Annotated in this window: 48 protein-coding genes and 1 tRNA gene (1 of these 49 only partly in view); 23 read left to right on the top strand and 26 right to left on the bottom strand. The window is 57.8% G+C overall.

The window, feature by feature from the left end:
* Positions 1-255 precede the first annotated feature (255 nt).
* A tRNA-Gly gene (locus HWX89_RS22315) sits at positions 256-330 on the top strand.
* A gap of 124 nt (positions 331-454) precedes the next feature.
* Here the strand turns inward: HWX89_RS22315 and HWX89_RS22320 are convergent.
* A complete protein-coding gene (locus HWX89_RS22320; RefSeq protein WP_138791314.1) occupies positions 455-1288 on the bottom strand; it encodes an aldo/keto reductase in 834 nt (277 codons plus the stop codon).
* Positions 1289-1364: 76 nt separating this feature from the next.
* On the bottom strand, positions 1365-2546 hold the full coding sequence (locus tag HWX89_RS22325) for an MFS transporter (RefSeq protein WP_138791315.1): 1182 nt from the start codon (positions 2544-2546) through the stop codon (positions 1365-1367).
* Positions 2547-2702: 156 nt separating this feature from the next.
* On the opposite strand from HWX89_RS22325, the gene HWX89_RS22330 reads away from it, so the two are divergent.
* On the top strand, positions 2703-3602 hold the full coding sequence (locus HWX89_RS22330; protein ID WP_138791316.1) for a LysR family transcriptional regulator: 900 nt from the start codon (positions 2703-2705) through the stop codon (positions 3600-3602).
* A gap of 5 nt (positions 3603-3607) precedes the next feature.
* Here HWX89_RS22330 and HWX89_RS22335 read toward each other — a convergent pair whose 3' ends face one another.
* The gene (locus tag HWX89_RS22335; protein ID WP_138791317.1) at positions 3608-4507 is read right to left on the bottom strand and encodes a LysR family transcriptional regulator; all 900 of its coding nucleotides are present in this window, start codon (positions 4505-4507) and stop codon (positions 3608-3610) included.
* Between the two features lie 141 nt (positions 4508-4648).
* Here HWX89_RS22335 and HWX89_RS22340 point away from each other — a divergent pair, with 141 nt between their 5' ends.
* The 4 genes from HWX89_RS22340 to HWX89_RS22355 all read left to right on the top strand — a co-directional run bounded on the left by HWX89_RS22340 (position 4649) and on the right by HWX89_RS22355 (position 10505).
* The gene (locus HWX89_RS22340; RefSeq protein WP_138791318.1) at positions 4649-5446 is read left to right on the top strand and encodes an alpha/beta hydrolase fold domain-containing protein; all 798 of its coding nucleotides are present in this window, start codon (positions 4649-4651) and stop codon (positions 5444-5446) included.
* Between the two features lie 53 nt (positions 5447-5499).
* Positions 5500-6690 (top strand): efflux RND transporter periplasmic adaptor subunit, encoded by a 1191-nt coding sequence (locus HWX89_RS22345; protein ID WP_138791319.1) that lies wholly within the window; start codon positions 5500-5502, stop codon positions 6688-6690.
* A 125-nt stretch (positions 6691-6815) separates the two neighbouring features.
* Positions 6816-10010, top strand: coding sequence for an efflux RND transporter permease subunit (locus HWX89_RS22350; RefSeq protein WP_138791320.1), 3195 nt, complete (start codon positions 6816-6818; stop codon positions 10008-10010).
* A 291-nt stretch (positions 10011-10301) separates the two neighbouring features.
* Positions 10302-10505: a hypothetical protein gene (locus HWX89_RS22355; RefSeq protein ID WP_178340870.1), complete on the top strand. Its 204-nt coding sequence runs from the start codon at positions 10302-10304 to the stop codon at positions 10503-10505.
* Positions 10506-10540: 35 nt separating this feature from the next.
* Here HWX89_RS22355 and HWX89_RS22360 read toward each other — a convergent pair whose 3' ends face one another.
* Both HWX89_RS22360 and cls read right to left on the bottom strand, forming a co-directional pair.
* Complete coding sequence (locus HWX89_RS22360; protein ID WP_138791322.1) at positions 10541-11386, bottom strand: endonuclease/exonuclease/phosphatase family protein; 846 nt, start codon at positions 11384-11386, stop codon at positions 10541-10543.
* Between the two features lie 13 nt (positions 11387-11399).
* Positions 11400-12860 (bottom strand): cardiolipin synthase, encoded by a 1461-nt coding sequence (cls, locus tag HWX89_RS22365; RefSeq protein ID WP_138791323.1) that lies wholly within the window; start codon positions 12858-12860, stop codon positions 11400-11402.
* A 219-nt stretch (positions 12861-13079) separates the two neighbouring features.
* Between cls and pdxY the strand changes: the two genes are divergently transcribed.
* A complete protein-coding gene (gene pdxY, locus HWX89_RS22370) occupies positions 13080-13955 on the top strand; it encodes a pyridoxal kinase PdxY (RefSeq protein ID WP_138791411.1) in 876 nt (291 codons plus the stop codon).
* A gap of 72 nt (positions 13956-14027) precedes the next feature.
* Positions 14028-14669: a carbonic anhydrase gene (locus HWX89_RS22375; protein WP_138791324.1), complete on the top strand. Its 642-nt coding sequence runs from the start codon at positions 14028-14030 to the stop codon at positions 14667-14669.
* 24 nt (positions 14670-14693) lie between these two features.
* Here HWX89_RS22375 and HWX89_RS22380 read toward each other — a convergent pair whose 3' ends face one another.
* Both HWX89_RS22380 and HWX89_RS22385 read right to left on the bottom strand, forming a co-directional pair.
* The gene (locus HWX89_RS22380) at positions 14694-15509 is read right to left on the bottom strand and encodes a lytic murein transglycosylase (protein WP_138791325.1); all 816 of its coding nucleotides are present in this window, start codon (positions 15507-15509) and stop codon (positions 14694-14696) included.
* A gap of 197 nt (positions 15510-15706) precedes the next feature.
* Complete coding sequence (locus HWX89_RS22385; protein WP_138791326.1) at positions 15707-16741, bottom strand: aspartate-semialdehyde dehydrogenase; 1035 nt, start codon at positions 16739-16741, stop codon at positions 15707-15709.
* 507 nt (positions 16742-17248) lie between these two features.
* Here HWX89_RS22385 and HWX89_RS22390 point away from each other — a divergent pair.
* From HWX89_RS22390 to HWX89_RS22400, 3 genes are all read left to right on the top strand, one after another.
* Positions 17249-19132: an MFS transporter gene (locus tag HWX89_RS22390; RefSeq protein ID WP_178340871.1), complete on the top strand. Its 1884-nt coding sequence runs from the start codon at positions 17249-17251 to the stop codon at positions 19130-19132.
* A gap of 188 nt (positions 19133-19320) precedes the next feature.
* Positions 19321-20892, top strand: coding sequence for a Re/Si-specific NAD(P)(+) transhydrogenase subunit alpha (locus tag HWX89_RS22395; RefSeq protein WP_138791327.1), 1572 nt, complete (start codon positions 19321-19323; stop codon positions 20890-20892).
* A gap of 20 nt (positions 20893-20912) precedes the next feature.
* Positions 20913-22346, top strand: a complete 1434-nt coding sequence (locus tag HWX89_RS22400; protein WP_138791328.1) for an NAD(P)(+) transhydrogenase (Re/Si-specific) subunit beta — start codon at positions 20913-20915, stop codon at positions 22344-22346.
* Between the two features lie 65 nt (positions 22347-22411).
* On the opposite strand, the gene rutF is transcribed toward HWX89_RS22400, so the two are convergent.
* The 7 genes from rutF to HWX89_RS22435 all read right to left on the bottom strand — a co-directional run bounded on the left by rutF (position 22412) and on the right by HWX89_RS22435 (position 27484).
* Positions 22412-22936: an NADH-dependent FMN reductase RutF gene (gene rutF / locus HWX89_RS22405; RefSeq protein ID WP_138791329.1), complete on the bottom strand. Its 525-nt coding sequence runs from the start codon at positions 22934-22936 to the stop codon at positions 22412-22414.
* A gap of 26 nt (positions 22937-22962) precedes the next feature.
* Positions 22963-23553, bottom strand: a complete 591-nt coding sequence (locus HWX89_RS22410; RefSeq protein ID WP_138791330.1) for a malonic semialdehyde reductase — start codon at positions 23551-23553, stop codon at positions 22963-22965.
* Between the two features lie 16 nt (positions 23554-23569).
* Positions 23570-24358: a pyrimidine utilization protein D gene (rutD, locus tag HWX89_RS22415; protein WP_178340872.1), complete on the bottom strand. Its 789-nt coding sequence runs from the start codon at positions 24356-24358 to the stop codon at positions 23570-23572.
* A gap of 14 nt (positions 24359-24372) precedes the next feature.
* Positions 24373-24759 (bottom strand): pyrimidine utilization protein C, encoded by a 387-nt coding sequence (gene rutC, locus HWX89_RS22420; RefSeq protein WP_138791331.1) that lies wholly within the window; start codon positions 24757-24759, stop codon positions 24373-24375.
* 27 nt (positions 24760-24786) lie between these two features.
* Positions 24787-25527 carry a pyrimidine utilization protein B gene (gene rutB, locus HWX89_RS22425; protein ID WP_138791332.1) on the bottom strand — a complete coding sequence of 247 codons (741 nt, stop codon included), beginning with the start codon at positions 25525-25527 and terminating at the stop codon, positions 24787-24789.
* Positions 25524-26615, bottom strand: coding sequence for a pyrimidine utilization protein A (gene rutA, locus HWX89_RS22430; protein ID WP_138791333.1), 1092 nt, complete (start codon positions 26613-26615; stop codon positions 25524-25526). Before rutA ends, rutB begins: the two co-directional genes overlap by 4 nt.
* A gap of 257 nt (positions 26616-26872) precedes the next feature.
* The gene (locus HWX89_RS22435; protein ID WP_138791334.1) at positions 26873-27484 is read right to left on the bottom strand and encodes a biliverdin-producing heme oxygenase; all 612 of its coding nucleotides are present in this window, start codon (positions 27482-27484) and stop codon (positions 26873-26875) included.
* Between the two features lie 227 nt (positions 27485-27711).
* Between HWX89_RS22435 and HWX89_RS22440 the strand changes: the two genes are divergently transcribed.
* From HWX89_RS22440 to HWX89_RS22480, 9 genes are all read left to right on the top strand, one after another.
* Entirely contained in the window at positions 27712-28596 is an 885-nt protein-coding gene (locus HWX89_RS22440; RefSeq protein WP_138791335.1) for a dihydrodipicolinate synthase family protein, read from the top strand.
* Between the two features lie 12 nt (positions 28597-28608).
* Entirely contained in the window at positions 28609-29265 is a 657-nt protein-coding gene (locus HWX89_RS22445; RefSeq protein WP_138791336.1) for a GntR family transcriptional regulator, read from the top strand.
* A gap of 54 nt (positions 29266-29319) precedes the next feature.
* Positions 29320-30648: an ABC transporter substrate-binding protein gene (locus tag HWX89_RS22450; protein WP_138791337.1), complete on the top strand. Its 1329-nt coding sequence runs from the start codon at positions 29320-29322 to the stop codon at positions 30646-30648.
* Complete coding sequence (locus HWX89_RS22455; RefSeq protein WP_138791338.1) at positions 30648-31586, top strand: carbohydrate ABC transporter permease; 939 nt, start codon at positions 30648-30650, stop codon at positions 31584-31586. Before HWX89_RS22450 ends, HWX89_RS22455 begins: the two co-directional genes overlap by 1 nt.
* Positions 31586-32407: a carbohydrate ABC transporter permease gene (locus HWX89_RS22460; RefSeq protein WP_138791339.1), complete on the top strand. Its 822-nt coding sequence runs from the start codon at positions 31586-31588 to the stop codon at positions 32405-32407. Before HWX89_RS22455 ends, HWX89_RS22460 begins: the two co-directional genes overlap by 1 nt.
* A gap of 106 nt (positions 32408-32513) precedes the next feature.
* Entirely contained in the window at positions 32514-33575 is a 1062-nt protein-coding gene (locus HWX89_RS22465) for an ABC transporter ATP-binding protein (RefSeq protein WP_138791340.1), read from the top strand.
* A 77-nt stretch (positions 33576-33652) separates the two neighbouring features.
* The gene (locus HWX89_RS22470) at positions 33653-34615 is read left to right on the top strand and encodes a sugar kinase (protein ID WP_138791341.1); all 963 of its coding nucleotides are present in this window, start codon (positions 33653-33655) and stop codon (positions 34613-34615) included.
* A 156-nt stretch (positions 34616-34771) separates the two neighbouring features.
* A complete protein-coding gene (locus HWX89_RS22475) occupies positions 34772-35830 on the top strand; it encodes a DmpA family aminopeptidase (protein WP_138791342.1) in 1059 nt (352 codons plus the stop codon).
* A gap of 20 nt (positions 35831-35850) precedes the next feature.
* On the top strand, positions 35851-36717 hold the full coding sequence (locus HWX89_RS22480) for a D-amino-acid transaminase (protein WP_138791343.1): 867 nt from the start codon (positions 35851-35853) through the stop codon (positions 36715-36717).
* Between the two features lie 89 nt (positions 36718-36806).
* Here the strand turns inward: HWX89_RS22480 and HWX89_RS22485 are convergent, their stop codons facing one another.
* The 7 genes from HWX89_RS22485 to HWX89_RS22515 all read right to left on the bottom strand — a co-directional run bounded on the left by HWX89_RS22485 (position 36807) and on the right by HWX89_RS22515 (position 44417).
* Entirely contained in the window at positions 36807-37700 is an 894-nt protein-coding gene (locus HWX89_RS22485; RefSeq protein ID WP_178340873.1) for a LysR substrate-binding domain-containing protein, read from the bottom strand.
* Between the two features lie 89 nt (positions 37701-37789).
* Positions 37790-39301 (bottom strand): serine hydrolase domain-containing protein, encoded by a 1512-nt coding sequence (locus HWX89_RS22490; RefSeq protein WP_138791345.1) that lies wholly within the window; start codon positions 39299-39301, stop codon positions 37790-37792.
* A 37-nt stretch (positions 39302-39338) separates the two neighbouring features.
* Positions 39339-40079, bottom strand: coding sequence for an ABC transporter ATP-binding protein (locus HWX89_RS22495; RefSeq protein WP_138791346.1), 741 nt, complete (start codon positions 40077-40079; stop codon positions 39339-39341).
* Positions 40076-40906, bottom strand: a complete 831-nt coding sequence (locus tag HWX89_RS22500) for an ABC transporter ATP-binding protein (protein WP_138791347.1) — start codon at positions 40904-40906, stop codon at positions 40076-40078. Before HWX89_RS22500 ends, HWX89_RS22495 begins: the two co-directional genes overlap by 4 nt.
* Positions 40907-40909: 3 nt before the next feature.
* Positions 40910-41812: a nickel transporter permease gene (gene nikC, locus HWX89_RS22505; RefSeq protein WP_138791348.1), complete on the bottom strand. Its 903-nt coding sequence runs from the start codon at positions 41810-41812 to the stop codon at positions 40910-40912.
* Positions 41809-42822, bottom strand: a complete 1014-nt coding sequence (locus HWX89_RS22510) for an ABC transporter permease (RefSeq protein ID WP_178340898.1) — start codon at positions 42820-42822, stop codon at positions 41809-41811. Before HWX89_RS22510 ends, nikC begins: the two co-directional genes overlap by 4 nt.
* A 2-nt stretch (positions 42823-42824) precedes the next feature.
* Positions 42825-44417, bottom strand: coding sequence for an ABC transporter substrate-binding protein (locus HWX89_RS22515; RefSeq protein WP_138791350.1), 1593 nt, complete (start codon positions 44415-44417; stop codon positions 42825-42827).
* A 238-nt stretch (positions 44418-44655) separates the two neighbouring features.
* On the opposite strand from HWX89_RS22515, the gene HWX89_RS22520 reads away from it, so the two are divergent.
* A complete protein-coding gene (locus tag HWX89_RS22520) occupies positions 44656-45696 on the top strand; it encodes a dipeptidase (RefSeq protein WP_138791351.1) in 1041 nt (346 codons plus the stop codon).
* A gap of 62 nt (positions 45697-45758) precedes the next feature.
* Here HWX89_RS22520 and HWX89_RS22525 read toward each other — a convergent pair whose 3' ends face one another.
* The gene (locus HWX89_RS22525; protein ID WP_138791352.1) at positions 45759-46052 is read right to left on the bottom strand and encodes a hypothetical protein; all 294 of its coding nucleotides are present in this window, start codon (positions 46050-46052) and stop codon (positions 45759-45761) included.
* 280 nt (positions 46053-46332) lie between these two features.
* Here HWX89_RS22525 and mprF point away from each other — a divergent pair, with 280 nt between their 5' ends.
* Both mprF and HWX89_RS22535 read left to right on the top strand, forming a co-directional pair.
* The gene (gene mprF, locus HWX89_RS22530) at positions 46333-48933 is read left to right on the top strand and encodes a bifunctional lysylphosphatidylglycerol flippase/synthetase MprF (protein WP_138791353.1); all 2601 of its coding nucleotides are present in this window, start codon (positions 46333-46335) and stop codon (positions 48931-48933) included.
* Complete coding sequence (locus HWX89_RS22535; protein WP_138791354.1) at positions 48930-50300, top strand: virulence factor family protein; 1371 nt, start codon at positions 48930-48932, stop codon at positions 50298-50300. The genes mprF and HWX89_RS22535 overlap by 4 nt, the downstream gene beginning before the upstream one ends.
* Before the next feature lie 23 nt (positions 50301-50323).
* Here the strand turns inward: HWX89_RS22535 and HWX89_RS22540 are convergent, their stop codons facing one another.
* From HWX89_RS22540 to HWX89_RS22555, 4 genes are all read right to left on the bottom strand, one after another.
* On the bottom strand, positions 50324-53971 hold the full coding sequence (locus tag HWX89_RS22540) for a cadherin-like domain-containing protein (protein ID WP_138791355.1): 3648 nt from the start codon (positions 53969-53971) through the stop codon (positions 50324-50326).
* A gap of 81 nt (positions 53972-54052) precedes the next feature.
* On the bottom strand, positions 54053-55366 hold the full coding sequence (locus tag HWX89_RS22545; RefSeq protein WP_138791356.1) for an HlyD family type I secretion periplasmic adaptor subunit: 1314 nt from the start codon (positions 55364-55366) through the stop codon (positions 54053-54055).
* Positions 55363-57138: a type I secretion system permease/ATPase gene (locus HWX89_RS22550; protein ID WP_138791357.1), complete on the bottom strand. Its 1776-nt coding sequence runs from the start codon at positions 57136-57138 to the stop codon at positions 55363-55365. The genes HWX89_RS22545 and HWX89_RS22550 overlap by 4 nt, the downstream gene beginning before the upstream one ends.
* Before the next feature lie 124 nt (positions 57139-57262).
* Positions 57263-57671: the final stretch of a mannose-1-phosphate guanylyltransferase gene (locus tag HWX89_RS22555; RefSeq protein ID WP_138791358.1), read on the bottom strand. It continues 1187 nt past the right edge of the window; 409 of the gene's 1596 nt are visible here — the last part of the coding sequence; its start codon lies off the right edge, out of view — the gene reads right to left on this strand; it ends in the stop codon at positions 57263-57265.

Here is a 57671-nt window from a genome sequence, read left to right on the forward strand (position 1 = left end):
TTTTTCGTGGACAGGAAATTTGTACACCCGAACGAATCACTTGTCGAATCAGATTTTAACCAAATGTAAATGGGTGATTTTTCGATTTCCCCGCATCAAAACGATAGCGCTCCAATGCGACAATCAGATGAGAATTTCCGATAAATCTGCAAAAGAAAGTGTTGCATTCCAAAATCGATTGAGCGATATAGCACCCGTCGCCGCAACACTGGTGACCCACGGTTCAGCTTACTACCCCGGACCGTTGGCTTATGAGCGGGTGTAGCTCAGGGGTAGAGCACAACCTTGCCAAGGTTGGGGTCGAGGGTTCAAATCCCTTCGCCCGCTCCAAATTCTCCCAGATTAAATGTCAAAGAATTCAATGCCGTAGATGCATCTTCGGCTTGTATGCTTCCTTGCCGTTCATCATCGAATGGCGGAAGGGACAGACGCCCCTCCCTCCACATTTGCCAGACTAGGCTGCCTTGTCCCAGACAGGCGCAAGGCCGTCGGGCGAAACGATGCGGCCTTCAGACGTGGCTAGACCATGGATGGCAGCCATATCTTCAGTCGAGAGAGCGAAGTCGAAGATTGCGGCATTTTCAGCCACGCGGGCCTCAGTGATCGTCTTGGACAGCGCGATCACACCGTCCTGTTGCACAAGCCAGCGCAACACCACCTGCGCAACCGACTTGCCGTGCCGGGAGGCGATATCCTTCAGAACCGGTTCATTGAAAACCTTTCCATCCGCCATGGCAAAGTAACCGGTAATCGACAGACCGGCCTGACGTGCCGCTGCAATCACTGCGTCCTGATTGAGATACGGATGGTACTCGATCTGATTGGTGACAAGCGGCGCGCTCGACAGAGCAACCGCTTCGGCCATCAATGCTGTGGTGAAATTGGAAACACCGATATGACGGACTTTCCCTGCCTCTTTCACTGCATTCAGAGCGCCGATCTGTTCGGCAAGCGAAACGGCCTCATTCGGCCAATGCAGAAGAAGCAGATCAACATAGTCTGTTTTGAGCTTCGTCAGGCTCTCATCCACCGACGCAATAAAGGCATCGTGCTTGTAGTTTTCGACCCAGACCTTGGTCGTCAGGAAAATATCGCCGCGAACTATGCCGGAGCCGGAAATCGCCTCGCCGACCTCGGCCTCATTGCCATAAATCTGAGCGGTATCCACGTGACGAAAACCGGCCTTCAGTGCGTGCGGAACGATCCTGAGAACATCGGCGCCCGGAATGCGGAAGGTTCCAAAGCCGAGTGCCGGAATAGCTGCGCCATTTGCGGTGACTGTATGCATGAGCTTGCTCCTGGAGATAGTCGCGGCAGTTTGCGCCGCGACGATTGTGTTGAGATTGATGATGTTGGGTACGGGTTCAGGCAGCTTTCAGGACCGGAGCCGCGCGACGGTCGAGAGCACTGCTCCAGATTGTCAGCAGCAGGGCGAAAGCGACGAGGATCGCGCCGATCCACGGGGTAGCACCAAGGCCAAGAGGAGATTCGACCACAAGACCGCCGAGCCAGGCACCAATGGCGATACCGAGATTGAAGGCGGCAATGTTGAGTGCCGAAGCCACATCAACCGCACCGGGACGATGTTCCTTGGCAAGCTGCACGACATAGAGCTGCAGGCCGGGAACATTGGCAAAGGACAGGAAGCCAAGCGCGGCAAGTGTAACAAGTGTCAGGATCGGCGATACGGCAGTGAAGGAAAACACCAGCAGGACGATCGCCTGCGCCAGAAACAGACCAATCAAAGCTTTGACCGGATTATGGTTGGCAATCTTGCCACCACCGATGTTGCCCGCTGCGATGGCGATACCATAAAGCACGAGGATCAGGCTGACACTGGACTCAGAGAAACCGGTAATCTGCTGCAGGATCGGCGCCAGGAAGGTGAAAGCAACGAACGTCCCGCCGTAACCGAAAGCCGTCATGGCGAAAACAATCAGCAGACGACCGGAACCGAGAACCCGAACCTGATCGAGAAGGCTCGCAGGCGGCGCTTTTTTCAACGTGTTCGGCAACAGGGCTGCGATACCGGCAAAGGCGATGACGCCGAGGGCCGAAACAGCCCAGAAAGTGGCACGCCAGCCGAAGACCTGGCCGATATAGGTGCCGAGCGGCACGCCGGTAACGATCGCGACGGTCAGGCCCATGAACATCATGGCGATCGCAGAGGCACGCCGATTTTCCGGGACGAGGTCAGCCGCGATGGTAGAACCGACGGAGAAGAAGACACCGTGAGCGAAAGCGGCGAGAACACGGGCAACGAGCAGAAACTCGTAGCTGGATGACAGAGCCGCCAACGTGTTCCCGACGATGAACAACGCCATCAGTCCAAGCAACAGCGGCTTTCTTTCGATCCGGCCCGTCAGCGCGGTCAAAACCGGAGCGCCGAACGTGACACCAAGCGCATAAACACTGACGATAAGGCCGGCCAGCGGCAAGGTTATGTTGAGATCCGTCGCAACCGTCGGCAACAACCCGACGATCACGAATTCTGTAGTACCGATCGCATAGGCCGCGATCGTCAAAGCAAAAATAGCCAAAGGCATGACGAATTCCCTTCCCTCGACCGATATCGAGAGCGCTGAAGACAGCCGCGCTGTCTGTTGGAACGATTGATGGGCGCAATATGAGGGAAGAGCACTTGCGTGATAATCAGCAAGAATGGATAAATACCTTGGAATTCAATTCATAGGTGAACAGTCATGGACAATCGCGCTGGGGAAATGGAAGTCTTTGTGACAGCCGCAGAGCTGGGAAGCTTCTCCTCAGCCGGACGTAGACTTGGGCTTTCCCCTTCTGCCGTCAGCAAACTCGTCACACGCATCGAAGACCGGCTTGGCACACGCCTGCTTCAGCGCTCGACGCGACTTGTGACCCTGACACCGGAGGGCGAAATCTATCTCGGCAGAGCAAGGCGCATTCTGTCCGACATAAGAGAGACGGAGCAGATCGTCGCAAACGGTGGCAAGGTGGTGCCTCGCGGCCTTTTGCGGGTCAATGCCACGCTGGGCTTTGGCGAACGCTATCTGTTGCCGCTCGCACCGGAGTTTCTCTCGCTTTATCCGGAGGTGGAACTGGATATTTCGCTGACGGATGGTGTCATCAGCCTGATCGAAGAGCGGACCGATATTGCGATACGGTCAGGTGCGATGGAGGACTCTGCACTCAAGGCCAGAAAACTCCTGGAGGTCCGACGGATGATCGTCGCCTCCCCCGTCTATCTCGAAAAATACGGCGCACCGGCAAAGCCACAGGATCTGGCTCGCCATAACTGCTTCAGCTTCAACTTCAATCGAAACCTCAACGAATGGCCGTTCAGGAACCCCGACACGGATGAGGTTTATCGACTGCCTGTTTCCGGTAACGCATCGGTCAACAGTGGCATGGCTATGCGCCGCCTCTGCCTCTCGGGCTTTGGCCTTGGAAGGGTTGGAGAATTCCACGTGCGACCGGATATCGATGCTGGACTGCTGGTACCTGTTCTCGAAGACTATAATCCGCAGGACCTTGAAGTTATCCATGCGGTCTACGCTGGCCACGAGCACCTGGCTGCGCGCGTACGTGCTTTCATCGATTTTGTTGCGGATAAGGTCGCGGGGTAGTCAGATCAGATGTTGTTGTGAACCAGCTTTGCCAACCAGTCGACAAAAACGCGAACCTTGTTTGTGACATGTCGGGTTTGCGGGTAGACGACGTAGATCGGCATTGCCTCACAACGCCACTCCGGGAAGACCCGCACCAGTTCACCCTTTTCCAAAGCCTCCTTGACCATGAAAAGAGGAAGCTGGATCACGCCCATGCCCGCCAGCGCAGCGTTGAGATAACTACGACTGTCGTTGACCGACACCACGTAACGCGGCGTCAATTCGACGCTACGGACACCGTTATCCAGCGACATCGGCATGATCTGGCCGGTCGTGGCATTCAGGTAACCGACCGAATAATGATCGTTTTCAAGATCCTCCGGCGTCTGCGGCATGCCGAAATTTTCGATGTAGAACGGGGCAGCAAAGGTCTCGAATTTGAGTTCGCCTACTTTTCTGGCAATCAGGGACTGGTCGCGTAGCGTTCCCACCCGCAGCGCGCAGTCGACGTTTTCGGCAAGATAGTCGACGAGGCGGTCACCGACACCGAGATCGATGCGAATATGTGGGTAGCGCTGATAAAAATCGCACAGATTCGGAATAACCAGAAGATCTGCGAAGACGCCTGCCATTTCTACCCGCAAGCGCCCGGACGGTTGCACCTGGGCACTAGACATACTTCCATCAAGTTCTTCAATTTCCGACAGAATTTGCGCAGCACGCTCGTAATAAAGCGCGCCATCCGTCGTCAACATGACGCGTCGTGTCGTACGGTTGAGAAGCGTGGTCTGCAGGTGCGCCTCCAGCGCCTGCACCATGTTGGTAACGGTGGTTTTGGGCATGCTCAATGCCGTCGCGGCACGGCTGAAATTGCCGGTTTCCACAACACGCGTGAAAACGCGCATGGCCGAAAGTTGATCCATAATTCTCTCAGACGCTCGATTATTCGTTTTTTTGGAACAGTGAATTCAAGTTGGCATACTTGATCGATCTGAGCCGAACAATAATATGCATTTCAGGTTTTGCAACAGGATCTGGTTTCTGCCGGTCCAGGAATTGGTGTCATGGCGATGCGATGGGAGACATTAGGGTGCGGCCAGGCGGCCAGACAGCCCCTTCTCGCACGACGTTATGAAAGCGCCAACCTGTGCCGCACGCCACCGGTGGTGCTTTATCTCAGAGGCGGTTCGTTTCTCGAAACGGATGCGGATCGGCCGGAACTTCCAGTCGCACGCGCACTTGCGGAAAGCGGTGCCATTGTGGTGGAGGCGGACTACAGCAAGCCTTCGGGCAACGAGTTCCCGCTGGTGATTGATTGCGCCTTTGAAGCGCTCGATCAGGTCAGCAGGGACCGCAAGCATTATGGCAGCGCGAAATCGCTGCTGTTCGTCGCCGGCGAAGAAGCCGGTGGCAACGTCGCAGCCGGACTTGCACTGAAAGCGCGGGACCGGATGCCCGGCAAGCTTGCCGGACAGATTCTTTTGTCGCCAATGATCGACCCGATGATGACGACAGAATCTTTTCGCGACGCGGACAAGATCGGCATGCGCCAGCGTTGGGCGGATGGATGGAGCCACTACCTTGCCAAGGCGTGCGGCTTTTTCCACCCCTACGCCGCACCATGCCAGTGCACACGTCTCAACCGTGTCGCACCTGCACTGATATTCACCGCGGAGGATGATCCCCTTCGCGACGAAACAATCGGTTATGCGGAAAGGCTTGTGTCATCGGGCGTCGGCGTCCGGCAGCATGTCTTCCCCGCCGGAACCGGCTGGACAGGGCTCTATCGTGGAGAGGGAGGCAGATGGGTTTCGTCCGTCTGTTCGGAATTCACGAGCTTCGTCCAGGATTTGAAACACTGAAGCGTATCTATTCAAAATTCGATCGGCTCTGAGTTCGAGCCAAGGAGAAACCCATGACGCTGAACACGAAGCGCCGGGCCCTGACGGGCGCCGGTATAGGACTTGCTGTCTCTGTTGCTGCGGCAGCCCTCATATTCGACCTGCCTACAAGCCGCGATGCAACGGCTGCGTCTTCGCCCGAAGCACCACCTGCAGTGCCGGTGACGGTTGCGACCGTCGAAAGCCGCAATGTCATGCGCTGGGAGGAATTCTCCGGCCGCCTCGAAGCTGTCGACCGGGTGCAGATCCGCTCTCGCGTTGCCGGTCAGATCAAGGCCGTTCACTTCCGTGAAGGCGCGCTGGTGAAAGAGGGCGATGCGCTTTTCACCATCGACCAGGCCCCTTTTGAAGCCGCCGTCGCAGGCGCAGAGGCACAGGTTGCCTCGGCAGAAGCCAAGGTCAGCCTCGCAAGAACAGAGCTGGATCGCGGTCGTCGTCTTTCTGACAACCGCACCATCTCGCAGAGTGACCTCGATCAACGGCAAAGCTCGTTCGCTGACGCAGAAGCCCAGCTTCGTGCTGCCCGCGCGGCCCTGACCACGGCCCAACTCGACCTTGGCTACACCGAAATTCGTGCACCGGTCTCCGGTCGCGTCGGCAAGATCGAAATCACCGCAGGCAATCTCGTGGCTGCCGGCTCCACCTCAGCAGCGCTGACGACACTGGTGTCGGTCAACCCGATCTACGCCAGCTTCAACGCCAGCGAAGGAACCGTCGCACGAGCACTATCCGAACTGCCGAAGACAGATGGCGCCCTGCCCGCTCTCGAGCAGATCCCGGTAGAGATCGGCACGCTTTCGGATGAAGGCACCCCGATCAAGGGCACCCTGCATCTGATCGACAACCAGGTCGATTCCGCAAGCGGCACCATTGGTGTACGGGCCGTCTTCGAAAACCCTGACGGCAGGCTCATTCCCGGCCAGTTCGTTCGGGTGAGAATGGGCGAACCGAAACCAGAAAACCGCATCGTTATCAGCGATCGGGCGATCGGCACCGACCAGGACAAGAAGTTCGTGTTCATCGTCGATGGCGAGAACAAGGTCAGCTACCGCCAGATCAAGCCCGGCGCTTCGGCCGACGGTCAGCGGATCGTCGAAAGCGGCCTCAGTGCCGGCGACACGATCGTCGTCAATGGTCTGCAGCGCATTCGCCCCGGCGCGACGGTCGCACCGCAGTCGGAAGAAAAGGTCGCGGCGACCCAGTAAGTCATAAAGGCGGCTCGCATTCGCGAGCCGCCGCCTCCCAACAGAAAATGCCCTGAAACTGGTAGCACCGCGCTACCGGAATAGGGCTTTGCATTCCAGATTTTCACCCCGGAGAGGGCTTTGAAATGAACATCTCCAGATTTTTTGTCGACCGACCGGTGTTTGCCGCCGTTCTGTCGGTGCTGATTGTGGTGGCGGGCCTGCTCGGCATGCGCGCCCTGCCGATTTCCGAGTATCCGGAAGTCGTTCCTCCATCCGTCGTCGTACGCGCGACCTATCCGGGCGCTAACCCGAAAGTCATTGCTGAAACGGTGGCGACACCGCTTGAAGAGCAGATCAACGGCGTCGAGGACATGCTCTACATGTCGAGCCAGGCAACCTCGGATGGCGTCTTGACGCTGACCGTTACCTTCAAGCTCGGTACCGACCCGGACAAGGCGCAGCAACTGGTGCAGAACCGCGTTTCGCAGGCAGAACCACGCCTGCCTTCGGAAGTCCGCGCGCTCGGCATCACCACGGTGAAAAGTTCGCCAGACTTCATCATGGTCGTCAACCTCGTCTCCACGACCGACGCCTACGACATCACCTATCTGCGCAACTATGCGACGTTGAACGTCAAGGACCGTCTTGCCCGCATCGAAGGCGTCGGCCAGGTGCAGGTCTTCGGCGCCGGTGACTATTCCATGCGCGTCTGGCTCGATCCGCAAAAGGTTGCCGAACATGATCTCGCCGCCAGCGACGTCTCTGATGCGATCCGTCAGCAGAACGTTCAGGCCGCAGCCGGTATCATTGGCGCTTCGCCAAGCCCTAACGGCGTCGATCTGCAATTGAACGTCAATGCGCAGGGCCGCCTGACCACGCCTGAAGAATTCGGCAACATCATCGTCAAGAGCGGTGCCAACGGTGAAATCACCCGTCTTCGCGACGTCGCGCGCATCGAACTTGGTGCGGCTGATTATACCCTGCGTTCTCTGCTCGATGGCAAGCCTGCCGTGGCCGTGGCCGTCCTTCAGGCACCCGGTTCCAACGCCATTGAAATCGCCGACAATGTCCGTGCAACCATGGACAATCTGCAACTGGCGATGCCGGACGGCGTGAAGTTCGAGATCGTCTACGACACGACAAAATTCGTACGTTCTTCCATCGAGAAGGTTGTCGACACACTCCTCGAGGCCGTTGGCCTCGTGGTACTCGTTGTCATCATCTTCCTGCAGACATGGCGCGCATCGATCATTCCATTGATCGCCGTTCCGGTATCGATCATCGGCACTTTCGGTGTGATGTACGCGTTCGGTTTCTCGATCAACGCGCTGACATTGTTCGGCCTTGTGCTGGCGATCGGCATCGTGGTGGATGATGCCATCGTGGTGGTGGAGAACGTCGAGCGAAACATCGAGAATGGTCTATCTCCGCGCGACGCGACCTATAAGGCGATGCGCGAAGTTTCCGGGCCTATTATCGCCATTGCGCTGGTGCTGGTCGCCGTGTTCGTACCATTGGCCTTCATTTCCGGTCTGTCGGGCCAGTTCTACCGGCAGTTCGCCTTGACCATCGCCATCTCGACGGTGATTTCGGCCATCAACTCGCTGACGCTTTCTCCCGCCCTCGCGGCACTCTTGCTCAAGGAGCACGGCGCACCCAAGGACTGGCTGACGCGCGGCATGGACAAGATCTTCGGCTGGTTCTTCCGTGGCTTCAACCGCGCCTTCGGCGCCGCCTCCAACGGTTACGGCCGGACTGTCGGCGGACTGGTATCGCGCAAGAGCCTTGTCATGCTGGTTTACCTCGCCCTGGTTGGCGCCACCTACAGCATGTTCTCGACGGTTCCGAGCGGCTTCGTCCCCGGTCAGGACAAACAGTATCTGATCGGTTTCGCCCAGCTCCCTGATGGCGCGACACTCGACCGGACGGAAGATGTCATCAAGCGCATGAGCGATATCGCCATGGAAACGCCCGGCGTCAGCAACGCCATCGCCTTCCCCGGCCTGTCGATCAACGGCTTCACCATCGGCTCCAACTCGGGCATCGTCTTCGCGGTTCTCGACGACTTCGAAAAGCGCAAGACACCGGAGCTTTCCGGTAACGCCATCGCCCAGCAACTGAACCAGAAATTCGCTGGTATTCAGGACGCCTTCATCGCCATGTTCCCGCCGCCACCGGTCAACGGTCTCGGCACGACCGGCGGCTTCAAGCTGCAGATCGAGGACCGTGCCGGTTACGGCTACCAGGCGCTTGACGAAGCCACCAAGGCGGTCATTGCCAAGGCCTATCAGACACCGGAACTGGCTGGCATCTTCTCCAGTTACCAGATCAATGTCCCGCAGCTCTATGCCGACCTCGACCGCGCAAAGGCGGAACAGCTTGGCGTCTCGGTGACGGATGTTTTCCAGACGCTGCAGATCTATCTGGGGTCACTCTATGTCAATGACTTCAACGCCTTCGGCCGTACCTACAGCGTGCGGGTGCAGGCAGACGCCCAGTTCCGCGCCCATGCGGAAGACATCGGACGTCTGAAGGTTCGCTCGGCAACGGGTCAGATGATTCCTCTGTCCACGCTGTTAAAAGTTGACGCGACGACAGGTCCGGAACGCACGAACCGCTACAACGGTTTCCTTGCGGCCGACATCAATGGTGGCCCTGCCCCCGGCTTCTCGTCCGGTCAGGCACAGGCCGCAATGGAAAAAATCCTCAACGAAACGCTGCCTCCCGGCATCGACTTCGAGTGGACGGACCTGACCTACCAGCAGATCCTCGCCGGCAATTCGAGCATCATCGTTTTCCCGCTTGCCCTGCTCCTGGTCTATCTTGTGCTGGCAGCGCAATATGAAAGCCTGACATTGCCGATCGCCATCATCATGATCGTGCCAATGGGTGTTCTGGCGGCGCTGACGGGCGTCTGGCTGACAGGTGGAGACAACAACATCTTCACCCAGATAGGCCTCGTTGTCCTTGTCGGACTTTCGGCGAAAAACGCGATCCTGATCGTGGAGTTCGCCCGAGAACTGGAGTTCGAAGGCAGGAAGCCGATTGCCGCCGCCATCGAGGCAAGCCGTCTGCGCCTTCGCCCGATCCTGATGACCTCGCTGGCCTTCATCATGGGTGTCGTTCCCTTGGTGGTCTCGACCGGCGCGGGCGCGGAAATGCGTGCCGCCATGGGTGTCGCCGTGTTCTCCGGCATGATCGGGGTAACGTTCTTCGGCATCTTCATGACGCCGGTGTTCTACGTGCTGATCCGCAAGCTTGCGGGTAACCGACCGCTGGTTCAGCACAAGCAGGAAGAGGCAGCCAATTCGGACTATAAGCTCGAAAAGGCAGGCTGACACCGACCAAGAGCCACCGCCTGGCGCAGCCATGTTGCTGTGTCTGCGAAATGCCACGCATCTCAGCATGCGTGGCATTTTTTGTATTAAAACAACCCGCTTCTCTAAAATAGAATCTATTTCAACTGCTTAGACGAAAACAACGAACAAAGACCGGGGCGGAAAATCAAGATAACCCGAATAGATCCAGACGACACCATGTAATTATCGACGTACATCTTTGTTTATACTTGAAATTTATGTTAGCCTCACGCCCATGATTCGAACTGAATGATTTGGTTCAGGAGCTGCATGATGGAGCACGACTACGAAAGCTGGGCGACGTCCGTCGCCTATTCGATCGTAATGCATGAAGGTCTGGATCTCGCCCTTTCCGCACAAAATCTGGACAAGGGAAAAACCAGAAGCAACCGGCACCGGTTGATGGAAGCTATCCGCCAGTCATTGCTTGAAGCACGCTTGCACGGCCACACTGCGGCAGTGCCGGGCGTGTGACTTGCAATAGATCGCTGATGTCTGGAAAGCAGCGTTCAGCCTGCCAGCAAATCGGTCCTGATCGCGGCTTTTAGCGGCAGGTGGTCTGAGGCAATTCTTGCCAGGGCACTGTCATGCGCCTCTACCTGCTCCACCAGTCCCGCCCGGTTGGCAATGATCCTGTCGAGCGCCAGAACCGGCAGATTGGACGGAAAACTCGGGACCGCCGGCGGCATTCCGCCGAACGCGTCCCGCAACGTGTTCAACGACGAACCGTTGCCGAGGCGCCATTCGTTGAGGTCGCCCATCAAAACAGTCGGGTATTCATCACGCTCTTCAAGCAACCCCAGAAGAGCTTGTGCCTGCCGGGCACGTGAATGCCGCAACAGGCCGAAATGCGCCGCGATAACCCGCAGGGTACCGCCGTGCTTCAGGTCGAGTTCCACCACCAAAGCTCCTCGTGGCTCCAATCCCGGCAGTTTCAGCGTATGGACGTCGCGCACTGCACCTTCGCGAAACAGCACGACATTGCCGTGCCAACCGTGGGCTTTCACACCCGCCTGAACCGGCACGGGAACAAGACCGCTCTCGCGCTCCAGCCGTGCGAGATCGAGAAGGCCGGTACGCTCGCCAAACCGGCTGTCTGCTTCCTGAAGTGCAATGATATCGGCGCCAATTTCCTGAATGACGCGGCTCGTCCTCTCAGGGTCGAACTTTCGATCCCGCCCGACGCATTTGTGAACATTGTAGGATGCGATGACCGGAAAGGCATGATTTTTGGTCACAAGAGATGGCGTCAGCCGTTTCTTGCGTTCACGCAGCGATTTGATCACGAAGGCCGGCAAGCCTGTGTTCTTCGCCACCTTCATCTCTGCATCTTCAGGCACATCTTTTCGTTTCATGCTGTCTTTCCGGTCAGAGGTAAGGCGAGGCAAGCCACAGGACGCGCTCGCCCAAACGGACAACGAATGGCCGTGCCATTAGTTCGGCCAATCGCACCGGAACCGCATTATCCCGCACCTTTCTGATGTATTGAGCCGTTTGTCCCGCAAAGTCCCTGTCCATCACTTCAAGATCGATTTCAAAGTTCAGCCGCAACGAGCGTGGATCGAGATTGGACGAACCGACGTAAGCCCAGCACTCGTCGATCACCACGAGCTTGGAATGGTTGAACGCCCCTGTCGCGCGCCAGATGCGGCAATAATTCTTCAGCATCTGGTCGAACTGCGCTGTCATGGCACGGTCCACCAGCACGAGATTATTGCTTTTCGGGACGACGATATCCACCAGAACGCCACGCCTCGCTGCAGTCGTGATCGCCGAAATAAGCTCTCGATCCGGGAGAAAATAGGGCGACATGATGAGAATGGACGATCGCGCGATGGAAAAGGCACCCATCAGCATCTTGTGGTTCGTCTCAATGCTCTTGTCCGGACCTGACGAAGAGACACGTGCAACAAGCTGCGAGCCCGGCGTGCTCAGGGGAATTGCCGGGTCCCACATGGGAACGTCCAGCAACTCGCCAGTGGTGAAGCGCCAGTCCTCTGCCGCTATCGAAAAGAAATCGGCAACCACTGGACCGGTAATCTTGAAGTGCCTGTCCTGCGCCTGATGTTCTCCGGCGAACTCGGAGGTAAATCCCTCGCGAATGTTCATTCCACCGCTGAACGCGATACTGCCGTCCACCACGAGGATCTTTCGGTGCGTACGCAGATTGGCGTAAGGCAAACGAAGCCCCATGATGACGTTGCCGTTGAAGACATTCGCCGCGATGCCCTTGTCCCGTAGCGTTGGCAGAATACTGGGCACCGAATAGCGAGCGCCGACGGCGTCGACGAGAACGCGTACCTCGACCCCACGCGACTTTGCCCTTTCCAGAGCCTCGACAAAGCGAGCACCAATCCTGTCATTGTCGAAAATGTAGGTCTCCAGAATGACCGAGCGTCTCGCCTGTTCGATGGCGTCGAGCATGTGCGCATAGGCTTCGTCGCCAGTGACGAGCGTTTCTATACTGTTTCCCGTGGTCAGAGCATGACGCGTCACCCTGTCGCCCAACGTCTTCATTGCCTCGAAACGGCGCCCGAAACGTTCGGCAATCATCTGGCCGGTGGCATCGAACTGCGCCACCCGATCCATGATCTCGTCCTGCATGAAGGAACGCTGCTGTGTGAGGTTCGAGCGGCGGATACGGTTGATGCCCGCAATTGCGTAGATCACGGCTCCTACAATCGGCGAGAGCACAATAACGCCCACCCAGCCGAGCGCCGAGCGAACCTCTTCCTTGGTCATGGTGGCATGCACCGCCGCCACGGTCCCCATCAGAACCGAAAGAACAGCGAGAATATGCGGCCAGTAGGCGACAATCAAATCGAGCATGATCGAACTATAGTGCAGTTCGCCGATCCCGCAATGCCAGCGTGCATGACAGGCGAAACTGGCGCCGGACTTTCATTGCCATGCTTTTACGGGATAAACCCTTGCGGGATTAGCGGTGGAAACTGGAGATGCGATATGTCATGAGAGCGCATCTTGATCTTCGGGCAACGCGGCCGAAAGCAGTCGCGCATGCCAGCAGCGTTTGAAAGCAAGGCCGTGATGCAGGAAAATACCCAGGGCGCTGTCATCGTTATTTCCAGCCATGTGATGCGTGGATCGGTCGGCAACCGTGCCGCCGTCTTCGCTCTGGAAACGCTGGGCTTTCCGGTCTGGGCTGTCCCGACCATTGTCATGCCGTGGCATCCCGGCCACGGCCCCTCTACCCGGATGAGATTTCAGGACGATGATTTCGACAAGGCCGTGACCGATCTCGAAAACGCGAAGTGGGTTGGCGAGGTCAAGGCCGTCCTGACCGGCTACTTCGGAAGTGCATCACAGGTACGTTCCGTTGCCCGCATGATCCGCAACCTGAAGGAAAAGAACCCCGCACTGATCTATGCCTGCGATCCGGTGATGGGCGACAAGGGCGGCCTCTACATTCCCGAGGAGACGGCCGCGGCCATCCGCGACGAACTCATTCCGTTGGCAACACTGGCAACCCCCAATCGGTACGAACTCGCCTGGATGAGCGGCGCAGAACTCGAGACCAACAATGCGATCATGGATGCGGCACTGGCACTCGGTCCTTCGAAGATGCTCGTGACCTCAGCCGTGCCGATGATGGCTGGCGGCACCGGCAATCTCTACCTCAGCGGCAAACACGCACTCCTGGCCGAACACCGTGCCATCGAGGATGCGCCGAACGGCCTGGGCGATCTGATATCGGCCCTTTTCCTTGCCCGGCTATTGGAAGGCATGGATGACGAAAAGGCGCTGCAACTGGCCACAGCGAGCGTGTTTGAAGTCCTCGCCAGAACCAAAAAACGCGACATGAACGAATTGACGCTTGAAACCGATTCCGCCAGCCTTTCCACGCCAATGGCCATGGTACAAACGCGTCATCTCTTGCATCCTTCACGCAGCAGGCGCAAATAGCGCCCGGAGGATGGTCTTCAACGCACCGGGCTCGTCTCGCGATCCGGTCCAGCATAACGGTACTGCGATATCATGAAAGATTTTCCAGAAAACCTTCTGAACGGTTACAAGAACTTCATGGCCGGTCGCTACGCCGACGAGCGCGAACGATATCGCGTTCTGGCGGAAACTGGCCAGAAGCCGCAAACCCTGTTCATTGCCTGTTGCGACTCCCGTTCTGCACCGGAAACGATTTTCGATTGCGGACCGGGCGAGCTTTTTGTCGTCAGAAACGTCGCCAACATGGTGCCGCCCTTCGAGCCGGATGGTCAGTATCACGCAACGTCTGCGGCAATCGAATATGCCGTGCAGGTGCTGAAGGTGAAGGACATCGTAGTCATGGGCCATGGCCGCTGCGGTGGCATTCAGGCAGCCCTCGACCCCAATCTGGAACCGTTGTCGCCCGGCGACTTCATCGGCAAATGGATGAATCTGGTCAAATCGGCCGCCGAACAGATCCAGAGCAACGACGTCATGACGCCTTCCGAGCGGCAGACGGCACTGGAGCGCGTTTCCATCCGCAATTCCATCGCCAACCTTCGTGCGTTCCCGTTTGTGAAAGCGCAGGAAACAGCCGGCAAGGTCAAGCTGCACGGCGCCTGGTTCGACATTTCGACCGGCGAATTGTGGGTGATGGATAACAAAACGGGCGACTTTCGCCGCCCGGAACTTTGATTGAAAAGAGATTGACGGCCGGGATTACTGGCCGTCGATCGCCTTGCCGATGAAGGCAATTGCCTGCTGGTAAACACTGGCAGCATTCCAGCCCTGAATGGCGGCGAAGTTCGTCTGGCCCTGCTGATAACCAGCACCGCGCTGCCAGCCGTGACCGACCAGGAAGTTTGCCGTCGACGCCAATGCATCGGCGCGCGAGCCAACCAGATCGACGCGGCCGTCGCGGTCGAAATCCACACCGTAACGTACGACGTTGAGCGGCAGGAACTGCGTCTGGCCGATCTCGCCGTGAGCTGCGCCCTTGGCGTTGACATTCAGGGAGCCATTACCCACCAGCTTGAGGGCAGCATAGAGCTGCTCGGTGAAGTAGTCAGAACGACGGCAGTCGTAGGAGAGCGTCGCAACGGCAGACAGCGTGTGCTGGTTGCCCATGAAGCCTCCAAAACCGGTTTCCATGCCCCATATTGCCAGGAGAGGACCAGCAGGAACGCCGTAGGCTTTTTCGATCGATGCGAACAATGCAGCATTGTTCTTCTTCATCGTCTTGCCGCGCGAAATGATTGCCTGGCCACCACGCTTCTGCATGAACTGGTCGAAAGACAGTTTGAAGCTGTGCTGTCCGCGGTCCGCGCGAATGGTCGCCTGATTGTAGGAAACGCCGGCAAAGGCGCGGTCGAGCACGGAAGCGCTGACGCCACGGCCCACCGCTTCCTGCTTGAACGCGCCAACCCATGCGCCGAACCCAGCCGAGGTGTTACCACACTGCGCAGCCAGAACCGGCGTCGCGACCAAAACCGAAACCATGGCCGTACCGGCCAGGATTGCCTTCATAACCCGCATCAAAATCTGCCTTCGATATCCTTTTGGGAAACAGTCCCAAGAAAAAACGTCTCTGTTATCGAGAACTGTGGCATCAAATTGCCTTTCGGCGAATGAGCCTGCAAATAAACTGGCCGTGATGACCCAAATTTGAGAAAACCCGCCCGTCCTCCACACAGAACAAGCGGGTTATACTTAACAAACCTTACAAAATGGTATCAGGCAGCCGCCTTGCGGGGCTTGATGAGACCACGGTTTACCAGCAGCTCGGCGATCTGGATGGCATTGAGCGCTGCACCCTTGCGCAGGTTGTCGGAAACAACCCACAGGTTCAGGCCATTCTCGACCGTCGCGTCTTCGCGGATACGCGAGATGTAGGTCGCATCTTCACCAGCGGATTCGACCGGAGTGATGTAGCCACCGTTTTCGCGCTTGTCGATGACGAGGCAACCCGGTGCTTCGCGCAGGATATCACGGGCCTGATCGGCAGTGATCTCGTTTTCGAACTCGATGTTGACCGATTCAGAATGGCCGATGAAGACAGGAACACGCACGGCCGTGCAGGTTACCTTGATCTTCGGATCGAGCATCTTCTTCGTTTCGGCGAGAACCTTCCACTCTTCCTTCGTGTAGCCGTCTTCCATGAAGACGTCGATGTGCGGAATGACGTTGAAGGCGATACGCTTGGTGAACTTCTTCGCTTCAACCGGATCGGCTACGAAAACCGCACGGGTCTGCTGGAAGAGTTCGTCCATCCCTTCTTTGCCAGCGCCGGAAACCGACTGGTAGGTGGAGACGACAACGCGCTTGATCTTGGCAACGTCGTGCAACGGCTTCAGCGCGACAACGAGCTGGGCTGTGGAGCAATTCGGGTTTGCGATGATGTTCTTCTTCGTGAAGCCTTCAACCGCATCCGGGTTGACTTCCGGAACGATCAACGGAACTTCGGAATCGTAACGCCATGCGGAGGAGTTGTCGATTACGACGCAACCCTGCTGGCCGATCTTCGGCGACCACTTCTTCGAAACGTCGCCGCCAGCCGACATCAGGCAGATATCGGTATCGGAGAAGTCGTAGTTTTCCATGTTGGAAACCTTCAACGTCCGATCGCCATAAGACACTTCCGTACCCTGCGAGCGGGCCGAAGCGAGCGCCACGACCTCATCGGCCGGGAAACCACGTTCTGCGAGGATGTTAAGCATTTCGCGACCGACATTGCCGGTGGCGCCTGCGATTGCAACTTTAAAACCCATGATCAAGCTCTCTTTCTATCTCTCCTCTTTTTGGTGAGGGGGAACCCGCAAAACCCGCGGCTTCCTTGATCCCCAGCCAAACCGGGGAGAGAGCGGTGGCCAGAGACGTCAGACGGTTTTAATCGTCGTTTTGGCCGTAATTCGGATGGAATGAGAAAAGCGCGGTTGATCGCCGGCGGATTGTGCCGGTCCTTCCATGACATTCATGTATGCGACATGTCTGCTCAAGGTCGTGCTCCTTCTTCGGGCACAGCTATTAGAAGGTTTCTTGTTTCTGTCAAGCGCAAAGGCACGTGCTAGGCGTTCGCGCGGGACCTCGAACGCGGCTCGCCGCGACATTTCCGCAAAGGAAACATTAGACTAAAGTCATAATCCCAAAGCATCTCTCTATCTTGGGTTAATTTTCTGTCACTCTACCTGTCTGCGTACTGCGCCTTCTAGGGGGGACTCGGAGGAGAGAGACGGGTTCCGGCGGTACGCTCATTTGACATCTGTGGAGGACAGACAATGGCAAACGTTGCAGCCGTCAGCGGCTCCGCCCGTCCCATGACGGGTGAAGAGAAGAAGGTGATCTTCGCCTCTTCTCTTGGAACAGTCTTCGAGTGGTATGATTTCTATCTGTACGGTTCGCTCGCAATCTATATCGGCGCGAACTTCTTCAGCCAGTATCCGGAAACAACCCGTAATATCTTCGCGCTGCTTGCCTTTGCCGCCGGCTTCCTCGTACGCCCGTTCGGCGCACTGGTGTTCGGTCGTCTGGGCGATATCGTCGGCCGCAAATACACCTTCCTCATTACCATTCTCATCATGGGCTTCTCGACCTTTGTGGTCGGCATCCTGCCCGGTGCCTCGCAGATCGGCATTGCAGCCCCCATCATCCTCATCATTCTGCGCATGCTGCAGGGCCTGGCGCTCGGCGGCGAATATGGCGGTGCGGCGACCTACGTGGCCGAACACGCCCCGAACGGCCGCCGCGGCTATTACACCTCGTGGATTCAGACGACGGCAACACTCGGCCTGTTCCTCTCGCTGGTGGTCATTCTCGGCGTGCAGTTCGCACTTGGCCGCGAAGCCTTTGCTGCCTGGGGCTGGCGCATCCCGTTCCTGCTGTCAGTCATTCTGCTTGGCGTCTCGGTCTGGATTCGTCTGAAAATGAACGAATCCCCTGCTTTCAAGAAGATGAAAGAAGAAGGCAAAACCTCCAAGGCGCCGCTTAGCGAAGCTTTCGGCCAGTGGAAAAATGCCAAGATCGCCATCATCGCCCTGCTCGGCGCCGTCGTCGGTCAGGCTGTCGTCTGGTACACAGGCCAGTTCTACGCACTGTTCTTCCTACAGAGCATCCTGAAGGTGGACGGGCAATCGGCCAACATCATGGTCGCAGCAGCCCTTATCCTCGGCACCAGCTTCTTCGTGATCTTCGGCTGGCTGTCCGACAAGATCGGTCGCAAGCCGATCATCATGGCCGGCCTCATCCTGGCGATGCTGACCTACTTCCCGCTGTTCAAGGCACTGACCTGGGCAGGCAATCCGGCACTGGCGGAAGCGCAGGCAACCGTTCGCGCTACTGTAACGGCCGCACCGGGAGACTGCCGGTTCCAGTTCAACCCGACCGGAACGGCAAAGTTCACCACGTCCTGCGATATCGCCACATCGTTCCTGACACGCAATTCCGTCCCTTATGACGTCGTTGCAGGACCGGCGGGCCAGCCGGCGACCGTCAAGATCGGCGATGCCACCATCACCAGCTTTGACGCAATCGCAGCCGGTGCAGATGCCGCTGCCAAAGACAGGGCTTTCCAGAAGCAGGTGAACATTGCCCTGCATGACGGTGGTTATCCGCTGGTCCGCGGTGCTGCCCAGGTGCCGGAAGCCAAGCTGGACGCCTTCATTGCCGCCAATCCGGAACTCGGCCTCAATGCCGACGCCGTTCGCGCCACCGAAAGGAAAATGGTCGCCACGGACAAGCTGGTAGCCGACAAGCTGCTGACTGCAGCCGAAACTGGTGGTGCGGCCGAAATGGCAGTCTTTACGATTGCCAATGGTGGGACCTTCTCGATGGTCGCCGACCCGGCGAGCGTCAACTGGGTGGTCATTATCGCGGTGCTGACCGTGCTCGTGATCTATGTGACCATGGTCTACGGCCCGATTGCCGCATTGCTGGTAGAATTGTTCCCGACCCGTATCCGCTACTCTGGCATGTCGCTGCCCTACCACATCGGCAACGGCTGGTTCGGTGGCCTTCTGCCAGCAACCGCATTCGCCATGAGCGCGGCCAAGGGCGATATCTACTACGGCCTCTGGTATCCGATCATCTTCGCAGGCATCACGCTGGTCATTGGCCTGCTGTTCCTGCCGGAAACCAAGGATCGCGACATCCACGCGATGGATTGATCGAGGTCGAACAGAAAATCGAAAAACCCGGCAAAACTGCCGGGTTTTTTGTTGCCACCGTACGAACCGTACCGAAAGTGACCTTTCCCGGTCGGTCATTCCGTCGCAGGTAGACGCCCACCAATTTGGAGACAACTGCGCGCGGAATAGGGTATGAGGCGCTATTGATCGGCAGAGGGAGAGCGATTTTGAAAATTGGGACACCCAAGGAAATTTATGAGGGCGAGGCCCGCGTCGGCATGACGCCCGACAGTGCCCTGGCGTTGCAAAAGCTTGGCTACGAATGCGTGATTGAGAGTGGTGCGGGCAAAGCCGCCGGTTTCACCGACGATGCTTACCGCGCTGCAGGCGTGACCGTGGCCGAGAGCGCGGATGCGCTTTATGCACAGTCAGACGTGATCGCAAAAGTGCGGCCGCCGGAAAATGGCGAAGTTGCGCGGCTGTCGGCTGACAAGACGCTGATCTCTTTCTTCTATCCCGCCCAGAACAAGGATCTGCTGGAACAGGCCAAGGCCAGTGGCGCGAATGTCATCGCCATGGACATGGTGCCGCGCATTTCCCGCGCCCAGAAGATGGACGCCCTGTCCTCCATGGCCAATATCGCTGGTTATCGTGCGGTGATCGAGGCCGGTAACAACTTCGGTCGCTTCTTCACCGGTCAGGTGACGGCAGCCGGCAAGGTTCCCCCGGCCAAGGTCCTGGTCATTGGCGCAGGTGTCGCTGGCCTCGCAGCCATCGGTACGGCAACTTCGCTTGGTGCAATCACCTATGCTTTCGACGTACGCCCTGAAGTGGCCGAGCAGATCGAGTCCATGGGTGCCGAGTTCGTCTATCTCGATTTTGCCGAACAGCAGGATGGTGCAACTACTGGCGGTTACGCCGCTCCGTCCTCGCCCGAGTTCCGAGAAAAGCAGCTTGAGAAGTTCCGTGAGCTTGCTCCGCAGATCGACATCGTCATCACCACGGCGCTGATCCCTGGACGGGATGCACCGAAACTGTGGCTGGCCGACATGGTCGCCGCCATGAAGCCGGGTTCGGTCATCATCGATCTCGCTGCCGAACGTGGTGGCAACTGCGATCTGACGGTTGCCGACCAGCGCGTCGTGTCCGAAAACGGCGTCATCGTCATCGGCTATACGGATTTCCCGAGCCGCATGGCGACGCAGGCTTCGACGCTCTACGCTACCAACATCCGTCACATGATGACCGATCTGACGCCTGCGAAGGACGGTCAGGTTGTTCATAATATGGAAGATGATGTCATTCGCGGCGCAACCGTGACCTATCAGGGCGACATCACTTTCCCGCCACCACCACCGAAGATTCAGGCCATTGCCGCGCAGAAACCGAAGGAAAAAGCCAAGGAGCTGACGCCGGCGGAAAAGCATGCCAAGGAACTGGCGGAATTCAAGGCGCAGACGAAGAGCCAGGTTGGCCTCTTGGCTGTTGGCACGGCCATCCTGCTTCTCGTCGGCGTTTACGCCCCTGCAAGTTTCATGAGCCATTTCATCGTTTTTGTGCTCGCCTGCTTTATCGGTTTCCAGGTCATCTGGAATGTCAGCCACTCGTTGCACACGCCGCTGATGGCCGTGACGAACGCCATCTCAGGCATCGTCATTCTCGGCGCACTCTTGCAGATCGGCTCCAGCAACTGGTTGGTGGTCATCCTTGCCGCTCTTTCCGTCCTGATCGCCACGATCAACATCGTCGGCGGTTTCCTCGTAACACGGCGCATGCTCGCCATGTTCCAGAAGTCCTGAGCCGTGCGGGGATCTCATAAATGACCATTGGTATTGTTTCCGCGGCCTATGTTGCCGCAGCCGTTCTGTTCATCCTCTCCCTTGGCGGTCTTTCCGGTCAGGAAAGCGCAAAGCGGGCCGTCTGGTACGGCATCGTCGGCATGGGGCTTGCCGTCATCGCCACGGTTTTCGGACCCGGCGTCGGACACTGGTTCATCGTGCTTCTGATGCTGGCAGGCGGTTCGGTGCTCGGCTACTTTGTCGCAAGCCGCGTGCAGATGACCGAAATGCCGCAGCTCGTAGCGGCACTGCACTCCTTTGTCGGTCTTGCTGCCGTTTTCATCGGCTTCAACGCCCATATCGAGGAAGCCCATGTTGCTGGCCTCGATGAGGCTGCGCGCGCAGCGCTCACCGGCTTCTCCGCCATCCTGGCGCACAAGACCCCCGTTGAACTGGCCATCATGAAGGTCGAGGTTTTCCTTGGTGTCTTCATTGGTGCCGTAACGTTCACCGGCTCCGTCATTGCTTTCGGCAAGCTGGCAGGCAAGGTCGACGGCAAGGCGAAGAAGCTGCCAGGCGGCCACTTCCTCAATGCCGGTGCGGCCATTGCTTCGCTGCTGCTGCTGGTCATGTACTGCAATGGCGCCGGCATCTGGACACTGATCCTGATGACGCTTCTTGCCTTCTTCATCGGTTACCACCTGATCATGGGTATCGGCGGCGCCGATATGCCGGTCGTGGTTTCGATGCTGAACAGCTATTCCGGCTGGGCGGCAGCGGCCATCGGCTTCACCCTCGGCAACGATCTCCTGATCGTCACGGGCGCTCTGGTCGGTTCCTCGGGTGCGATCCTGTCATACATCATGTGCAAGGCCATGAATCGCTCCTTTGTGTCGGTCATCCTCGGCGGCTTCGGCGGCACGACGGGTCCGGCAATGGAAATCGAGGGCGAGCAGGTCGCAATCGACGCCGAAGGTGTTGCCGCGGCGCTGAACGATGCCGACAGTGTCATCATCGTCCCGGGTTACGGCATGGCGGTGGCGCAGGCTCAGCAAGCCGTTTCAGAGCTGACGCGCAAGCTGCGTGCCGACGGCAAGACGGTGCGTTTTGCCATCCATCCGGTCGCAGGTCGTCTGCCCGGCCACATGAACGTGTTGCTCGCCGAGGCGAAGGTGCCATACGACATCGTGCTTGAGATGGACGAGATCAACGAAGACTTCCCGAATACGGACGTCGTCATCGTCATCGGCTCGAACGACATCGTCAACCCGGCTGCTCAGGATGATCCGAACTCGCCCATCGCCGGCATGCCGGTTCTGGAAGTGTGGAAATCCAAGCTGGTGATCGTCTCCAAGCGTGGCCAGGGAACAGGATATTCCGGTATCGAAAACCCGCTGTTCTACAAGGACAACACCCGCATGTTCTACGGGGACGCGAAAAAGTCCATCAACGACCTTCTCCCCCTCATCAAGTAAAACAAAAGGGCGTTTCCAGTTTTCGGAAACGCCCTTTTTCATGAAATGATTGTCTGAAACGTGCGTCAGAGAACGTGATAGCTGCGGTTGAAATACATCAGCGCCTGCTCGCGATCACTGATCACCATATCCACCACTTCGCAAATCAGGATGTCGTGCGTTCCACCGTCATGTGCGGTGCGGATACGGCAATCGAACGAGACGAGTGCGTCCTCGAGGACCGGTGCACCAGTCTGAAGCGCATGCCAGCGTCCAGCCGCAAAACGCTGCTCTACCGGCGTCTTTCCACCGAACAGACTGCTCAATTCCTGATGCTGTGCGCCAAGCGTATTGACGCAGACGACGCCATTCGCCTTGACGGTGTTGTAAGCGGAGGAATTGCGGTTGATGCAAACGAGCAAGGTCGGAGGATTGTCCGAAACGCTGCAAACGGCTGTTGCGGCAAAACCGGCTCGACCCGCCGCGCCATCCGTTGTCACGACATGCACCGCTGCCGCCAGTCGCGACATGGCGTTTCGATATTCAAGGCCAAGCTCTTGTGCAGTCTTCGCCTCCATGCGCATTTCCTTTTCCAGAGACACCATCTGCATCTAACCTATCCTTCCTTAACAGGCTCTCAAGCCAGGACGCAGGCGTCTTCGAAAGCAAAGCGCGGAAGGCGCCCAAACAGCTTCGACGGATCACCGTGGCCCAGATTGATGAGAAAGTTGGATTTCCATGTCGTGCCAGCGAAGAACGCTTCATCCACCTTGTTTTTATCGAAGCCGGACATGGCACCGGTATCAAGACCGAGCGCACGCGCGGCCATGATGAGATAACCAGCTTGCAAGGTTGCATTACGGAACGCCGTCTCCTCGGCCATGGCCGGGCTGGATGTGAACCAGGAGCGGGCATCGGCGTGGGGGAACAGCACCGGCAGCTTTTCGTAAAACTCGCTGTCGATTGCGGCAATCACCGTAACCGGAGCGCTCATGGTTTTTTCGAGATTGCCGGATGAAAGCGCCGGTCGCAGCTTTTCCTTGCCTTCGGCAGTACGCACGAACACGAAACGTGCTGGCGAGCAATTGGCCGAAGTTGGGCCCATCTTCGTCAGATCGTAAAGTTTCGTCAGAAGTTCATCGCTGACAGGCTCGCCATTCCAGCCATTATGGGTGCGGGCTTCGGTGAAAAGCGCGGCAAGTGCCTGATTGTCCAGTGCAGTCGTCATTGAATTGAAGGTCCCGTCAGTTTGTTTGCGATGCCGGTAGCAGAAACTGCATGAGGCGTCTGTTGAAAAAATCCGGCTCGGTCACGTTTACCGCATGCGCTCCAAAATCCATGAGGCAAAGTTCGGCCTGCGGCAGCCTTTCCGCCAGTCGAACAGACCGGGTGTAGGGAACCAGAAGATCATCCCTGGTCGCGACCACAAGGGTGGAATTGCCGATGTCAGCCAGACGATCGTCGAGATCAAAGCCTCTCAGTGCCGCGATACGCCGCAGCACATTCGTCTTTCCCTGAAAATGCGACACACCATGCACGTCATCCTTTGCCAGACGCTCGGCGTTTTCCGACATCCACACCGCCGGATACAGGAACAGCGGCTGCGCCTTCACAAAGGCTTCGACACCGGACTTTTCCAGAAGTTCAATACGAACGTCGAAGCAACGGCCGGAATGCGGGTCCGCTTTGCTCCATGCATTGATCAGAACGAGCTTGTCGATCAGTTCGGGTTTGCGAAGAGCAAGATCGAGACCGACCAGACCACCAAGTGCATGGCCCATGAAATGAAATGTCTCGAGGTTCAGGGCAGTGGCAATCTCCAGAACATCATCGGCCATAGCCGATATACCGCCCTCCGATGCCTCGCCGCCCGTTCGACCCGTGCCACGATGGTCATAGGTGACGACACGGAAGTGTTCGGCAAGCAGAGCAATCTGCGGCGCCCAGTAAGCGCCCGATCCGCCAAGCCCGGAAGACAGGATAATCGTTTCTGCCTGCGGGAAAGCCCCGCCATGAACCTCAAAATGCATCATGATTGCGGGTGCCCTTATTTGCCGATATGGGCAACGGTGGCGATTTCCACCAGAGCGTCAGGCTTCACCAGACCGCACTGGATGCAATAACGCGCCGGTTTGTCACCGGGAAAATACTCGGCATAGACCTTGTTGACGGCCTGATAATTCGCCCAGTCGGTGATGAAGATGTGGTTCATCGTCACGTCTTCCATGGTGCCACCAGCCGTTTCGATGACAGACTTGATGGTTTCCAGCACATGCCGGGTCTGCGCACCCGCATCACCCACGTGCACCACGTTGTTGTCCTTGTCGAACGGTAGCGTACCCGAGACGTAAACGACGCCGTCCGCCAGTGTTCCCGGCGAGTACGGGGCGATGGGCTTGGACGTTCCTTCAGGCACGACGATCTTTTTCGGCATTACATTCTCCTCTTTTAGCGTTCGGGATCAGTCTTGGACGGGAGCGGCCTGAGAAATCACGCCGCAGAAATCATTGACGGTCGCGACCCAGCCGAAGAATTTTTCGACGTTGTAGACCGTGGCCTGCTGGATGTAGTCCGGCCCAAGATGATGGGTCGCATCTTCCAGCATGACACCGAAATATTCGAGATGGAAAGCATCGCGAAGCGAGCTCTCGACGCAGACATTGGTAGCGATACCAACGAAAACGAGATTGCGAATACCACGTGCCCGCAGCACACTATCCATATTGGTGTTGAAGAAACCGCTGTAACGCGTCTTCGGCACCAGAATGTCGCCCGGCTGCGGTTGTAGCTCATCGACGATGGCGTAGTCCCAGGTTCCCTTGGCCAGAAGCTGACCCTGCAATTCGGGATTGGCCCGCATATGCTTCAAGGCATTGGACTTGTGCCAGTTTGGCGAACCGGGACCTCCCGCCTCGACATACTCCTTGTCCCAGCCGTTCTGGAAGTAAATGACCTGAACCCCTGCTGCACGCGCCGCATCCAGCGTCTTCTTGATGTTTGCAATGGTGCCTTTCGCGCCAGAAATGTCGAACCCGGCGAGATCAACATAACCGCCTTCAGTCGAATAGGCGTTTTGCATATCAACCACCACAACAGCGGTTTCGCTTGGATTAAGCGTGATCGGCTCCGGCCGGGCCGGAAGCGTGACGCTCTCCGACCGGCTTTTCGGCGCCCGGTATCCTGCCACGATGGCCTCGCTCATTCTGCTGCCTCCAATGCGGACTTGATATGCTGACGGCTCTTCATCAGCGGCTGCACATATTTGCCGAATTTCTCGATGCCTTCGACAAAATCATCGAAGGTCAGCATGACGCCACCGGTGCCAGGCACTTCGCTCATTTCATCCAGCATCGCCGCGACCTCCTCATAAGAACCGATGATCGTTCCCATGTTGATGTTGACAGCCGAGACAGGGTTGGACATGTGCCGGACGTTGGTGTCGGAGCCCGACTTGGTATCGGCAGCACTTTGCAAGCCGAGCCACTTGATCGCTTCCTCATCGGCACCGGCCTTGTAGTGTTCCCACTTAGCCCAGGCGTCTTCGGATTTTTCCTCGGCAAGAACCATGGTGAGGACGAAGGAACGCACGTCGCGACCCGTCTTTTCATTGGCGGCCAACAGCCGCTCATTGGTCGGCGCGAAGGCCTTGGGCGTATTGACGCCGACACCGAAACAAAAACTGTAATCAGCAAACTTCGCCGAAAAGGCCATGCCGGCATTGGAGGACCCGGCGCAGATAAGTTTTACGTCGCCTTGCGGCACGGGCTTCATCCGGCAGTCTTCCATAGTGAAATACTTGCCCTTCAGGTCCGACTGCCCCGTGGTCAGCAGTTCCTTCAAAACAGTCGTATATTCATCGAGATATTCGTAACGATCGGCGAAATATTCGTCACCCGGCCACAGGCCCATCTGGCTGTATTCCGGTCGCTGCCAGCCAGTAACGAGATTGATGCCGAAACGGCCGCCGGAGATGCTGTCGATCGTGGTCGCCATACGCGCCACGATGGCGGGGGGCATGACCAGAGTTGCGGCGGTGCCGAACAGCTTGATCTTGGAGGTGACGGCAGCAAGACCCGCCATCAACGTGAAGGACTCCAGATTGTAGTCCCAGAATTCCGTCTTGCCGCCAAAGCCGCGCAGCTTGATCATCGAAAGCGCGAAGTCGAAACCGTATTTTTCGGCCTTTAGCGTGATTTCCTTGTTCAGTTCAAAACTCGGCTTGTATTGCGGCGAGTTCTCCGAGAGCAGCCACCCATTGTTCCCGATCGGAATAAAAACACCAATTTCCATTTGGCTTGTCCTTCCCCTTTTTCACATCAGGCATGTCCTGATTTGACAATTGAGAAGCAGGTTCCGTGCCAAACAAAAAAATCTATACTATTCAATGGCATGGATGCTTGCCCTCAAATAATTTTTACCGAAAGATAAAAAATTTATCATTCGGTAAATAAACCTGCTCAAATCTTTAGCACGAATATCGGGGCCTGAACAGAAAAAGGGCGGCCGATGAGGCCGCCCTTTATTTATGCCAATAATAGGTCAATGTTTTAGACGAGACGTTGCTCGGCATAGGCGTGAACCGCACGGAACGCCGCTTCGGCAGCAGCAATCACGCGCGCCTCTTCTTCCTCGCTCAGTTCGATTTCATCGAGTGCCGCCGTAAAGGTCCGCCAATGCAGGCCGCGCCCTTCCGGGGCCCCAGCCAGATGCCGGGCGCCGAACTCTTCGTTGAGGCCAAGCTTTGCGGCATCCTTGAGAAGGAAAGCGGCGCCAAGGTTGGAGCCTTCAACCACATAGAGCCAACCCATCGCTTCCGGCAGATCGAACGCGGTTTCGCTGGTGAAACGAGGGGTTTTCGTTTCGGGCAAGGTGCGCTCCAGGTCGGCAAGATCCTGCTCGATCATCGACAGACGACGACGGCCCTTGAGGTCCGGCAGCAGGCCGTCCAGCGTGTCGTTGGAGAAGAAGACATCCAGGTCGCGGTGAAACAGATATTGGGTCTCTACGAATTTTCCGTAGTTGTCCCGGCTCTCAAAAGGCTTCGCCGCCATGATGAAAGTGTCCAGCCCGCCATGCGCGCCGCGCGTTGCAGCCTTCAGGCGCTTTGCCCGGCTCTGCTCTGCATCTCCCGCCACCGTCGGCGTCTCAGCAATACTCATCACATTCATCCCTGTTGCCCGCTATTGGAACCGTGCAATAAAAATCTTTACTCTCATAGTCAAATTTTATTTTCGCGCATTCGCAGGCTTCTCGAGTTTAGCCGACCTTATTTTTCTTCACAAATTCAAATGGCTTGCCAGCACTGGTCCGCACAGCTGCAGTTAGCGCTTTACAACTAACATGTCACTGCGTTATCAATTTGCAGTCACTTGGGAGGAGCATACAATTGACCCAGAAATTCGGCCTTTCGGCAGCGCTGACGACACCTTTTAAAACCGATGGATCGATCGACATTGACGCCATGATCGCGCACGCGCGCCGCTGCCTTTCAAGCGGCTGCAACAGCGTAACGCTGTTTGGCACCACCGGTGAAGGCAGCTCCATTGGCAGCATTGAACGCCAAACCATCCTCTCGCGTTTTATCGAAGCGGGAATTGCGCCGTCCTCTCTCGTGACAGGCGTTCTGGTCGACTCCATCGAGGATGCCGCACTACAGTCAGCAGAAGCACTGAAGGCAGGCGCCCGCAATATTCTTCTCGCCCCACCCTCTTATTTCAAGAATGTCAGCGATGACGGGCTGTTCGCCTGGTTCTCTGCCGTGTTCGAAAAGATTGGCAAAGGTGCGCGCGACATCCTCGTGTACAACATCCCGTCCGTCACCATGGTAACGCTCTCCGTTGACCTGGTCGGTCGTCTGAAAACAGCCTTCCCCGGCATCGTGACCGGCGTGAAGGACTCGTCCGGAAACTGGCCCCATACGGAACGGCTGCTCAAGGAACATGGCGATCTGGCGATCCTGATCGGTGACGAACGCGATCTCGCCAAAGGCGTACGTCTCGGCGGTCATGGTGCGATTTCTGGTGTCGCCAACTTCCTGCCGCAGGAAGTCCGGGCCATGGCCGTTGACGGCAAGGACGACAAGCGCATCGAAGATCTTGTTGTGGAACTTCTCAAATTTCCGGTAACGCCCGCCGTCAAGGTGCTGCTATCACACACGACAGGGGAAAATGTCTGGCTCGAGGTGCGCGCCCCGCTCGTGGCAGTTTCGCCTGAGGACAGAGGGCAGATTGGAGCGGCGTTCGATACGCTGTTCCGCAAGCAGGCGGCCTGAAAAGGATCTGGCATGGAAGACACCGGCGAACAGACAACCTTGAGGGAAAAGGCGTATGAGAGTTTTACGCATCACCTTCTTGCGCGCGATGTTCGCCCGGGTCAGTTCATCTCGCAACGCCGCCTTGTCGAACTGACGGGCCTGCCACTCGGAGCGATCCGCGAGGCTATCCCGAGGCTCGAGGCCGATGGCCTTATCAAGACAGTTCCCCAGCGCGGGTTGCAGGTCGCTCATATCGATATCAACCTGATCCGCGAGGCATTCCAGTTCCGAATCCTGCTGGAAAAGGAAGCGGTTGCCAACTTCACGCGAACTGCCTCTGACGACGCCATCGCGGCCATGCTGAAAGACCACCGCGATATTGCCAACGCAGCGGAAATGGGCAGCTCACCAGAACTGGACGAACGCGCGCAGGCGGTGGACTGGGGCATGCATGATGCCTTCATCGACTCGCTCGGCAACTCGATCATCTCGAATGCCTACCGGGTCAACTCGATCAAGATGCGCCTCATCAATCAGGAGCGTTTTCGCATCGCCGGTCACGTGAAGTCGGTAATGAAGGAGCACCTCGTCATTCTTGAAGCCGTCGAACGACGATCCGTCGACGAAGCCGTTGATCGGCTGACCGCCCATATCCGCAATGCAAGGGACAGGGCGCTGACCGTATAAAATTGAAAACCGGCCGGGGGTGAGGAGATTTTCGGCCACAAGAGGAGGAAAGACATGTCGCATTCATTGCTCAATCCCACACGTCGTGGGTTCCTGGCCGGCACCGCGGCGATTGGCGGTAGCGCCCTTTTCGGCGTTCGTTCGGCATCGGCTGCCGTCAACTGGAAGAAACACGCCGGCACGACGCTGGAAGTCAATCTGGTTAAAAGCCCGCGCAGCGAAACCCTGATCAAATATCTGAACGAGTTTGAGGAACTGACCGGTATCAAAGTCAACGCCGAAGCAACGCCCGAACAGCAACAGCGCCAGAAAGTTGTGATCGAGCTGTCCTCTGGCAAGCCAAGCTTCGACGTCGTGCACCTGAGCTACCACGTCCAGAAGCGGCAGTTTGAAAAGGGCAAGTGGCTGGCCGACATCAGCGGTTTCATGAAAGATCCGTCGCTGACAGATCCTTCGCTTGCTGAAAAGGACTTCGCCGAAGCCGGCATGCTGTTCGCCAAGGACAGCGACGGCGTGCTGCGCTCGCTTCCCTTCTCGGTGGATTACTGGATCGTCTACTGGAACAAGGACCTGTTTGAAGCAAAGGGCTTGAAGTATCCTGAGACCTTCGAAGAGCTGGTTGACGCTGCCGAAAAGATCACCGACCCATCCACCAACACCTACGGCTTCGTTGCACGCGGCCTGAAGAATGCCAACACGCCGGTCTGGACCTCGCTGATGTTGGGATACGGCGCCAAGCCGATCGTCGATGGCAAGATCAATACCGAATCCAAGGAAGCGGTTGAGGCGGCAAAGCTTTACCAGCGTCTGATGACGAAGGCAGCACCTCCCGGCGTCTCCGGCTTCAACTGGGCTGAAGCACAGTCTGCCTTCCTCCAGGGCAAGATCGGCATGTGGTTCGATGGCGTCGGCTTCGCACCGCCGATCGAAAACCCGGAAAAATCCCGCGTTGTCGGCAAGGTCGGTTACGGCGTCATGCCAAAGGGCCCGGCGACACAGGCGGCCGGCACGTTCGGCGATGGTCTCGGTGTTGTGGAGGCAAGCAGCAAGAAGGAAGCCGCCTATCTCTTCTGCCAGTGGGCGATCTCGCATGAAATGGGCGCGCGTCTGCTTCAGGCCGGCGCAGGCGTTCCATTCCGCCAGTCCATCCTCGAGGACCAGAAGGTCCGCGAAGGTGTGAAGATGCCTGCCGCCTGGCTCGATGCCGTCGTCGGTTCGGGCAAGGTTTCCCAGCTCGCGCTTCCGGTCATCATTCCCGTAACGGAATTCCGTGACATCTACGGCGTCGGCCTCACCAACATGATCGGCGGAGCCGATCCGGCAGCCGAACTCAAGAAAGCGACCGAACAGTTCGCACCTGTTCTTTCACGTAGCGAGGGATAATGGTGTCCGTCAGCATCGAAAATACAGCAACGCGAACCAACCAGGACAAGAGGAGCAAGCCCGCGAGGCTTGCTCCCAACTACTGGCCATTCGTCATACCGGCACTTGTCGTCATCGCCGCGGTGATCGTTTTTCCGTGGGTTTTCACCCTCTGGATGAGCGCCCATCGCTGGACGCTGGGACAGGAGCAGAGCTTTATCGGTTTTGAGAACTATATCCGGCTCGCCAGCGATGCCCGGTTCTGGGAATCGCTTTGGCATACGCTCGTCTATACCGTGCTGTCGGTCGTCGCTCCCCTGTTCCTCGGAACATTGGCAGCGCTGGTTTTCGATGCGCAATTTCCGTTGCGCGGATTTCTGCGCGGCGTCTTCGTCATGCCGATGATGGCGACCCCGGTCGCCATCGCACTGGTCTGGACAATGATGTTCCACCCACAACTCGGCGTGCTGAACTACCTGTTGTCATTCATCGGCATCGGTCCGCTGGAGTGGATCTACAATCAGTCGACCGTTATTCCCTCGCTGGTGCTCGTGGAGACCTGGCAGTGGACGCCGCTGGTCATGCTGATCGTGCTCGGCGGACTGGCCGCCGTGCCGCGCGAACCCTATGAAAGCGCCGAAATCGACGGCGCCAATGCCTGGCAGAAGTTCCGCTATCTCACCATGCCGATGATTGCGCCGTTCCTGATGATCGCCGTGATCATCCGCTCCATCGATGCCGTCAAAAGCTTCGACATCATTTATGCGATGACCCAGGGCGGCCCCGGCACGGCGTCGGAAACCATCAACATCTATCTCTACAACACGGCGTTTGCCTATTACGACATCGGATACGGCTCGGCCATGGCTGTCGTCTTCTTCATCGTCATCATCGCGCTGTCCTTCGTACTGCTCATGGTTCGCCAGCGCACCCAGTGGAACGAGATGGAGGACCGTTGATGAAACGCAAGACAATCGACCGTATCGCGCTGTTCTTCGTCGCGCTGGTGATGATCTCTCCGGTCATCCTGTTCTTCCTCTGGATGATTTCATTGTCGCTGAAATTCGAGATCGACAACGGTGCCTATCCGCCGATCCTCATTCCGGAACGCTTCGCATGGTCCAACTATGTGAAGGTCTTCGAGGAGAACAATTTCTTCCTCTACTTCTGGAATTCCGTGCTGGTCACGGGGGCGGCCACAATTCTCGCGCTCGTCATCGGCGTTCCGGCAGGCTATGGCATCGCCCGCCTGAAGGCGGAAAAATCGGCGGTGGTCATCATGATCGCCCGCATGACGCCCGGCCTTTCCTTCCTCATTCCGCTGTTCCTGCTGTTTCAATGGCTGAACCTGCTCGGTACGCTCTGGCCACAGATCATCATCCACCTGGTGGTGACGGTTCCGATCGTCGTCTGGATCATGATCGGTTATTTCGAAACCACGCCGAAGGAACTGGAAGAAGCCGCAAGCATCGATGGCGCGTCCTCATGGCAGGTCTTCCGCCTTGTGGCACTGCCGATCGCCAAACCGGGCATCGTGGTGTCCTTCATCCTCGCGGTGATCTTTTCGTGGAACAACTTCGTGTTTGGCATCGTGCTGGCCAGCCGTGAGACACGCACCCTGCCGGTTGCGGTCTACAACATGTTGTCCTTCGAACAGGTGAGCTGGGGTCCGCTTGCCGCTGCAGCGCTGATCGTGACGCTGCCGGTGCTGTTGCTGACGATGTTCGCACAAAAGCAGATCGTGGCAGGCCTCACCGCCGGCGCCGTCAAGGGCGGCTAAGAACACAGTTAGAGCACAGATGCTCTAACCCTTTGTTTTAACGCAATTCCGAACGCAAACCGCGATACGCTTTTGCTCGAATTGCTAAAGTTACGGGATCAAAACGATGGCACCGGTCAATATCCAGAATGTCCAGAAGCGCTTCGGCTCGGTCAATGTCATCCACGGCATCGACATCGATATCAGAGACGGCGAGTTCGTCGTGCTCGTCGGCCCATCCGGCTGCGGCAAATCAACCCTGCTGCGCATGATCGCCGGCCTTGAAGAGGTGAGTGATGGCGAAATCCACATCGGCGCGCGCGAGGTCAGCCACCTGCCCGCCCGCGACCGCGATATCGCAATGGTGTTCCAGAACTATGCGCTCTATCCGCACATGACCGTCAAGGACAACATGGGCTTCGCACTCAAGCTCAAGAAGGTCGATCAGAAGGAGACAGAAGCCAAGGTCAACAAGGCCGCCGCGATTCTTGGGCTGGACAAGCTGCTCGACCGTTATCCGCGCCAACTCTCCGGTGGCCAGCGCCAGCGTGTCGCCATGGGCCGCGCTCTGGTGCGCGATCCGCAGGTCTTCCTGTTTGACGAACCGCTTTCCAACCTCGATGCCAAGCTGCGCGTCCAGATGCGTGGTGAGATCAAGGCCATGCATCAGCGGATCGGCACCACCACCATTTACGTTACCCATGACCAGGTTGAAGCCATGACCATGGCCGACAAGATCGTCGTGCTGCATGATGGCGTTATCGAGCAGATCGGTGCGCCGCTGGAACTCTACGATAACCCCGCCAATCTCTTCGTTGCGGGTTTCATCGGTTCACCGGCCATGAATTTCATTCGTGGCCGCGTCGAAGAAGGTGTGTTCCGGACGGCCAAGGGTCTCACCCTGCCCTTGCCGGCAACCGCCAACCTTGCAACGCTTGGTGGTCGGGATCTGGTTTACGGTGTGCGCCCCGAACATATCCGCGCTTCGGCCGACGGCAGCATCGAGGGCAAGGTTGAACTGGTGGAAGGGACCGGCTCGGAAATCTACGCCAAACTGGATTGCAAGGGCGACGATATCGCCTGCCTGTTCCGTGAACGACTGGATGTGAAGTTCGGCGACACAATCCGTATTGCCATCGACCCTTCCACGGTCCATCTGTTCGACAGGGAAAGCGGCAAGCGCATCTGAGCGCTTGTCAGGCCTTTTCAGGAAAGGTTTTCCATGCAGACAATGCGGAAACCAGGCAATCGAGAATGGTGACGGGCATGAGCAGTGAAGACAACACCAGCAAACACGTGTTGTGCGTTGGAGCCGCCGTGCTCGACACGCTGTTTCGTGTCCGTGATATGCCACGCGGTGAAGGAAAAGTGCTTCCCTACGACATGCTGCAGATTGCCGAAGGCATGGCTTCGAGCGCAGCTTACACCGTGCACCGCATGGGTGGCCGTGCCAGCCTTTGGGGGGCCGTTGGCAATGACGAGACAGGAGAACGCATTCTTCGTGATCTCTCCGAAAGCGGCATCGACACCAGTGGAATGACAACTGCCGCCGGCGCACGCTCGGCGCTTTCCACCATCATCATCGATGATCGCGGTGATCGGCTGATCGTACCTTTCTACGATCAGAAACTGCATGAGACGAAACGCTCCTGTACCCCTCAGGACATCGCACCATTCGATGCGGTTCTCGTCGATGTGCGTTGGTCTGAACTGGCGCTCGACGTGCTGACCGTGGCACGCGCACTCGGCAAACCGGCCATTCTGGATGGAGACGTCGCGCCCGTGGAAACACTCGAAAGACTGGCACCGGCCGCGACCCACATCATTTTCTCGGAACCGGCAGCCGCAAGCCTGACCGGGACGAACGACGTACCGGCCATGCTGCCGCTTCTGCATGCCCGTTATCCGCAAACCTTTATCGCCGTCACCGCCGGTCCGGACGGCTGCTGGTGGACAGAACCCAACGATCCGACGGTTCATTTTCAGTCGACCATGGCGATCGATGCGGTCGACACGCTGGCAGCGGGAGACGTCTTTCACGGCACTTTCGCACTCACCATCGCCGAAGGGATCGAAAGCCGCGCGGCGATACAACTCTCCTCCGTGGCTGCCGCACTGAAATGCATGGTTTTTGGAGGGCGAACCGGAACCCCCAGCCGGAGCGAGGCGGAAGCGGCTTTGGAACAGTGGCTGGCAAGCACGGAACAGGCTCACCTGCGCGCCTCCTGATCGGCTCGGCGATCCCGGAAACGGCATACGCCGTGAGCATAAAACTATTCCATTTTTGCGATGCCGTTTCGTGGTGAACTAGGCTAACGTCCGGTCGTACAAAGCTTTTTCGAAAGTGTTGCACGCACCCTTCCTGCCGACATCACGAGCCTCGACATGCCTGAAAGCAACCGCCCCAGACTTCGCGATATCGGTTTCAAGCCGGGCCATTTCGCCACGGGTCCGATGAATGCCATCACGGATGTCGCAGATGTTCGCATCGGACATGTAACGATCATGGAGGGCGAGACGATCCGCACGGGTGCCACTGCGATCCTCCCACATGGCGGAAATCTGTTCCAGGACAAGGTGCCTGCCGCACTTGCCGTTTACAACGGATTCGGCAAGTTCGCAGGCGCAACACAGATCGAGGAACTGGGCGAACTCGAAACGCCCGTTGTCCTGACCAATACACTCGCAACCGGCAGAGCCATTGAGGCGATCAATCGATATACGCTTGCCCAACCAGGCAACGAGAAGGTCGTTTCGCTCAACGCCGTCGTCGGTGAAACCAACGATTCCCGCCTGAACGACATTCGTGCCGGCCGTCCGACCACTGAGGAAGTGACCAAGGCACTGGAAAACGCCGTCACCGGACCTGTCTTGGAAGGCAGCATCGGTGCAGGCACGGGCACGGTTGCCTTTGGCATGAAGGGCGGAATTGGCACAGCTTCGCGCATCGTGCCGATTGCAGGAAAAAACTACAGCCTGGGTGTGCTGGTTCAGTCCAACTATGGCGGCCACCTTCTTGTCTGCGGCAAGCCTTATCTGTCTCCCGAACACAAGGACAAGGATGGCTCCATCGTCATCGTCCTGGCAACCGATGCGCCCCTCTCGTCGCGTAATCTCAAGCGTTTGGCGGCCAGAAGTTTCGGTGGACTGGCGCGCACCGGCGCAGCGCTCAGCAATGGCTCCGGCGACTACGCGCTGGCATTTTCGACAGCCGAGGTTGTGCGCCGCACGCCAGCCCGCCGCAAGTCTGTGGCCGATTATCCGGACCTTTCCAATGACGTGATTTCGCCGCTCTTCGAAGCCGCCATCGAGGCGACGGAGGAAGCAATCCTCAACTCGATGTGTTCGGCAACCACGACGACAGGGATCAACGCCGCAACCGGAAAGCCATCCACAATCGACGCCATTTCGATCGAAACACTTTCCACCCTTCTTTCAGACTGACTTTTCCAGACGGAGTTTTCATGACATCCCCCACCGGTCGTATCGTTTACCTCAATGGTGCATTTCTGCCTGAGGCAGAAGCGCACCTGTCCATCTTCGACCGCGGCTTTCTGTTCGGCGACGGCATTTACGAGGTGACCTCGGTTCTCGAAGGCAAGCTGATCGACAGCGATCTGCACATGGCTCGACTGGAACGCAGCGCCCGTGAGATCGACGTTGCCCTGCCAGTCACGACGCTGGAAATCGTTGAGGCCGAGAAGCGGCTGGTTGCTGAAAACAACATCACCGAAGGTCTGATCTATCTGCAACTGACGCGCGGTGCAGAAGACCGAAACTTCCTCTTTTCAGCGGATCTCAAGCCGACGCTGGTCATGTTCACACAGGCCAAGAAACTGCTTGGCACCGGCGCCGAGGAAAAGGGCATCGCGGTCAAATCCGTGCCTGACCAGCGTTGGGAACGTCGTGACATCAAGACCGTGTGTCTCCTGCCGCAGGTCATGGCAAAGCGTATCGCCAAGGCGGAAGGCTGCGATGAAGCCTGGATGATCGAAGACGGTTTCGTAACCGAAGGCGCGTCCTCGACCGCTTACATCATCACCGGCGACCGCAAGATCGTTACGCGCGGCAACAGCAACAAAACCCTGCCGGGATGCACACGCCTTGCCGCACTCCGTCTGGCTCAGGAAGAAGGCTATACCCTTGAGGAACGCCCCTTCACGCTGGAAGAAGCGCTCAACGCCGATGAAGCATGCCTGAGCAGCGCCTCGAACTTCGTTGTTTCCGTAACGAAAATCGACGGCAAGGCTGTTGGCACTGGCAAGCCCGGCCCGATGGTTCAGCGCCTGCGTGATCTCTATCTCGAGAACGCCCGCCGTACGGCAATCTGACATACGCAAATCGGACCGAAACGCTCGAGGCTGTTTCGGTCCGATGTTTGATCTCGACAGTAAGCACGCGCTCTAAAATCGAGACACGTCTAATCGGCAACGGCCCAGATGCGTTCGACGATCGGACGGCGGTTTTCTCTGGAACGATAAAGCCGGATATCAACGCGAATATCCCAGCTTTCATCGGCAGCACGCACGAGAATGCCATTCTCCAATTCCTGCCGCATCAGGCTTTCCGGAACCCAGGTCACGCCCCAGCCGGCCATTGCCATGGCTTTCAGACCCACCGACATGCTGCCCTCATGCACACGCTCGAATTTCGGCAGGCGCGCGCTCAACAGGTCATGCAACAGCGGCCCGAAAAACGATGCCTTTTCATAGTCCAGATAGGCAAAAGGCTGCGTTTCAGCGGTATCGATACGGTGGAGTGGCAGCCCCTTCGCATCGGGCGCAGATACCGGGATGATGTTTTCATTGCCGAGCACCCGAAACTCGAACATCTGCGCGTCGAGCATGACGGGTACTTCATGATGCGCGTAGGTCAGCAGGAAGTCACTGTGACCATCCACCAGTGAATTGAGGTTTTCTTCCATGCTGCCGGAATCCGGTCGCAATGCGGAAAACAGCGGCCCGACCTGATCGTTCACCCGCTTCAGCCAATCGGGGAAAAACGTAAAGGAAAGTGTGTGCAGCGCAGTCAACCGCACCGTTTTGGCATCGGCACCGTCTTCCTGCAGCAAGGTACGGCGAGCATGGTAGAGCTGCTTCAGCGTCTCCTGCGCGACGGGCACAAATTTTACACCCGCTTCAGTCAGTCGTGACGGATAGGAGGCACGATCGACCAGCGTCGCGCCAACCCATGCCTCAAGCTGCTTGATGCGGCGGCTGAAAGCCGATTGCGTAACGTGACGCTCGTCGGCCGCCTTCGAAAAGTTCAACGTTCCGGCAAGCGCCAGGAAATCCTCAAGCCATTTGACTTCCAACGGCCTATTCTCCCAACAAAGATAACTGCCCGGTCTCCATGCGAAGACCGGCATTTATTAGGATCATTCGGGCCGCTTTGAAATCCCCTTTAGGAGATGCGCGAATATTCGATCATTCGCGCCCGGCTCGAAACGAGTTCAATGCGATTGTCATCAAGCCGGTTCAGGCAGATCCGCTTCGTCCACGGACCATCGACCAGCGTGAAGAGGAAACGGCCATTGCCGAGCGCCATCAACGGCATCGAACGGCGGGTCGGGCCGACACCCATCGTCAAAACCGCACCGGAAATTTCAAACTCCGCGCCTTCACTCGACGACCAGCGACCGGAGAGCGCCTGTGGCACAGGATGGTTTTCGACCGGCACAAACCGCCGTGGGGCGTGGCCTGCCTCACCAACAATGGCATCGCCTTCCTGTCTCAGCCGCATAGGGGACGATGCGGAGCGGGACGAGACCCAGCCATCACCATCATCATAGAGTGTGTCGTCGCCGTCGATGAAGGTTGAGGTGCTTCCCTTGACTTCAAGCCACCAGGGACCGTTGTCCGTGACATACATGCCGTCCGGCAAAGTGCTGGAGGCAACCGGCAAGGGTAATCCAGTCAACGCCGCCATGCTCTCCAGCGCAATCTTGAAACCGTTGGTATCCTCGCGGTTCGAGACAACCACAAAACCTGTCCCATTGTCCGGATCGAGCAGGAAATAGGTCTTGTAGCCAGGATGCGATCCACCGTGACCAACGAAACGTCGTTCACCCAGATGCGACCAGCGCAGGCCGAGACCGTATTCGCTCATGCGGCCATCTGCCAAAGAGCGCTCCGCAGAAAGCTGGTTCAGAACATTGTCAAAGCTACCCTCACCGCGCATCAAACCCTGCAGCCAGCGGGTCAGGACTTCCGCGCTTCCGGCGAGGCTGCCGGATGCGGAAATATGCAGGCCAGCGGCCGAAAGCTGCCAGCCGGTCTCGCCCTTCCAGTAACCGGGCACAAGACCATTGACGGGGTCGTTCCAGACGTCTGGCGCCTTCAGGAAGGTGTCGAAGGGTGCAGCAATCTGTTCCTGTACGAAATCATCGAAACGGAAACCATTTCGCTCCAGGGCTGCCTCAACGAGGCGATACCCGGTGTTGGAATAGGATACCTCGCTGCCGGCCGCAAAGTTAAGACGTGTGAGGCGCGACAGATATTCCAGAAGAGGACCCGCCTTGGTTTCGGTAAAGACGGACAGGCCGAGAAGCGAGAGGCATTCACGGGTATCCGGCAGACCGCCGCTCATGTCCAGCGCCTGCCCCACCGTCACATCGCTGAGCGGGGATTGCAGTTCCGGCAGATGCTTTCCGAGAGGATCGTCAAGGCCGATCAGATCGGAATGCGCCAGCACCATGGCGCAGAACACGTGCTTGGTAACGGATGCGTAACGCACCACGCTTTGCGGCGTGAAGGGCGCGAAGGTCGAAAGGCTCTCGACACCACCCGAATGGGCAAAGCGGATACCCTGCAGATCAAAGCCGATGACCGCACCGCCGGGCTCATTGCCTGCCCATTGCGATACAAAACCCTGTGCGATTGTGGACGCGCCGTTCCAGTCGAATTGCTGTGACATGTTTCCGTCTCGTATTTCCGAAAAAAGAAAGCCGGCATCAAGCCGGCTCTTCCAATCTTATGCTGAGGCTGCGCAATTCAGCCGTATGCTCATGTTTCGTCCGGCCTTCACGCAGATCTTCCGCGCTCAACTGCTCCACCATCTCGCCGTTCAGCATCACACCCACCTGCGGGCAAAGATGCGCGATAACCGCGAGATTGTGGCTGACGAGGATATAGGTGAGGTTTCTGGCCGCACGCAAATCCGACAGCAGGTTGAGGATTTCCGCCTGCACCGAAACGTCGAGCGCCGATGTTGGTTCATCGAGCAGCAGGACCTCGGGATCAGCGATCAGCGCACGGGCAATCGCGACACGCTGACGCTGGCCACCGGAAAGCTGGTGAGGAAAGCGGAAACGTACGGCCTGCGGCAAAGCCACGTCCGACAAGGCTTGCTGGATGCGCTTTTCGATATTGTCCATGCCGTGAACCAGCGGAAGCTCGCTCAGGATACGGTCAATGGTCTGGCGTGGATGCAACGAACCATAGGGGTCCTGGAACACCATCTGCACCTGCCGGAAAAATTCCGGCGTGCGCTTCAACGGTGCATCCTTGCCGCCGAAGGCGATACGACCTTCCCAGCTTTCATTCAGACCCGCCATGGCACGCAGGATCGTGGACTTGCCCGAGCCGCTCTCACCAACGATGCCAAAGCTGCCGCCCTTTTCCACGGAAAAGGAAACGCCCTTGACCACTTCGCGGTCGCCGAACTTGATACGCAGATTTTCGACATCAATCATTGGCTGGACCACGCTGCATCACGGTTGAGAACGGGAAGACGCTCGCGCGGATGCGTCAGCGAGGGAATGCAGTTCAACAGACCCTTTGTGTAGGGATGTTCGGCCTTCAGAAGTTCCGAAGCCTTCAACTCTTCCATCACGCGGCCGGAATACATCACCGCAACACGGTCGCAAAAATGCGAGACGAGCGGCAGGTCATGGCTGATGAGGATGAGGCCCATGCCGCGTTCCGACACCAGTTCCTCGATCAGACGCAGAATTTCCGCCTGTACCGTGGCGTCGAGCGCACTGGTCGGCTCGTCGGCGATCAGAAGCTCCGGATCGGGCGCCAGCATCATGGCGATCATGACGCGCTGGCCCATGCCACCGGAGACTTCATGCGCGTAGGAACCAGCGACCTGACGCGGATTGCGGATCTTCACCTGATCCAGAAGCCCGATCGCCGCTTCCATCGCCGCACGCTTGCTGCCACCCTTATGGGTCCGCCAGGCTTCAGCAACCTGCGTGCCGATCGTCTTGACCGGATTGAGCGAATATTTCGGGTCCTGCAGAATGAAGCCTGCGCGCTTGCCGCGGATCTGGCGCATCTGCTTTTCGCTGGCCGACAAAACGTCGATACCATCGAAGGAAAGCTTGTCCGCCTTGATATCGGCAATTGGTGGCAAAAGCTTCATCAGCGCACGCGCCGTCAGACTCTTGCCGGAACCGGATTCACCGACGATACCAAGCTTTTCCGTGCCGAGTTTCATGGACACACCACGCACCGCCTCGAAGCGACTGGTGCGGGTCTGAAACGCGATTTTCAGGTTTTCAATTTCGACCAGCATGGCTCATTGTCCCTTCGGGTCGAGCACATCGCGCAAGCCATCGCCGAGGAAGTTGAAGGCAAGCGAAACGAGGAAGATGGCAATACCTGGAATGGTGGCGACCCACCATTGCTCAAAGATAAAGCGCTTGGCGGTAGCAATCATCGCACCCCACTCCGGAGACGGTGGCTGCGCACCCATGCCGAGGAAGCCAAGGCTGGCGGCCGTGATGATGATCGAACTCATGTCGAGCGTGATGCGCACGATCAGGCTCGGCACGCAGAGCGGCGCGATATGGCGGGCAATGATGCGCCAGGCCGAGGCACCGGTCAGGCGGTAGGCCGCAACGAAGTCGCTGCCGCGAACCGTCATGGTCTCGGCACGCGCCAGACGCGCATAGGGCGGCCAGGCGGTCAGTGCAATCGCCAGGATAGCGCTTTCGACACCGGGCTTCAGAGCCGCAACGAAAGCCAGCGCCAGGATGAGACGGGGGAACGCCAGGAAGACGTCCGTCACGCGCATCAGCACGGTATCGACGACACCACCGAAATAACCGGCGATACAGCCGATCGCCAATCCGATCGGCGCCACGAGAACGACAACGGCGATAACCATGCCGAGCGTCACGCGACCGCCGTAAAGGATGCGCGAGAGAATATCGCGTCCAAGCTCATCCGTACCGAACCAGTGTTCGGCGCTTGGGAACGCAAGGCGATTGCCGAGGCTCTGCGTCGCCGGATCGTAGGGTGCGAGCACCGGCGCAAGCAGCGACAGCACGATGAACAGCAGAATGATCGTCAGTCCGATCACCGCCAATGGATTGGATTTGAGGCTGAGCCAGATGCGATAGCGGTTTCCCCACGCCGCTTGGCGACGGGAATGCGGCGTCTCATCGAGTGCCCAGTTTCTGAAAGTAGCAAGCATCATCGAACGCGCGGGTCCATTACTCGGTAAAGTACGTCTGCGAGCAGGTTGAGGGCGACATAGATGAGGCCGATCAACAGGGTTGCCCCGACGACAGGGTTCATGTCTGCGTTCATAAGCGACACGGTGAGGTATTGGCCAAGCCCAGGCCAGCTGAACACGGTTTCGGTGACCACAGCGCCTTCGAGAAGGCCGGCATAGGTGAGCGCAAGAACCGTGACGAGCTGCACGGCAACCGTCGGGAACGCATGTCCCCAGATGACGGTCAAAGCCGAGAGCCCCTTGGCGCGGGCGGTGATGACATATTCACCTTTCAGCGCATCGATCATGAAGGCGCGCGTCATGCGGGTGATATAGGCCATGCTGAAATAGGCAAGAATGCAGACCGGCTGCACCATGTGGGCGATGGCGTCGTAGAACGCATCCCAATCGCCAGCCAGCAACGTATCGACGCTCAGCAGCCCGGTAACCGGATCGATCATCCCGTCGAAAATGATGTCTTGCCGGCCAGGTCCCGGCGCAACGCCAAGCGTTGCGTAAAACACCAGCAGCGAGATCAGGGCCAGCATGAAGACCGGCACGGAGTGACCGGCCAGACAGACGACGCGGATGACCTGATCGGTCAGCTTGCCCTGACGAACGGCGGCCCAGACACCGAGCGGAATGCCGATCAGCGCCGCAATGATAAGCGCAGCCGTGGCGAGCTCGAAGGTGGCGGGGAACACGCGGGTAATATCCACCCAGACCGGGTTGCGGGTCAGAATGGAGTTGCCGAAATCGCCGTGCAGAACCTGCGAAACATAGTGGAAGAATTGGACGACCAGCGGCTGATCGAGGCCCATTTCGGCCCGGACCCGCACAATGACATCCTCGGGCGCGTTGTCGCCGACCGCCGCAATCACGGGATCGACGGGCATGACGCGCCCGATCATGAAGGTGATGACCATCAAACCGAACAGCGTCAGAATGACGCTGCTCAGTGTCGACGATATGCTTTTAACGCGCTTGTTCAATGTCACGCTTTCTTCGCATCGTGGTAGGAATTTCCCTCGGACAGAACGCCGAGTTCGAAACCGGAAACGCCCTTGCGGAAAGCTGCCGTCTTCGTTGTCTGGAACATGAACACGAAGGGGCTGTTTTCCATGTGGTCGCGCTGCAGGGCTTCATAAAGCTCGACGCGCTTTGCCGGATCCTTCTCGTCGCGGGCAGCTTCAGCCTTGGCGGCGAAATCGTCATTCTTGAAGCGCGAGCGCCACAGGAACGGCTTCGACTTGGCATCGTCGGCATTGTTCTTGTTGATGTTGAAAACATCAGCATTGGAATGCGGATCGAAGTAGTCGGTACCCCAGGCAGACAGAGCCATCTGGTGCTCGCGCGCACGCATCTTGGTCAGAACCTGACGGTTTTCAGCCGACTGCAGACGCACCTTGATGCCGATATCGGCGAGGTTTGCCTGGATGGCCTGCGCCAGATCCGGGTAAGGCTGCGCGGAATAGTGATCCATGCTGATCTCGAAACCATCGGCAAGACCGGCTTCCGCCATCAGAGCCTTGGCCTTCTCGACATCGCGCTGGTACGGAACGTCGTTGACGGCGCCCGGGAAGCCCTTCGGCTCGAAGCTCTGGTGAACTTCATGGGTCAGCGGCACGATGTTTTCCTGCATGCCCTTGTAGTCCAGCGCCCACTTGATGGCCTGCCAGACCTGCGGCTTCGCAAGGTTTTCGTTGCCCTGGTTCAGCGAAATCAGAACCAGCGATGCGATGCTCTTGCGCTCAAGCACGATGTTTTCATCGTTCTGAACGGTGCGAAGCTGCTCGGACGTCAGGTCGCGCGCAATATCGATATCACCCTTCTGCAGCATCAGAAGCTGCGAGGACGGGTCCGTCACGTGACGCAGGATGATGCGCTTGAGGTTGCCCTTGTACGGGCCATTTGGATTGAGCGTCAAAGCCACGCTCTCGCTCGGCTTCCAGGACTGCAGCATGAAATCGCCAGAACCGGCGCTGTTCTTCTGCAGCCAGCCATTGCCGAGGTCTTCGCCGTTGGCGTTCTCGAGTACAGCCTTCTTTTCGACGATCGCACCGATATTGGCCGACAGGCAGTACAGCAGGAAGGAGATTGCCGTCGGCTGGGCAGTCGTCAGCTTCACAGTCTTGGCGTCAGTGGCAACGATGGTGGTTTCGGCGTTGTCAGGTGTGAAACCAAACTGGCTGATGATGAAGGCCGGGCTCTTGTTCATCTTGATGGCGCGCTGCAGCGAGAACGCGACGTCCTCAGCCGTAACCTTTGCACCGCTGGAGAAGGTTGCCTCTTCACCGATCGTGAAGGTGAAGACCTTGCTGTCAGCATCGGCTTCCCACGCGCTTGCGATCACCGGATCGACCTTGGTGGAATCTTCACGGTTGGCGCGCACCAGCTTCTGGTACATGTTGCTGATGATTTCGCCACCAACGGCTTCGAAACCTTCATGCGGATCGAGGCTCGTCATGTTGTCCAGCTGCTGCGCGACAACGAGAATGTCCTTTGGCGTGTCAGCGAAGGACAGGCGGGCATAGGACAGGAATGGTACTGCAGCGCCAGCGATCAGCAGGTTGCGTCTAGAAATCATCAGAAAATCCCCTTTCGGACCTATTATCGAGAAAAAGATCGGAGCTTTGCCCCAATCCAGTCGTTATTTTTCTTTTTTTCGCGATTACCACGACGGATTGAGGCCACACCAATTCCAAATTTGGCAGGCCCTATGCAGGGATTGCATCTGCTCGCACCTTGAAATTTCGCCCGCGAAGGCAGACAACGCTGGCATCTCCACTTCCTTTGCTTCCGAAATTTTCCAGGGTGATGCGAACATGACAAGCGAAACGGCCATTCCCGTATTCGACGGACATAACGATGTGCTGCTGAGATTGTGGCGCTCAGGCAATCCGTCGCCGGAGACGCTTCTGGTGGACGGTGACACCGTTGGCCATATCGATCTTCCGCGTGCGAAAAAGGGCGGTCTGGCGGGTGGCCTCTGCGCAATCTATGTTCCCTCGCCCAGCATGGAAAAAGATGCAAATGGCGATTTTCTCGCACCTGAGCAGTGCGATGCGCTTGCCGCGACACTCTCCATGGCGAGCCTGTTGTTCCGTGCCGAGAAGAAGTCCAACGGCGCGCTGAAGGTCTGCCGGACTGCCGCAGATATTCGCGACGCCATGGCAACCGGTGCATTCGCATCGGTCTTCCATATCGAGGGCGCCGAAGCGATCGCCGGTGATCTGGATGCGCTCTACGTTCTGCACCAGGCTGGCCTGCGTACCCTTGGCCCGGTCTGGAGCCGCCCGAACATCTTCGCCTACGGCGTTCCGTTCCGCTTCCCTTCCACCCCGGATATTGGCCCTGGCCTGACGGAGACCGGCAAGCGGCTGATCAAGACCTGCAATGAACTGAAGATCATGGTCGACCTGTCGCACATGAACGAGCAGGGCTTCTGGGACATCGCAAAGATCACCGACGCACCACTCGTGGCGTCCCATTCGAACGCCTATGCTCTGTGCAATCACAGCCGTAATCTGACCGACCGCCAACTCGATGCGATCCGCGATACGGGCGGACTTGCCGGCATCAACTTCGGTGTTCTTTTCCTGCGTCAGGACGGTGTGAAAAACCCGGATACCGATCTTGGCGAACTGGTGCGCCATGTCGATTATATCGCCAACCGCATCGGTATCGATCACGTTGCACTTGGTTCGGATTTCGACGGCACGACAATCCCGGCATCAATGAAGGACGCTGGCGATCTGCAACTGCTGGTCAAGGCGTTACGCAACAGTGGTTATGACGATGACGCCCTTGCCAAGATTTGCCACGGCAACTGGGTTCGCGTGCTGGAAAAAACCTGGGGCGCTTAAGACGCCCGAGGTTAATCTCAATTGCTCCGGCGCAGATGCGCCGGAGACAAGGGCGGCAAGGCTCAAGCCTTTGCCGCTTTCTTTTTGCCCGTTGCGCGAAACGCGAGAAGGCCGCCAACCAGGGCGAACATCGCCCACTTGAGCGGCAATGCATCCGCCGTCTCGCTGCGGATCGGCAGGACGGTGACAGTGCCGGGGCTCGATTCATATCCGGTCTGCCCGCTGGCCTTTGCATCGGCAATCTGCTGTGGCGAAACAACCCATTCCGCTCCCCGCATCTTGTCGTACGTCATGAAACCACCGCCGGCGACAACGGCAACAACGAGTGAAATCACGATTCTTGTGGGCATGTTCATAAGCATCTCCTTCAACTGAAAGGAGCGTGTAGTCGCATCAAACAACACCACCAAGCAACCAGCACGTTTAATTTTGCACAGTTTGGGACAATGGCAAAAAACGCGCATCTCCTGGTTGCTTTTTATCGCTCAATCTGGCGAAATCCCTTAAAAACCAAGCCCAAAGTACACATCGACAGTTTACGCGTTTCTGCTAATCACATTTCCCGAATGACACCGAAATGGCGACACAATCCTGTGGTTCGCCAGTCATCACATCGGCGCCGGCAAGCAGGGCAACATGGCAGACAAGAGCGAAGTAGCGCAGACCGAAACAGCTGAAGCAGAAGCTGAAGGCTTTTTTGCCAGACATCGCCCCTACATCACGGCAGCGGCAATTACGCTGATCTTCGTGATGATGACCGTCGCGATCTATCAGCTCACATCTGAGGTCCGCTATGACGACGTGATCGCGGCGTTGATGGGGACATCGATCACCTCGATCCTGCTGGCAATCCTCTTTACGGCGCTCAGTTTCCTGGCACTGATCTGGTATGATGCCAATGCCATTGAATATATTGGCAGAAAAGTTCCGTTCCATTCCATGGCAGCAACGGCCTTCGCCGCTTATGCCATTGGCAATACGGCAGGTTTCGGCCCCCTGAGTGGGGGAGCTATCCGCTTCCGCGCCTATTCGCGACTGGGCCTTTCCCCGGGTGAAATCGCCCGTGTCATTGCCTTCGTCACCCTCTCTTTCGGGCTTGGTCTGCTATCCGTCAGTGCCATTTCAACATTCATCGTCGCACCGCGAATTGCCGCAATCATCAATGTCGATGCTGCTGTGTTGCGCGCTGCGGCACTTGCCATCATCGCCATTCTGGTGCTTGGCGCCTATTTCGGCCGCAACGGCAAAGCCATTCGTTTGGGAAGCTGGCGCTTGCGCCTTCCAGACAGCCGCACCTCCTCACGCCAGTTTCTTGTCTCGGCCCTGGATATTGCAGCGTCGGCATCCGTTCTCTACGTGCTTTTGCCGGAAACCCACCTCGGTTGGCCGACATTTTTTGCAATCTACGCGACCGCAGTCGGTCTCGGCGTGCTCAGCCACGTTCCGGCGGGCCTTGGCGTTTTCGAGACCGTGATGGTTGCCGGTCTCGGCAATGCCATCAGCATTGATCAACTGCTGGGCAGTCTCGTCCTCTACCGTGTCATCTACCACGTCCTGCCGCTGGTCGTCGCCATTCTGGTGATGATCGCTTCCGAAATGAAGCAGTTCGCAGCCAGGCCGCTCGTCTCGGATATCGGCCAGCTTGCCGTCAGGCTCGCTCCGCCCTTGCTTTCCGCCTATGCAATGCTCCTCGGCGCCATGCTGATCTTCTCGAGTGTTACGCCCACGCCGGACAGCAACCTCGATTTCCTTGCGAATTTTGTCCCCCTGCCGATCATCGAAGCCGCCCACTTCCTGACAAGCATCATGGGCCTCATCCTGGTCGTTTCATCGCGCGGCCTGGGTCAGCGCCTTGATGGAGCATGGTGGATTGCACTCGTAGCGGCTTCTGCCGCCCTCGTATTTTCACTTCTCAAGGCCATCGCCGTCTTCGAAGCGGCTTTCCTCGGCATCTTCATCGCGGCACTTGTCGCCAACATGCGCAGCTTCAACCGGCACGCATCGCTCATCAAACAGGCGCTGGGGCCAAGCTGGCTCGGCGCCATGACTGTGATCGTCGCCGGCGCAGCCACGATCCTGCTCTTTGTCTATCGCGACACCGACTACAGCCACGCATTGTGGTGGCAGTTCGAGTTCTCAGAGGAAGCGCCGCGCGGATTGCGTGCCGTATTGGGTCTGGTTCTGGCCTCTTCGACCATCGCGATCTTCAGTCTCATGCGCCCGGTCCGCTACAAGCCGGATGCCATCCAGGCGGATGACATCGTGAAAGCGACCAGTATCGTCATGCAGCAGGACGAAGCCGATGCCAATCTGGTGCGCATGGGCGACAAGCACGTGATGTTTTCGGAGACCGGAAACGCCTTCATCATGTACGGCATTCAGGGCCGCTCGTGGATTGCCTTTACTGACCCGGTCGGCGATGAAGAGGACTTTCCCGATCTCGTCTGGGAATTTGTCGAAGCTGCCCGCTCAGCCGGTGCACGCGCCGCCTTTTATCAGATTTCCCCATCGCTTCTGTCGCATTGCGCCGATGCGGGCCTGCGAGCCTTCAAGCTCGGGGAACTTGCTCTGGTCAACCTGACGGCCTTCGAATTGAAGGGGGGAAAGCTCGCCAATCTGCGGCAGTCGCTCAGCCGCGGCGCGCGCGACGGGCTGAGTTTCGAGGTCATCGATCCGCCGCAGGTCCCGGATATTCTCGACGAACTGAAACAGGTTTCCGACGGATGGCTGACGCACCACAACACGCGTGAAAAGCGTTTCTCGCTTGGCGCTTTCGAACCTGACTACATTCTGTCGCAACCTGTCGCCGTGTTGCGAAAAGACGGAAAGATTACGGCCTTTGCCAACGTCATGGTGACGGACACGAAGAAAGAGGCCACCATCGATCTCATGCGTTTTTCGGTCGACGCGCCGCGCGGCTCGATGGATTTCCTGTTCGTCAGTATCATGCAACATCTGCGCGAAGCCGGTTACGAAAGCTTCAACCTCGGCATGGCGCCCATGTCAGGCATGTCGAAGCGCGATATCGCACCGGTCTGGGACCGCATCGGCGGAACGCTGTTTGAGCACGGCGAGCGCTTTTACAACTTCAAGGGTCTGCGCGCCTTCAAATCCAAGTTTCACCCGAAGTGGGAACCACGCTATCTTGCTGTGCAAAATGGCGCCGATGCCGCGCTGGCACTGATGGACGTCACCGTTCTCATCAGTGGAGGGGTCAGAGGAGTGATTGGCAAATGAGAAAAACCATCCCGCTGAAATGGGCACTTGCAGCCGTTGCCCTTCTTTTCCCGAGCATGGCTTTTTCGCAGGACAAACCGGCTTATGAGACCGGAATGATCCCGGCCGATCACATTATGGTGCCCGATGGCGACATCCTTGCCAGCATCTTCCTGATCTCGGATGCCAATGGCTGGACCGATGCCGATGAGGCACGTGCCAAGGCGCTGGTCGAAAAAGGCGCAGCCGTGGTCGGTATCGACTTTCGCGACTATATCAAGGCGCTCGAAGCCGACGAAGACGAATGCATCTACATGATCTCGGATATCGAATCCTTGTCTCAGCAGATCCAGCGCACGGCTGGCACAAGCAGCTACAAGCTTCCGATTGTGACGGGGATCGGCGAAGGCGGAACGCTCGCGCTGGCAATGATTGCCCAAAGCCCGCCTTCGACCGTTCGTGAAGCAATCGCCGTCGATCCCAAGGCAGGTCTGCCGCTCCAGAAAATCCTCTGCACACCGGCGAGCAAAGACAAGGTCGGCAATGAGACCGTTTACGGCCTGACCGATGGCGCTCTGCCTGCTCCTGTCAGCGTATCCTTTACGCCAGAGGCGGATCAGAAGGGTCGCGACCATGTCAACGACCTGTTGAAGTCGCATCCTGATATCGACGTCGAGGATGTAACCGACAAGGCCGCCGACGTGTTGGCGCAATCCCTGTCCGATGAGATCGACGCCGCGGGCGATTCCGGTTCGCCGCTTGGCCTGCCGATCACCGTACTGGAAACCAAACCCGTGATGGATACGATGGCGATCATCTATTCCGGCGACGGTGGCTGGCGCGACCTGGACGAGGAAGTGGGCGGCGCATTGCAGAAGGAAGGTGTTCCCGTCATCGGCGTCGATTCGCTGCGCTATTTCTGGAAGGAAAAGAAACCGGAAGAGATCGCCAGCGATCTCGGCCGCGTCATCGATACCTACCGCAAGGAATGGAAGGTGCGGAATGTGCTGCTGATCGGTTACTCTTTCGGCGCGGATATCCTGCCAGCAACCTTTAATCTGCTACCGGATCGCGACAAGTCGCACGTCGTGCAGCTAACCCTGATGGGCCTTTCCGACGAAGTCGATTTCGAGATTTCGGTCGGGGGATGGCTTGGCATGTCCGGTGAGGGCAAAGGCGGCAAGACCATCGACGATATCGCCAAGATCGACCCGAAACTTGTTCAATGCATCTACGGAACCGAAGAAGAGGAAGATGACCCCTGCCCTCGCCTGAAAGCGCAGGGCGTTGAAACTCTCGGCATCGAGGGCGGACATCACTTCGACGAGGATTACGAGGCGCTTGCCAGGCGCATCCTTACCGCGCTCAGAACGCGGTTGCCGAAGTGACGATGTGACAGTCGGCGGCAAGACTACGCGAACAGGCCGTCTGACACGACGAAACCGCTTTTCTGCAGATCGCTGAGCGTCGTATCAAGGAACTGGATCGAGCCGCCATCCGGCGTTGCGACAAAGAGTTCGTTTGCCGAAACCACCGTCACTGCGGCCAGCAAAGCAGCCTTGGATGCAAAAAGGTCGCTGCTGAACACAAGTGTATCGTCGGCACGCAACTGATCCACGATATCGGCGCCGTGGCCGCTGCTGAACCAGAAGGCATCCGCCCCTGCCCCACCTTTCATACGGTCGTTGCCAGTTCCGCCATAGAGCACGTCGTTGCCTTCATTGCCCTCCATCGTATCGTTGCCAGCACCACCAACAAGCACGTCATCACCCAACCTGCCCTTGATGACGTCGTTGCCGCCTCGTCCTTCGATGATATCGTTGCCTGCCAGGCCGGAAATCGTTTCGTTTGCGTCAGTGCCCACGATGGTCGGCGTACCATATCCGGGCCCGCTGCTGGCCGGAGCCCCTTTGACTGTCAGGGCCAAAGTTGCCGTCGCCGTCGCACCCTGGCTGTCACGGATCGTGTATTGGAAATTATCAGTCAGACTGGAGCTTTCAGAAAGGCCGGCAACCGAAGGGTTGCTTTCGTCCACATCGTAACTCCAGCTTCCATCCGCTTTGAGAACAAGCGTTCCAAAACTGCCGGTTATCGTAGTGCCTGCTGCCGTGACGTTGACGGCGGCGCCAGTGCCGCTGGCAGACAGAACGGACAATGTATCGCCGGTATCGACGTCACTATCGTTGCCGAGTACCGTTCCAGTCGCATTGGTCGCACCAGCGGTGGCCATGGCCGCATCGTCAGCGGCAACGGGCGCATGGTTGGTTCCCTTGATCGTGAACACCAGATTGGCCGTCGATTGCAGCCCGGTTTCATCACGAATGGTGTAACTGAAGGTTTCGGTCAGGGTGGAGCTACCCGAAAGTCCTGAAACCGCCGGATTGGATGCATTCGGGACGTAGCGATAGCTTCCGTCGGGATCAATGACCAACAGGCCATAGGTACCTGTCAACTGTGTATCGTTCTCGGTGACGATAACACTCGACGAACCATGCACCACCCGTGTCACAGCCATGAAATCGCCGGTATCAGGATCTGAATCGTTGGTGACGACGTTGCCGCTGGCGCTGGCATTGGCGGCCACCGTGCCGCTGTCATTGATGGCTACTGGCGCATCGTTGCTGCCAGCAATCGTAACCGTCAGGCTCGCCTTGGCCGTACCACCGCGACCATCCGAGATGGTGTATTCGAAGCTCTCGACCAGATTGTCGAAATAGAGTGCGTTGACGACCGGGTTGGTCGCAGATGGCGTAAAGCTATATGCACCGTTCGCCGCAATCGTCAGCGCGCCATAATTGGTCTGAATGGTTTGCGCTGAGCCGAGGGAATAGGTGACGCCCTTGACCACGATCGAGGCAACCGACAAGACATCCCCATCACTGTCCTGATCATTGGTCAGGAGATTACCCGACGCCGTGTTGCCCGGACCGTCTTCCGCAACCGTTTTGAGGTCACCGGTCGCAGTTGGCGCGGTATTGGCAGGCCCGGACGGAGCCGAGGGTGTGACAATGAATTGCGCTGCCTTCACGCTCGAAGCCGTAATCGCGCTCAGGGTCGCAACCGTCGCAAAGGCACCGGGACCAGCAGAACCGTCCACATCAACCTCGACAAGCGTGTCGGCACCCGACTGCGTGACGCGAATGTAGCCCGACGCAAAGGCATTTGCGCCGGTCGTGCCCGTAGGCATTGCCAGAATACCGGAAAGATCGAAGAAGTCGTCGGATCGAAAGTCGGAAACGATGTCGCCTATCTCGCTCATGCTGTTGATGACGAAGGTATCCGTACCCGCGCCACCTTTCAGCGTATCGACGCCGGCGCCGCCAATCAGCCGATCGTTGCCCTCATTGCCCTCCAGATAGTCATTCCCATCGCCACCGATCAGAATATCGTCTCCGGTGAGCCCCTTGATCGTGTCGTTCCCCCCAAGACCTGCAATGACGTCAGCGCCCGCGGTACCACGTAGCGTATCGGCTCCCGCCGTTCCGCTGATCGTCGGCTCGGGTTCGCCGCCGGTAGACGAGGCGCGAACGGAAACCGTCAACGATGCGGAAGACTGGAGACCAGCAGCATCACGGACGGTATAGGTGAAGACCTCCGACAAAGAAGCGGAGCCGGAAAGTGCCGCAACCGCGGGGTTGCTCTGATTTGGTTGGTAGACCCAGCTTCCATCGCTTTTCAGGATCAGTGATCCATAGCTCCCGACAAGGGTGGTTCCGCTGGCCGTTACACTCTGCGTCGTGCCTCCCGTCGCGTTGGCGGATAGCACCGAAAGTGCATCGCCCGCATCCGGATCAAGATCATTGGTCAGCAGATTTCCGTTGCCCGAAACGGTTTTGACAACCGAGGCCGTGTCGGCAACTGCCGTCGGAGCGTCGTTCAAACCGGTGATCTTCACTGTCACGACAGCGCTTGCTGTGCCGCCGCGTCCGTCCGAAATGCGATAGGACAGAGTATCTTCGGCTGTCTGCCCCGCGCCAATCGCATTGGTGGCAGCCAATGTCGGGTCCACCTTGTAATAATAGCTGCCGTTCGGGCTTATGTAAAACGTGCCGTATTTGCTGGCCACGGCGGTTTCCGTCATCTGAATGGCCGTTGCCTTGGACCCGTAAGTCGCCTGCGTTACCCGCAGGGCATCTCCGTCCACATCGCTGTCATTGGCGAGCAGATTGAAGGTACTGCTTACCGTTGTCCGGTTTTCTGTAACGGTAATGTGGCTGTCGGCGACGGCAACCGGCGCTGTATCGCCAGGCTCCATCACCTCATCCGGGTCTGGTGAGGGACGTGGCCCGGAAATGGTACCAGTGAGCCCCTCCGTGTAAGCGATGTAATTTGCGAGTCGACCGCCGACCACTTCGTAGGATTCGTTATCGGTATGGACCTGATCCTTCAGCGGCAGATCCTCGGTAATCGAACCGATATAGATGTCGTCGCGACTGGCCGCGATTTCGCGCTGCGCCTCCCGCACGATGTCCTGCCCGCCGTTCCAGCGGGCGTCCGAGCCGGTATAGGCGGTGTCGGCGACTTCCTGAATGAAAACGGGTGCAGAAGGATCGGTCTGCGCACGGATATAGTCCAGTACCTCAACCGTCGCTTCCTTGTAGGTCTCGACGTCGCTCGTACCGTCCATGATGCGCTTGGCATCAGCCTCTCCCTGCGCCCAGACGATTTTCAATTCTACCGTATAACCTTGCGCCTCCAGCGCGGCGATCGAAGCATTGATCCCCTGTATCGCGGCGACAGCGAGCGATCCGGGTGTATTCGTGTCAGGATACCACCAAAGAAGGTCTGATCCAGGTGCATCAGAGGCATTACCATCGACGCCACTTGCCCCCTTGGCGAAATCCTGCACGACCACGTTGTTGGCAGTCGCAAATTTTGACGACGTTCCCGTGCCCTGGATCACTGTTTTCAGTGTCGATGCCGAAGCCCCACCGGAACCAAGATAGGACGACAGGTCGGCAGCAAGGACCGAAGCACCGGAATCGTTGTCCCCATAAAGGTTGAACATGTTGTCGGCATTCGATTGACCCATGAATGCGATAAACTGAATGACTGCCATGGTCCCCTCCGGGCAAACGCCTTTTCGTTAAACTGACTGCCTTGTCTGGTACCGGTCGGAACTGATGTCTCCAGTCCCGGCTCAGTCCTCCCTGAAAACATGATTGAGCTGATCCGTCAGCGGCTTGACGAGGTAGGAAATCACCCGCCTTTCCGCCGCTGGCATCAATACCTCTGCCGGCATTCCCGGATAAAGCTTCAGGCCTCCCAGCCCCTCTAAGCTCTTTGTCTCCGGCCTGATCCGAACCGCATAAAACGGCTGCCCCGTTCTCTGATCGGTCAGCACATCCGGCGAAACGGACACGATTTCGCCGTTCACCTTTGGTGTGGTCGTGCGGTCAAATGCGGTAAAATGCAGCTCGGCTTTCTGGCCCGGCTCCACCTGGTCGATGTTGCGCGGTGAAATCTTTGCTTCCACCATCAGGCCATCGTCGCGTGGTGCAACGAGCATCAAGGTTTCTCCCGGCAGGACAACACCGCCAACGGTATGCAGCGCCAGCTCAAAAATGCGGCCACTGACCGGCGAACGAATATCCAGCCGTCCGAACTGTTCGATCACCTCGATACGTCGCGCTTCCATCTCAGCGATCTTCGCCTCGGTCTCGGCAAGATCCTTGGCGTTCTCCCCGCGCCGGTTCTCATCGAGCTGGAGAATTTGCAGCTCTACTTCGCTGATGCGACCCTCGGCCTGCGCTCTCGATGCCAGCCTTTCGCCAAGATTCCCCTGCAGTTCGGCACGGCGTTGCTTGAGTGATGTCAGGCGTTGCAATGTGACAAGCTGTTGCCGATACAGCCCTTCGACAGAGGAAAACTCCTCATCGACCGCTGCAATCGACGCCTTCAAGGCATCGATCTGCACGTTTTCACCATTGATCTCGTCGGCAAGCTGTCCTTTGCGTTCGCCGAGTTGCCGCTTCATGCCTTCAAGGCCATCCCGCCTTGTTTCAAGCAGATTGCGCTCCAGCAAGACAAGCTGACCATAGGCGGGTCTGGCCAACCCTTTCTGTGCAAGAAAATCGGGCTCGAAGGTCTCCCCGCCGGCAAGCTCTGCTTTGAGCCTGGCCGCACGCACCAGAAACTGCACCAGCGCATTTTCTATGATCGCCAGGTTTGCCTCGACAGTCGTACGGCTGAGGCGCAACAGCACATCTCCAGCAGCAACCTCACTTCCTTCGTGCACCAGCAGTTCCGAAACTGTCCCGCCGCTCAGGTGCTGCACTTTTTTAACGTTGTTCTCGATGACGATGAAACCCTGACCGTTGACGGCTCCCGCCAGCTTCGTCGTTGCCGCCCAGCCACCAACGCCACCGAACAGTGCAAGGCCAAGCCCGATGACAATGGCGATGTGACGGCGGATGGAACGCCGCCAGAAGGCGGCTGAAAGCTCTTCGCTCATCGCCGCATCTCCAGCTTGCCTGTCGCCCCGACAACTTTCAGAACTTTTCCGGCGTGGGCCGCCGGTTCCCGACGAACAACCTGCCCCATGATCACTTCACGCGGGCCAAAGGCTGCCATCTTACCCTCGTTCATGACCAGAACCGTGTCCGCTTGTGCGAGAATGCCGGGCCTGTGGGTGATCACCACGGCAATTCCCCCACGTGCCTTGATGCCGTTGATGGCACGAGACAGCGCCTCTTCCCCTTCGGCATCGAGATTGGCATTCGGTTCATCGAGAACGACAAGGAATGGCTCGCCAAATAGCGCACGCGCCAGAGCAATGCGCTGGCGCTGACCGGCAGAAAGCACCGTAAACAGCGGATCGATCTGCGTGTCGTACCCGTCAGGCAATTGCAGAATGAGATCGTGCACACCCGCCGCGCGTGCCGCTGCAATGACCTCTGCAGACGAAATCTCCTTGCGGAAACGGGCAATATTCTGAGCTATGGTTCCCCCGAACAATCCGACCTCCTGCGGGAGATAACCCATGTGGCGACCAAACCGGTCAACGTCCCACTGATCGATCGTTGCTCCGTCAAAACGCAGGGTTCCAGCGCAGATTGGCCAGATACCAAGCAGCAGACGGGCAAGCACGGTTTTGCCGGAACCGCTGTGGCCGATAACCCCGAGAACCATACCCGCAGTCAACGAAAAACCGATATCGGATATGACAGGCTTTTCGGCACCCGGTGGGGCGCTTGAGACAGCTTCAAGCGCGACGGTGCGTGATGGCAACGGCAATTCCATGGCGTTCGACTGGTCCGCGACATCCCCAACGACGATTTTGAGGCGAAGCCAACTGTGCCTTGCCGCAGCAAAACTCCGCCAATGAACAATGGCCGATTCAACCGGTGCCAGCGCTCGTGACGTCAGGATCGATGACGCAAGAATAATACCGCCAGACGCATCGCCCCGGATGACAAGAACAGCCCCGGTCGCCAGAACCCCAGACTGCAAGGCAACACGGAAGATTTTGGTCATTGTCGCGTAGCCGTTGGCAACGTCTGCATGGCGTGTCCCAGACCGACGAAACGCCGCATTGTAAACGGCCCACCGCTCCGCAACGTCGGCCGTCATGCCCATGGCCTTGAACACCCCGAAATTCAGACGGACAGAATCGGAAAAGGCCCGACGCATCGTTGTCAGCGCTGCCAGGTCACGCTGCGATTGCTGCAGACCGACATGCGCAAGTGCCGTCAGCACCATCAACACCACCACACCCGCCAGCGCCACATAACCGATGACCGGATGCAGCAGAAAGCAGATGGCGAGATAGACAGGCAGCCACGGAAGATCAAAGAGCGCCGATGGACCGGGCCCGGAGAGAAAACCACGCACCGTATCAAGATCGTCGCTTGCCGAAACTAGTTCCGGCTTGCCACATGCAAGCAGCGATCGGCGGTAAAGGATCTGATCAAGAGTGACTTCAAACAGACCGCCGAGACGCGACAGCATTCGGCTTCTGACGATTTCGAACGCCCCCTGGCAGACGAACAATAATCCGGCCAGCAGAGACAGTGCAATCAGCGACTCGATGCTGCCGCTCGGGATGATGCGGTCATAGACCTGCAACATGAAAAACGGGCTCGTCAGGTACAGCAGATTGATGAAACCGCTGACAATGGCAACGACCACAAACCCGCTCCTGCACCGGGCAAACGCCTGATGCAGGAGCGGGGTGCGGGCATGTCCCCCACCCGTCTGACGATAAAACGCGCCGTCTTTGGGCATACTCATTCGCCTGATCTGTTATTACACGAAATTCTACAGTGGCCGGTGCGTCGCAAGCAGAGCCGCATGAAAGCGTCAGCCCAAAGCCAGGCGCGCCCATGCCATTGTCAGCACCACGCCATTCTCAGTTGGCGGGATGGGGCTCGTCATCGAGAGTGCTGTCCGGCACCATGTTGAGATCGAAGACTGGCAGGTCCGCTTCGACGGAAATGATGTCGAGAAGCGTGTCTGCGGTGATGGCTTTCGGTGCGACAGCCAAGTTCCGCTCGGAACTGCGCTGACGGGTGACGACAATCGTGCTTTCTTTTGCAGCACCGTTGTAAAGCGACAGGACCTCACCTTCGCTCGGCGCAATGCTGGCCATCGGCACCAGATGGCGTACGAAACCATTGCGTATGATATCGATTTTGCCCGACGATATCGCCCAGTTCTCCCAATATCCCTCAGGAACGCGCAACGCGATCATGGCGTTGCTGCGCAAGGTGACTGTGAACACCGAGAGATCACCCTGATCACTCAGCAGCCGCACCTTG

It is taken from the genome of Rhizobium sp. RM (assembly GCF_013390595.1).
In the GTDB taxonomy this organism is placed as follows: Bacteria; Pseudomonadota; Alphaproteobacteria; order Rhizobiales; family Rhizobiaceae; genus Agrobacterium.

Coding starts and splice junctions, on each gene's coding strand:
- HWX89_RS22320 (WP_138791314.1), bottom strand. CDS start 1,288: ATGCATACAGTCACCGCAAATGGCGCAGCTATTCCGGCACTCGGCTTT.
- HWX89_RS22325 (WP_138791315.1), bottom strand. CDS start 2,546: ATGCCTTTGGCTATTTTTGCTTTGACGATCGCGGCCTATGCGATCGGT.
- HWX89_RS22330 (WP_138791316.1), top strand. CDS start 2,703: ATGGACAATCGCGCTGGGGAAATGGAAGTCTTTGTGACAGCCGCAGAG.
- HWX89_RS22335 (WP_138791317.1), bottom strand. CDS start 4,507: ATGGATCAACTTTCGGCCATGCGCGTTTTCACGCGTGTTGTGGAAACC.
- HWX89_RS22340 (WP_138791318.1), top strand. CDS start 4,649: ATGGCGATGCGATGGGAGACATTAGGGTGCGGCCAGGCGGCCAGACAG.
- HWX89_RS22345 (WP_138791319.1), top strand. CDS start 5,500: ATGACGCTGAACACGAAGCGCCGGGCCCTGACGGGCGCCGGTATAGGA.
- HWX89_RS22350 (WP_138791320.1), top strand. CDS start 6,816: ATGAACATCTCCAGATTTTTTGTCGACCGACCGGTGTTTGCCGCCGTT.
- HWX89_RS22355 (WP_178340870.1), top strand. CDS start 10,302: ATGATGGAGCACGACTACGAAAGCTGGGCGACGTCCGTCGCCTATTCG.
- HWX89_RS22360 (WP_138791322.1), bottom strand. CDS start 11,386: ATGAAACGAAAAGATGTGCCTGAAGATGCAGAGATGAAGGTGGCGAAG.
- cls (WP_138791323.1), bottom strand. CDS start 12,860: ATGCTCGATTTGATTGTCGCCTACTGGCCGCATATTCTCGCTGTTCTT.
- pdxY (WP_138791411.1), top strand. CDS start 13,080: ATGCAGGAAAATACCCAGGGCGCTGTCATCGTTATTTCCAGCCATGTG.
- HWX89_RS22375 (WP_138791324.1), top strand. CDS start 14,028: ATGAAAGATTTTCCAGAAAACCTTCTGAACGGTTACAAGAACTTCATG.
- HWX89_RS22380 (WP_138791325.1), bottom strand. CDS start 15,509: ATGCGGGTTATGAAGGCAATCCTGGCCGGTACGGCCATGGTTTCGGTT.
- HWX89_RS22385 (WP_138791326.1), bottom strand. CDS start 16,741: ATGGGTTTTAAAGTTGCAATCGCAGGCGCCACCGGCAATGTCGGTCGC.
- HWX89_RS22390 (WP_178340871.1), top strand. CDS start 17,249: ATGGCAAACGTTGCAGCCGTCAGCGGCTCCGCCCGTCCCATGACGGGT.
- HWX89_RS22400 (WP_138791328.1), top strand. CDS start 20,913: ATGACCATTGGTATTGTTTCCGCGGCCTATGTTGCCGCAGCCGTTCTG.
- rutF (WP_138791329.1), bottom strand. CDS start 22,936: ATGCAGATGGTGTCTCTGGAAAAGGAAATGCGCATGGAGGCGAAGACT.
- HWX89_RS22410 (WP_138791330.1), bottom strand. CDS start 23,553: ATGACGACTGCACTGGACAATCAGGCACTTGCCGCGCTTTTCACCGAA.
- rutD (WP_178340872.1), bottom strand. CDS start 24,358: ATGATGCATTTTGAGGTTCATGGCGGGGCTTTCCCGCAGGCAGAAACG.
- rutC (WP_138791331.1), bottom strand. CDS start 24,759: ATGCCGAAAAAGATCGTCGTGCCTGAAGGAACGTCCAAGCCCATCGCC.
- rutB (WP_138791332.1), bottom strand. CDS start 25,527: ATGAGCGAGGCCATCGTGGCAGGATACCGGGCGCCGAAAAGCCGGTCG.
- rutA (WP_138791333.1), bottom strand. CDS start 26,615: ATGGAAATTGGTGTTTTTATTCCGATCGGGAACAATGGGTGGCTGCTC.
- HWX89_RS22435 (WP_138791334.1), bottom strand. CDS start 27,484: ATGAGTATTGCTGAGACGCCGACGGTGGCGGGAGATGCAGAGCAGAGC.
- HWX89_RS22445 (WP_138791336.1), top strand. CDS start 28,609: ATGGAAGACACCGGCGAACAGACAACCTTGAGGGAAAAGGCGTATGAG.
- HWX89_RS22450 (WP_138791337.1), top strand. CDS start 29,320: ATGTCGCATTCATTGCTCAATCCCACACGTCGTGGGTTCCTGGCCGGC.
- HWX89_RS22455 (WP_138791338.1), top strand. CDS start 30,648: ATGGTGTCCGTCAGCATCGAAAATACAGCAACGCGAACCAACCAGGAC.
- HWX89_RS22460 (WP_138791339.1), top strand. CDS start 31,586: ATGAAACGCAAGACAATCGACCGTATCGCGCTGTTCTTCGTCGCGCTG.
- HWX89_RS22465 (WP_138791340.1), top strand. CDS start 32,514: ATGGCACCGGTCAATATCCAGAATGTCCAGAAGCGCTTCGGCTCGGTC.
- HWX89_RS22470 (WP_138791341.1), top strand. CDS start 33,653: ATGAGCAGTGAAGACAACACCAGCAAACACGTGTTGTGCGTTGGAGCC.
- HWX89_RS22475 (WP_138791342.1), top strand. CDS start 34,772: ATGCCTGAAAGCAACCGCCCCAGACTTCGCGATATCGGTTTCAAGCCG.
- HWX89_RS22480 (WP_138791343.1), top strand. CDS start 35,851: ATGACATCCCCCACCGGTCGTATCGTTTACCTCAATGGTGCATTTCTG.
- HWX89_RS22490 (WP_138791345.1), bottom strand. CDS start 39,301: ATGTCACAGCAATTCGACTGGAACGGCGCGTCCACAATCGCACAGGGT.
- HWX89_RS22495 (WP_138791346.1), bottom strand. CDS start 40,079: ATGATTGATGTCGAAAATCTGCGTATCAAGTTCGGCGACCGCGAAGTG.
- HWX89_RS22500 (WP_138791347.1), bottom strand. CDS start 40,906: ATGCTGGTCGAAATTGAAAACCTGAAAATCGCGTTTCAGACCCGCACC.
- nikC (WP_138791348.1), bottom strand. CDS start 41,812: ATGATGCTTGCTACTTTCAGAAACTGGGCACTCGATGAGACGCCGCAT.
- HWX89_RS22515 (WP_138791350.1), bottom strand. CDS start 44,417: ATGATTTCTAGACGCAACCTGCTGATCGCTGGCGCTGCAGTACCATTC.
- HWX89_RS22520 (WP_138791351.1), top strand. CDS start 44,656: ATGACAAGCGAAACGGCCATTCCCGTATTCGACGGACATAACGATGTG.
- HWX89_RS22525 (WP_138791352.1), bottom strand. CDS start 46,052: ATGAACATGCCCACAAGAATCGTGATTTCACTCGTTGTTGCCGTTGTC.
- mprF (WP_138791353.1), top strand. CDS start 46,333: ATGGCAGACAAGAGCGAAGTAGCGCAGACCGAAACAGCTGAAGCAGAA.
- HWX89_RS22535 (WP_138791354.1), top strand. CDS start 48,930: ATGAGAAAAACCATCCCGCTGAAATGGGCACTTGCAGCCGTTGCCCTT.
- HWX89_RS22540 (WP_138791355.1), bottom strand. CDS start 53,971: ATGGCAGTCATTCAGTTTATCGCATTCATGGGTCAATCGAATGCCGAC.
- HWX89_RS22545 (WP_138791356.1), bottom strand. CDS start 55,366: ATGAGCGAAGAGCTTTCAGCCGCCTTCTGGCGGCGTTCCATCCGCCGT.
- HWX89_RS22550 (WP_138791357.1), bottom strand. CDS start 57,138: ATGCCCAAAGACGGCGCGTTTTATCGTCAGACGGGTGGGGGACATGCC.